42 protein-coding genes and 1 pseudogene are annotated in these 57671 nt (G+C 65.9%); 31 read left to right on the top strand and 12 right to left on the bottom strand.

Annotation, left to right across the window (positions count from 1 at the left end):
• Positions 1-441, top strand: a pseudogene (locus AB0L58_RS19055) (hypothetical protein); the annotation flags it as partial.
• A gap of 393 nt (positions 442-834) precedes the next feature.
• Here AB0L58_RS19055 and AB0L58_RS19060 read toward each other — a convergent pair.
• Positions 835-1335, bottom strand: a complete 501-nt coding sequence (locus tag AB0L58_RS19060; RefSeq protein ID WP_364388336.1) for a MarR family transcriptional regulator — start codon at positions 1333-1335, stop codon at positions 835-837.
• Between the two features lie 105 nt (positions 1336-1440).
• On the opposite strand from AB0L58_RS19060, the gene AB0L58_RS19065 reads away from it, so the two are divergent.
• The 4 genes from AB0L58_RS19065 to AB0L58_RS19080 all read left to right on the top strand — a co-directional run bounded on the left by AB0L58_RS19065 (position 1441) and on the right by AB0L58_RS19080 (position 4898).
• Complete coding sequence (locus tag AB0L58_RS19065) at positions 1441-2367, top strand: EamA family transporter (RefSeq protein WP_364388338.1); 927 nt, start codon at positions 1441-1443, stop codon at positions 2365-2367.
• A gap of 75 nt (positions 2368-2442) precedes the next feature.
• Complete coding sequence (locus tag AB0L58_RS19070; protein WP_364388341.1) at positions 2443-3204, top strand: MerR family transcriptional regulator; 762 nt, start codon at positions 2443-2445, stop codon at positions 3202-3204.
• Positions 3205-3493: 289 nt separating this feature from the next.
• Positions 3494-4033 (top strand): hypothetical protein, encoded by a 540-nt coding sequence (locus AB0L58_RS19075; RefSeq protein WP_364388343.1) that lies wholly within the window; start codon positions 3494-3496, stop codon positions 4031-4033.
• Between the two features lie 286 nt (positions 4034-4319).
• Positions 4320-4898 (top strand): hypothetical protein, encoded by a 579-nt coding sequence (locus tag AB0L58_RS19080; protein WP_364388345.1) that lies wholly within the window; start codon positions 4320-4322, stop codon positions 4896-4898.
• A 76-nt stretch (positions 4899-4974) separates the two neighbouring features.
• On the opposite strand, the gene AB0L58_RS19085 is transcribed toward AB0L58_RS19080, so the two are convergent.
• Positions 4975-5601, bottom strand: a complete 627-nt coding sequence (locus AB0L58_RS19085; protein ID WP_364388347.1) for a helix-turn-helix domain-containing protein — start codon at positions 5599-5601, stop codon at positions 4975-4977.
• Between the two features lie 104 nt (positions 5602-5705).
• Here AB0L58_RS19085 and AB0L58_RS19090 point away from each other — a divergent pair, with 104 nt between their 5' ends.
• Both AB0L58_RS19090 and AB0L58_RS19095 read left to right on the top strand, forming a co-directional pair.
• Positions 5706-6428 carry an SDR family oxidoreductase gene (locus AB0L58_RS19090; RefSeq protein ID WP_364388349.1) on the top strand — a complete coding sequence of 241 codons (723 nt, stop codon included), beginning with the start codon at positions 5706-5708 and terminating at the stop codon, positions 6426-6428.
• Positions 6429-6631: 203 nt separating this feature from the next.
• On the top strand, positions 6632-7303 hold the full coding sequence (locus tag AB0L58_RS19095) for an enoyl-CoA hydratase/isomerase family protein (RefSeq protein WP_364388351.1): 672 nt from the start codon (positions 6632-6634) through the stop codon (positions 7301-7303).
• Between the two features lie 28 nt (positions 7304-7331).
• Here the strand turns inward: AB0L58_RS19095 and AB0L58_RS19100 are convergent, their stop codons facing one another.
• The gene (locus AB0L58_RS19100) at positions 7332-7751 is read right to left on the bottom strand and encodes a hypothetical protein (RefSeq protein ID WP_364388353.1); all 420 of its coding nucleotides are present in this window, start codon (positions 7749-7751) and stop codon (positions 7332-7334) included.
• 225 nt (positions 7752-7976) lie between these two features.
• Between AB0L58_RS19100 and glf the strand changes: the two genes are divergently transcribed.
• The 15 genes from glf (at position 7977) to AB0L58_RS19175 (ending at position 33908) form a co-directional block, all read left to right on the top strand.
• Positions 7977-9206 (top strand): UDP-galactopyranose mutase, encoded by a 1230-nt coding sequence (glf, locus tag AB0L58_RS19105; protein WP_364388355.1) that lies wholly within the window; start codon positions 7977-7979, stop codon positions 9204-9206.
• Between the two features lie 77 nt (positions 9207-9283).
• Entirely contained in the window at positions 9284-11218 is a 1935-nt protein-coding gene (locus AB0L58_RS19110) for a glycosyltransferase (RefSeq protein WP_364388357.1), read from the top strand.
• A 77-nt stretch (positions 11219-11295) separates the two neighbouring features.
• Positions 11296-11841 (top strand): phosphatase PAP2 family protein, encoded by a 546-nt coding sequence (locus AB0L58_RS19115; RefSeq protein WP_364388820.1) that lies wholly within the window; start codon positions 11296-11298, stop codon positions 11839-11841.
• Position 11842: 1 nt separating this feature from the next.
• Entirely contained in the window at positions 11843-12775 is a 933-nt protein-coding gene (locus tag AB0L58_RS19120) for a decaprenyl-phosphate phosphoribosyltransferase (RefSeq protein ID WP_364388359.1), read from the top strand.
• 19 nt (positions 12776-12794) lie between these two features.
• Positions 12795-14732, top strand: coding sequence for a flagellar motor control protein ZomB (gene zomB, locus AB0L58_RS19125; RefSeq protein WP_364388361.1), 1938 nt, complete (start codon positions 12795-12797; stop codon positions 14730-14732).
• 379 nt (positions 14733-15111) lie between these two features.
• Positions 15112-16119 carry an alpha/beta hydrolase family protein gene (locus tag AB0L58_RS19130; RefSeq protein ID WP_364388364.1) on the top strand — a complete coding sequence of 336 codons (1008 nt, stop codon included), beginning with the start codon at positions 15112-15114 and terminating at the stop codon, positions 16117-16119.
• A gap of 300 nt (positions 16120-16419) precedes the next feature.
• Complete coding sequence (locus AB0L58_RS19135; RefSeq protein WP_364388367.1) at positions 16420-17523, top strand: alpha/beta hydrolase family protein; 1104 nt, start codon at positions 16420-16422, stop codon at positions 17521-17523.
• A 1239-nt stretch (positions 17524-18762) separates the two neighbouring features.
• Positions 18763-19800 carry an alpha/beta hydrolase family protein gene (locus AB0L58_RS19140; RefSeq protein ID WP_364388370.1) on the top strand — a complete coding sequence of 346 codons (1038 nt, stop codon included), beginning with the start codon at positions 18763-18765 and terminating at the stop codon, positions 19798-19800.
• 213 nt (positions 19801-20013) lie between these two features.
• The gene (locus AB0L58_RS19145; RefSeq protein WP_364388822.1) at positions 20014-21837 is read left to right on the top strand and encodes an alpha/beta hydrolase-fold protein; all 1824 of its coding nucleotides are present in this window, start codon (positions 20014-20016) and stop codon (positions 21835-21837) included.
• A 136-nt stretch (positions 21838-21973) separates the two neighbouring features.
• The gene (locus tag AB0L58_RS19150) at positions 21974-22492 is read left to right on the top strand and encodes a DUF732 domain-containing protein (protein ID WP_364388372.1); all 519 of its coding nucleotides are present in this window, start codon (positions 21974-21976) and stop codon (positions 22490-22492) included.
• The gene (locus tag AB0L58_RS19155) at positions 22489-23478 is read left to right on the top strand and encodes a cutinase family protein (protein ID WP_364388374.1); all 990 of its coding nucleotides are present in this window, start codon (positions 22489-22491) and stop codon (positions 23476-23478) included. Before AB0L58_RS19150 ends, AB0L58_RS19155 begins: the two co-directional genes overlap by 4 nt.
• 286 nt (positions 23479-23764) lie before the next feature.
• Entirely contained in the window at positions 23765-24754 is a 990-nt protein-coding gene (locus tag AB0L58_RS19160; RefSeq protein ID WP_364388824.1) for an LLM class F420-dependent oxidoreductase, read from the top strand.
• 192 nt (positions 24755-24946) lie between these two features.
• On the top strand, positions 24947-26863 hold the full coding sequence (gene fadD32 / locus AB0L58_RS19165; RefSeq protein WP_364388376.1) for a long-chain-fatty-acid--AMP ligase FadD32: 1917 nt from the start codon (positions 24947-24949) through the stop codon (positions 26861-26863).
• A 135-nt stretch (positions 26864-26998) separates the two neighbouring features.
• Positions 26999-32338: a polyketide synthase Pks13 gene (gene pks13, locus AB0L58_RS19170; protein ID WP_364388378.1), complete on the top strand. Its 5340-nt coding sequence runs from the start codon at positions 26999-27001 to the stop codon at positions 32336-32338.
• Between the two features lie 25 nt (positions 32339-32363).
• Positions 32364-33908 (top strand): acyl-CoA carboxylase subunit beta, encoded by a 1545-nt coding sequence (locus tag AB0L58_RS19175; protein WP_364388380.1) that lies wholly within the window; start codon positions 32364-32366, stop codon positions 33906-33908.
• A 58-nt stretch (positions 33909-33966) separates the two neighbouring features.
• Here AB0L58_RS19175 and AB0L58_RS19180 read toward each other — a convergent pair whose 3' ends face one another.
• Positions 33967-34464, bottom strand: coding sequence for a peptidylprolyl isomerase (locus AB0L58_RS19180; protein ID WP_364388382.1), 498 nt, complete (start codon positions 34462-34464; stop codon positions 33967-33969).
• Positions 34465-34763: 299 nt separating this feature from the next.
• Between AB0L58_RS19180 and AB0L58_RS19185 the strand changes: the two genes are divergently transcribed.
• Complete coding sequence (locus tag AB0L58_RS19185) at positions 34764-38108, top strand: arabinosyltransferase domain-containing protein (protein ID WP_364388826.1); 3345 nt, start codon at positions 34764-34766, stop codon at positions 38106-38108.
• A gap of 263 nt (positions 38109-38371) precedes the next feature.
• Here the strand turns inward: AB0L58_RS19185 and AB0L58_RS19190 are convergent, their stop codons facing one another.
• Both AB0L58_RS19190 and AB0L58_RS19195 read right to left on the bottom strand, forming a co-directional pair.
• Positions 38372-38533 carry a hypothetical protein gene (locus tag AB0L58_RS19190; RefSeq protein WP_364388385.1) on the bottom strand — a complete coding sequence of 54 codons (162 nt, stop codon included), beginning with the start codon at positions 38531-38533 and terminating at the stop codon, positions 38372-38374.
• A 299-nt stretch (positions 38534-38832) separates the two neighbouring features.
• A complete protein-coding gene (locus AB0L58_RS19195) occupies positions 38833-41757 on the bottom strand; it encodes a tetratricopeptide repeat protein (RefSeq protein WP_364388387.1) in 2925 nt (974 codons plus the stop codon).
• A gap of 99 nt (positions 41758-41856) precedes the next feature.
• Here AB0L58_RS19195 and AB0L58_RS19200 point away from each other — a divergent pair, with 99 nt between their 5' ends.
• From AB0L58_RS19200 to AB0L58_RS19230, 7 genes are all read left to right on the top strand, one after another.
• Complete coding sequence (locus tag AB0L58_RS19200) at positions 41857-42423, top strand: carboxymuconolactone decarboxylase family protein (RefSeq protein ID WP_364388389.1); 567 nt, start codon at positions 41857-41859, stop codon at positions 42421-42423.
• Complete coding sequence (locus AB0L58_RS19205) at positions 42420-43205, top strand: NAD(P)H-binding protein (RefSeq protein ID WP_364388391.1); 786 nt, start codon at positions 42420-42422, stop codon at positions 43203-43205. The genes AB0L58_RS19200 and AB0L58_RS19205 overlap by 4 nt, the downstream gene beginning before the upstream one ends.
• Before the next feature lie 36 nt (positions 43206-43241).
• On the top strand, positions 43242-43472 hold the full coding sequence (locus AB0L58_RS19210) for a carboxymuconolactone decarboxylase family protein (protein WP_364388393.1): 231 nt from the start codon (positions 43242-43244) through the stop codon (positions 43470-43472).
• Positions 43473-43571: 99 nt separating this feature from the next.
• Positions 43572-43703: a hypothetical protein gene (locus AB0L58_RS19215; protein WP_364388395.1), complete on the top strand. Its 132-nt coding sequence runs from the start codon at positions 43572-43574 to the stop codon at positions 43701-43703.
• A gap of 13 nt (positions 43704-43716) precedes the next feature.
• Positions 43717-44208, top strand: a complete 492-nt coding sequence (locus tag AB0L58_RS19220) for a DoxX family protein (protein WP_364388397.1) — start codon at positions 43717-43719, stop codon at positions 44206-44208.
• Between the two features lie 52 nt (positions 44209-44260).
• Positions 44261-44899: a hemerythrin domain-containing protein gene (locus AB0L58_RS19225; protein WP_364388399.1), complete on the top strand. Its 639-nt coding sequence runs from the start codon at positions 44261-44263 to the stop codon at positions 44897-44899.
• Between the two features lie 199 nt (positions 44900-45098).
• Entirely contained in the window at positions 45099-46085 is a 987-nt protein-coding gene (locus AB0L58_RS19230) for a pyridoxal-phosphate dependent enzyme (protein ID WP_364388401.1), read from the top strand.
• Positions 46086-46158: 73 nt separating this feature from the next.
• Here AB0L58_RS19230 and AB0L58_RS19235 read toward each other — a convergent pair whose 3' ends face one another.
• The 5 genes from AB0L58_RS19235 to AB0L58_RS19255 form a co-directional block, all read right to left on the bottom strand.
• Positions 46159-49455, bottom strand: a complete 3297-nt coding sequence (locus AB0L58_RS19235) for an arabinosyltransferase domain-containing protein (RefSeq protein ID WP_364388403.1) — start codon at positions 49453-49455, stop codon at positions 46159-46161.
• Positions 49456-49525: 70 nt separating this feature from the next.
• Positions 49526-51364: a glycosyl transferase gene (locus AB0L58_RS19240; RefSeq protein WP_364388405.1), complete on the bottom strand. Its 1839-nt coding sequence runs from the start codon at positions 51362-51364 to the stop codon at positions 49526-49528.
• A gap of 181 nt (positions 51365-51545) precedes the next feature.
• Positions 51546-53603 (bottom strand): galactan 5-O-arabinofuranosyltransferase, encoded by a 2058-nt coding sequence (locus AB0L58_RS19245; RefSeq protein WP_364388828.1) that lies wholly within the window; start codon positions 53601-53603, stop codon positions 51546-51548.
• 349 nt (positions 53604-53952) lie between these two features.
• A complete protein-coding gene (locus tag AB0L58_RS19250) occupies positions 53953-54714 on the bottom strand; it encodes a decaprenylphospho-beta-D-erythro-pentofuranosid-2-ulose 2-reductase (RefSeq protein WP_364388407.1) in 762 nt (253 codons plus the stop codon).
• Positions 54711-56165, bottom strand: a complete 1455-nt coding sequence (locus AB0L58_RS19255) for an FAD-binding oxidoreductase (protein ID WP_364388409.1) — start codon at positions 56163-56165, stop codon at positions 54711-54713. Before AB0L58_RS19255 ends, AB0L58_RS19250 begins: the two co-directional genes overlap by 4 nt.
• A 151-nt stretch (positions 56166-56316) precedes the next feature.
• Here AB0L58_RS19255 and AB0L58_RS19260 point away from each other — a divergent pair, with 151 nt between their 5' ends.
• A complete protein-coding gene (locus tag AB0L58_RS19260) occupies positions 56317-56847 on the top strand; it encodes a GtrA family protein (RefSeq protein WP_364388411.1) in 531 nt (176 codons plus the stop codon).
• 106 nt (positions 56848-56953) lie between these two features.
• Here the strand turns inward: AB0L58_RS19260 and AB0L58_RS19265 are convergent, their stop codons facing one another.
• Complete coding sequence (locus AB0L58_RS19265; protein WP_364388413.1) at positions 56954-57577, bottom strand: pyridoxamine 5'-phosphate oxidase family protein; 624 nt, start codon at positions 57575-57577, stop codon at positions 56954-56956.
• Positions 57578-57671: the final 94 nt, after the last annotated feature.

The raw sequence follows: 57671 nt of genomic DNA on the forward strand, positions 1-57671 counted from the left end.
CCTGGTGGGGATGTCGCGCCCGAGGGTGTGATGCCTGGTGGCAGTGCACCGTCCGAGAGTGTGGTGCCGGACGGCGGCGCCCGGCCCGAAAGCCTTGCGCCTGGTGGGGATGTCGTGCCCGAGGGTGTGATGCCTGGTGGCAGTGCACCGTCCGAGAGTGTGGTGCCGGACGGCGGCGCCCGGCCCGAAAGCCTCGCGCCCGGCGGCGATCCCGCGCCAGGGAACACATTGCCCGGCGGCGCGTCCGAGCCCGGAAATGCCTTGTCGCCGGGATATTCCGCAGCACCAGGCAGCGCCGCCGCGCCAGCGGACTCGGCCCCGCCCGGGACCACCGCAGCCCCGACCACCGCATCGACCCCGACCCCGCCGCCCTCACGCGCCCCCGCGATCTCCTGGGCTGCGCCAACGAGCCAGGAGTCGGAGCTGAACGAAGAGCTCTAGTCCCGTTCCGCGCCCATTCGGGCCGCTGACCTCGGCTCACGACACCGCGACTGCCGCCGGATTGCCGCTGCTGGGATGCGTGACGCGTCCTTTTGGGCTGTTGGCTCCTGCTCAGCGGCTGCGAGTGCCTTCCAACACTGCTGTCTATGCCATGTTGGCGAATCCGGTTGTGCGACAAGGGCGTATGGGTCGAAGCTGAAACCGGCTCCGGTCGCGCTTCGTGCCCGCTCTGGGCGCTGATGCACGATCGTTGCGAGTTCTGCCCCGTTGTTGTGGCTTGTCCCGCGTGGTCGACCTCGGCGGATAGGTAGCTGTGGCTTCGGCACGATCGTCCTCCGCCGCGTTGGCGAATTCGTCTGCGCGACAGGAGTTGTCGGTGGGGCGGGCGTGGAATCAGGACGATGCGGTGTCGCCCAGTGATTCGGTCAGGGTGCGCAGGAGAGCTGCCAGGTGACTGCGGTCCTGTTCATCGAGCGCGGCGAGCAGGCGTTGCTCGTTTGCCATGTGCAAAGGCAGCAGGTTGTCGATCAGGGTGCGGCCCGCCGCGGTCAATTGGACGCGGATCGCCCTGCGGTCCTCTGGGCAGGGGGCGCGTTCGACCAGGCCTTTTGCGGTGAGCCGGTCGATGCGGTTGGTGATGGCGCCCGAGGTGAGCATGGCGACCTGGTTCAGTGCGCCTGCGGTGAGTCCGTCGGCGCCGCCGGAGCGCCGCAGGGTCGCGAGCATGTCGAACTCCCAGAACTCCATGCCGTGTCCGGCGAAGAACTTCTTCAGGTCCTGCTCCAGCAGGCGCGACAGCCGCTGGATGCGCCCGATCACCGCCATCGGTGACACGTCGACGTCCGGCCGTTCCCGGTTCCAGTGCGCGGTGAACAGATCGATCGCGTCGGCCATGGCGTTCCTCTCGATAGTAATTATCTCAACATTCATCTACTTGACGGTGAGGTATCCAACGAGTAGATATTTCAACATTGAGATTATCAATGAGGAGCGACCAACATGACAACAACGACCGCCACGCGTGATTCCCACGCCGGCACCCTGGCGCTCGCCGCGCTCGCCCCGATCGCGTGGGGGTCCACCTACGCCGTGACCACCGAATTCCTGCCGCCGGACCGCCCACTGTTCACCGCGCTGATGCGCGCACTGCCCGCCGGGCTCGTGCTGCTCGCCATCACCCGCGTACTGCCGCGCGGAGTCTGGGTCGGGCGCGCGGCCGCACTCGGTGTCCTCAATATCGGCGCGTTCTTCCCCTTGTTGTTCCTCGCCGCGTATCGGCTGCCCGGCGGTGTCGCCGGTGTACTCGGCGCGGTCGCACCGATGTTCGCACTGGCCTTCGCGACCGTCGTACTTGCCGAGAAGCCGAACGGGCGCAAGGTGATCGCGGGCCTGATCGGGGTCTTCGGTGTCGCACTCGTGGTGCTGCGCGCCAATGCGCAACTCGATACGGTCGGCGTCATCGCCGGACTTGTCGGTGCCGCATCCATGGCATTGGGCACCGTGCTCACCCAGCGCTGGGGTCGACCCGAAGGCGTCGGCCCGCTCGCGATCACCGGCTGGCAGCTCACCGCGGGCGGGCTGTTCATCGCACCGCTCGCCGTCCTGATCGAGGGTGCGCCGCCCGCACTCGACGGCCGGGCTGTCGGCGGCTACCTGTACCTCGGCGTCATCGGCACGGCATTGGCCTACTTCCTCTGGTTCCGCGGCATTGCCAGGGTGTCCGCGACCTCGGTCGCCTTCCTCGGACTGCTCAGCCCGGTATCGGCGGCCGTGATCGGGTGGATCGCACTCGGTCAGGCGCTGAGCCCGCTGCAGGTGCTCGGACTCGGTATCGCGCTCGGCGGCACGCTGCTCGGTCAGATGATCGCAAAGCCGCGGATCGCACCCGCTGTGGAAGTGCCTCGGGTGCCGGTCGGGGCACGCTAGCCGAAAAGGCTTGACCCTGACGTAGCGTCAACTTGCAAGCTGGTTGCACCGACGAGAAAGAAGGGAGAACAGGTCATGCGAGCGGGCACCGAATGGTCCATCCAGGATCTGGCCAAGGCGGCCGGTACCACCAGCCGAACGCTGCGCCACTACGGGCAGCTCGGGCTGCTGCCGCCGAGCCGGATCGGCGCCAACGGCTACCGCTACTACGACCAGGACTCCCTGGTTCGGCTGCAACGCATCCTGCTGCTACGGGAACTCGGACTCGGCCTTCCGGTGATCGCCGAAGTTCTGGCGGGCGAACAGGACACCGCCGCCGCGCTGCGCGCGCACCTGGAATTGCTTCGGCAGGAACAGGATCGGATCCGGCGCCAGATCGAGTCGGTAACCACCACGCTGCACAAGACGGAACGAGGTGAACAACTCATGGCAGCAGAGGTTTTCGACGGTTTCGACCACACTCGGTACAAGGATGAGGTGATCGAACGCTGGGGCAAGGACGCCTACGAAAGCGGCGACCGCTGGTGGCGCTCGCTCAGCGAGGCGGAGAAGCAGGCCTATTTCCAGACCCACCTGGATATCGCCGCCGACTATGGCCGAGCACACGCCGCCGGACTCGCCCCCGACAACGCTGCGGTCCAGGCGATCGCCGCGCGTCACTACGACTGGGTCGGGGTCGGTTCCCAGCGCCGCCCGTCCTACGAGTATTTCGCCGGACTCGGCGAAATGTACGTCGCCGACCCGCGTTTCGCGGCCAACTACGACGTACACGGTGACGGCACAACCGAATTCGTGCGCGACGCGATGAGGGCGTACGCCGAGGCCAACCTGCGGTAGGTCGACAGGGTTCCCGTAACCCGCGGTTCCGGCGCCGGATTTCCCCGCGGTTCCGGCGCTGGATAACCCCGCGGTTTCCGCGCTGGATAGCCCCGCGGTTTCCGCGCTGGATAGCAGAGTGCCCGCACGCGATGTTCGTGCGGGCACTCTCGGCGATATTGCCCGTCTTCGTACAGGCACCGCCGCGCGGAAGACCGATCGACGGGTTGCGGCCGAATCGACAGCACCGCATCCGGCAGGGCGGCCGTAGGATCGAAACGTCCACAACTAGTGGGGAGGAGCGTCGGTCATGCTGTACCGGAGTGGGGATCGGCCGCCGAGCGGCTTGGTCGCGCAGACCGGCGCGGTGCTTGCTGTGCTGTATGGGCTGGGGAGTCTGGTCGGGGGCACCTCGCTTGTCGTCGACTTCCTCCACGATCGAAGCCGGTTCGACAATTCGCTCGTCATCTTCACCACGCCGGCGGCGGCGCTGATGGCTGCCGCCATGATCTTCGGCGGTATCCGGCTCTGGCGGCAGGACGAGACCGGGCGGTACACACTGATCATCGCGTCCGGTCTGTCGATCACGATCAGTGTTGTCGGACTTGCCGTTTCGCTCACCGATTACGAATTCGGCCTCGGCATCTTCTGGTGGTCCACCACCGATCACCCGATCTGGGTGTCACCCTGCTTCGGCCTGGTCGGCCAGATGACCGCCCTGATCCAGGAAAACCTGCTCCGCACCGCGATAGACCTCGCTCAACCTCTCCTCATTCTCCTCTTGACCGCCAACAGGTACACCGCTCGCTGGACTGCACCCCGCCCCACCCACCGCGCCCTCACCCACTGACCGCCCGGTCGGTCACCAGGAGGTTCGCACACACCTGATGGCGACCTCGCGCAGGTCGCGCAATGTATGCGTCGTGCCGACCGGTTATCTGACGTCGCGTGCGGGTATCCGACGAACGGCCGTCAAGCGAAACCGCCTAGCACGGTACAGTTTCGCGATCACTGTGGGAGGGATCTCGTTGAGCTATCCATACGGCCGACCTGGACATCAGGGTTACAGTCGGCAATCGCCGTTCGGCTATCCGCCGCAGGAGCCCGCAAGGGGGCACTCCGGAATCACCGGGGGTGTGCTCGCGCTGATCGGTGGCGGCTTGCACGCCTTGGGGGCCGCGTCGATCGCGTCGATCGATTCCAAGTTTCTCCCTGGCAAGGTGCAGTTCGCCGCGGTCACGGCCGGATTCATCGCATTCCTGCTGATCGTCGGCGGCATCCTGCTGCTCTGCCGCTCGACCATTGGGCGCGTGATGGTGATCCTGGGCTGCGCGTTGGCTCTGGTGGACTTGCTTATCGGCGTTGTCATGTTCCGTGTGTTGAGCCCGAATTCGGCGATGGGCGGCCTCCTTATGCTCATAACGTTGGCTATGGCCGCGGTCGGCTCGACCGGCAGTTGGATCGCCGACCGCCATCGCCCGCCGTTGCCGCTGCTCTACGGCCAGCCGGTGCAGCCGTATGCGCAACCCGTGCCGTACGGTCAGCCCGTGCCGCCGTCGGCCACGCCGTACTCGCACCCCGCGCCGTATGGCCAGACGTCAGCTGCACCGTATGGCCAGCAGGCACCGGATCCCTATCCGCAGCCCACATTTCAGCCTTTGCAATATCCGCAGCAGCAGCCTCCTGCCGGGCAACCGCCATATCCGTATCAGTAACCTTGGCCAACAGGTCGTTCGGTCGCGCTGACATACTCCCGCCGAAGCTCAACGGGTGCTTTCGGATGGCGGGAAGCTAACCTTTGAGCGCTTGCATCAGCTGATCTTCGGTGATCGGGGGCACCGGTAGGGGGTGGGCGGCGCTGGCTCGGAGGCCGTCCAGGACCAGGGCGAGGTGGCGGCGCCAGGCTTCGGGGGCGATTTTGGCGGTGGCCTCGATGATGCGGGTGTGCGACCAGGTGATGAAGGCGATGTCTTCCAGGACCCAGTCGGGGCGCAGGGCACCGGATTCCTGAGCGCGGGTGACGATTCGGCGCATCAGGCCGTGGCCGTATTCCTGCGCGCGCGCAATCGCGGGGCTGGGGGCGACGCGCAGGGCGAGGTCGCTGAGTAGGCGGTCGGCGGCCTGGAGTTCGCAGACCTTCTCGACCAGGTAGACGAAAGCGTCCCAGGGGTCCGCGATTTCGATCGCCTCCTGGGCGATGCGCCCGCCCGCCTCGATGCGGTCCTCGACGGCCGCGGCGATGAGGTCGTCGCGGGTGGGGAAGCGGTTGTAGAGCGTGCCGATGGCGACGCCGGCGCGGGCGGCGACTTCCTTGAGCGGCGCGTCCAGGCCGCGTTCCTCGAAGACCTCGCGGGCGGCGTTGACGAGCGCGTCCCGGTTGCGTCGGGCATCGCTGCGTAACGGCTTGTCCACGGGCATTTGCCGATCCTACAAATCCGGTACCGAATTTATCTTGAGCCTAGGTTCAACTTACTGCTACTGTCGACGCTAACTTGAACCACTGCTCAACTTAGCGAGGAAGTATGACCAAGACGATCGCGGTATTCGGCTTCGGGCCAGGGCTCGGCATGGGGACCGGACGGCGGTTCGGTCGGGAAGGGTTCCGGGTGGCGGTCATCGGCCGGGATCCGGACAAGGCCCGCGGCCATGTCGCGGAACTGGCCGCCGAAGGCATCGAGGCCGCCGCTTTTCCCGCCGATCTCACCGACGAAAAACAGCTGTACAGCGTGGTCGACGACATCACCGACAGGTTCGGCCGGATCGATGTCGCGATGCACGGCGCCGCGGGTGATGCGGTCGACCGCATCCCGACCACCCTCGATGTCGACGCCGTCAACCTGCGCGTGCCGCTGGAATTGAAGGTCTACTCACCGATCTGGATGGTCCGCGCGCTCGCGCCCGCGATGATCGAGCGCGGTGACGGCGCACTGCTGTTCTCGTCCGGATACTCCGACAGGTATCCGGTCCCGTATCTGTCCAATTTCGGCGTCGCACTCGGTGCGCAGCGCACCTACATTCGTCAGCTCGCGGTCGAACTGCAAGGCACCGGCGTCTACGTCGGCCTGCTCAATATCGGTGCGCTGATCGGCAACAGCAAGGCCGAGCGCCTGGTCGACGAGCAGCCGGAACTGTTCCCGGCCGGACTCGAGATCGTCCGGATGGCCAATGACGAACTGGGCGAGCACTATTGGCGCATGTATACCGACCGCGCCGCCGTCGAGTCGGATATCGGTTTTCCGGAGTGACGCACGCGCGGCCGGCCGGATCGCCCTGGCGGTACGACTCCCGATTCGAGGCCGAAATATGGGCGCTGATCAGCGGCGCGATCTCGTGTAGCGGCCGGGTGGTGCGGTCAGCGCACTCTTGAAGGTGCCCAGGATCACGGTCGTCGGAGCGATCTCCATACGCTGGACCCACAACTATGACGATCGCTCCAGTCAGGATTCGCATGCAACTCGTCGAAATCTCCCGATCCGAAGATGCCGTCGCCACGCTCACACTCAACTGGCAGGCCAAGAAGAACGCGCTGTCCATCGCGATGCGTGACGAGGTCAGCGATGCACTGGATGCCCTGGTCGGTGACGAGTCGGTCAAGGTCGTCGTAATCACCGGTGCGGGCGGCGTCTTCTCCGCGGGTTTCGATCTGCGGGAATTCGGTGCCACGGATCCCGCTGTCCAGCAGGCTCTTTGGCCCTCCAGCGACCGGTTCCACCACACCGTGCTGCGTTTCCCGCTGCCGACCATCGCCGCGGTCGACGGCCCGGCCCTCGCGGGCGGATTCGATCTGGCGACCCTCTGCGATATCCGTATCGCCTCGGAGACCGCGGTTTTCGCGCATCCGGAACAGGCCTTCGCCGATGTGCTCTACCGCCCGTTGGCGGAGCTGGTCGGCGGTGCGGCCGCGCGGTACCTCACCCTGTCGGGACGTCGCATCGATGCCGCCGAGGCGCTGCGTATCGGCCTGGTCGCGGAGGTCGTGCCCGCGGCGGAGCTGATGGATACCGTCGGCCGCCTCGCCCGAGATATCGCGCGCGGTCCGCGCGAGGCGCTGGTGCGCACGAAGGCGAAGGCGGTGCAGCGCATGGGTATCGACGTCGGGATGCCGACACTGGCGATGTGAGGTTTGTGGGAAGGCCCGGCTCAGCGCGTCATTCCGGCGGAATCGCCGTAGGAGTGGCCGCGCTCAGGACGGCTACCCGGCGCACATGGGCTGCATGACGCCCTTCAGGATCGGTGCACCGTAGCTGGTCGGTGCGCTCGTTCACCGCCGACGGTGCGACCGGCAGTCCGTCCCTATGCACCCGCGCCGCGGCGATGGTGCCGCGGAAATCGGCGACCTGATAGTCGAAGGCCGCGACCCGCTCGCCCGGAACCGCCGTCCGCAGCGCGGTTGTGGCGGCGGTGACGATGTCGTCGAAGGTGGGTGCACCGGTATCGCACACCGTATCGACAACAGGTGTTGCTGCCAGCGAATCGAAGTCCGCGGCGGTCGCGGGCGACGGGACGACTACCGCCGCACCCAGCACCGTGAACAGCGCGAGCAACGGGACATGGAAATTCCGCATCATCAGGTCTTCCGGGGTCGGTCGGTCGTTGGTGCAGTCGACGAACCAACGCGCGGTCACTAACTGGACATGTGATCAGTTCGCGTCCGTATGTAATAGCCGCTGTGTTGCCGTGACGTAGTCGTTTCGGCAAACTCCAGGAGAAATTCCGATGGCATCCGTCGACTGGTGCGCCCAGGTCGCGACTCCACCCGGCCCGCGCGCGGACTTCCGATACGCTGGGCACCCGTGACCGTCGCATCGTCCCCTGGTAACTCCGCAAACTCCGCCTCACAGTTCGATCTGATCGTCGTCGGCTCAGGATTCTTCGGGCTGACCGTCGCCGAGCGCGCCGCCGATCTGCTCGGCAAACGGGTGCTGGTGATTGATCGTCGCTACCACCTCGGCGGCAACGCCTATTCGGAGCCGGAGCCACAGACCGGGATCGAGGTGCACAAGTACGGGGCCCATCTGTTCCACACCTCGAACAAGCGCGTGTGGGACTACGTGACCCAGTTCACCGAGTTCACCGGCTACCAGCACCGGGTCTTCGCGATGCACAAGGGGCAGGCGTATCAGTTCCCGATGGGCCTCGGTCTGATCTCCCAGTTCTTCGGCCGCTACTTCACCCCCGACGATGCGCGCAAGCTGATCGCCGAACAGGCCTCGGAGGTCGAGACCAAGGACGCGCAGAACCTCGAAGAGAAGGCGATCTCGCTGATCGGCCGCCCGCTCTACGAGGCATTCGTGCGCGACTACACCGCCAAGCAGTGGCAGACCGATCCGAAGGAATTGCCCGCGGGCAATATCACCCGCCTGCCGGTGCGCTACACCTTCGACAACCGCTACTTCAACGACACCTACGAGGGCCTGCCCAAAGCGGGCTACACGAAGTGGCTGGAGAATATGGCCGCCTCCGAGCTCATCGAGGTCCGGCTGAATACCGACTGGTTCGACGTGCGTGCGCAGATCCGCGCCGAGAACCCGGACGCCCCGGTCGTCTACACCGGACCGGTGGACCGCTACTTCGACTACAGCGAGGGCGAACTCGGCTGGCGCACCATCGATTTCGAGACCGAAGTGCTCGAAACCGGTGACTTCCAGGGCACCTCGGTTATGAACTACAACGATGCGGATGTGCCGTACACCCGCATCATCGAACCGCGGCACTTCCACCCGGAGCGCGACAGCTACCCGAGCGACAAGACCGTGATCATGCGCGAATACTCCCGTTTCGCGCAGACCGGTGACGAGCCGTACTACCCGATCAATACGCCGGAGGACCGCGCCAAGCTCACCGCGTACCGGGTGCTGGCGAAAAAGGAAACCGCGACGGCGAAGGTGCTTTTCGGCGGTCGCCTCGGCACCTACCAGTACCTGGATATGCATATGGCCATCGGCAGCGCGCTCAGCATGTTCGACAATGTCCTGCGGCCGCACCTGGAGTCGGGCGAACCTCTTTCGGACCAGGAGGCGTAGATGAGCGACACTGGCGAAGCCTTGCTCATCGAAGCCGACCGGGTGCGGGTGTCCCGCATTGACGCTGAAAGCGACGAATGACCTCCCAATCGATCCTGGAAGATATGACCTCCGAAACCCGCGCGAAGTCGCTGCTGCAGCGCATCATCCTGCCGCGGCCGGGTGAACCGCTGGATGTGCGCACCCTCTACCTGGAGGAGTCGCCGACCAATGCCCGGCGCGCGCACGCCACCACCCGCACCTCGCTGTCGGTGGGCGCGGAGTCGGAGGTGTCGTTCTGCACCTACTTCAACGCGTTGCCCGCGAGCTACTGGCGCCGCTGGAGCATCCTGAAGTCGGTGGTGCTGCGGCTCGAACTCGCCGGGCACGGCCGCGTGGACGTCTACCGCTCGAAGGCGGACGGCTCGCGGATCCACGTGCAGGGCAAGGAATTCGCGGTCGCGCCCGGTGCCGAATCGGTGCACGTGGAATTCGAAACCGACCTCGCCCCGTTCGAGGACGGCGGCTGGATCTGGTTCGACATCACCACCGATACCGCCGTCACGCTGCTCGCGGGCGGTTGGTACGCACCGGTCGAGGCGCCCGGCGATGGCACCATCGCGGTCGGCATGCCGACCTTCAACCGGCCGACCGATCTGGTGAAAACCCTTGGCGCGCTCGGTTCGGACCCGCTGGTGCTGGAAAAGATCGCCGCGGTCATCGTCGCCGATCAGGGCAATCGCAAGGTGATCGACGAGCCCGGCTTCACCGAGGCCGCCGCGGTGCTCGGCGATCGGCTCGCCATTCGCAATCAGCCCAACCTCGGCGGTTCGGGCGGCTACAGCCGGGTCATGTACGAGGCGCTGAAAACCACCGCCGCCCAGTACATCGTCTACATGGACGACGACATCGAGATCGAACCCGATTCGATCCTGCGCGCGCTGGCCTTCGCCCGCTTCGCCAAATCGCCCATGCTGGTCGGCGGGCAGATGCTCAATCTGCAGGAGCGCTCACATCTGCACAGCATGGGTGAGGTCGTGGACCGCGGCATCTTCATGTGGACCTCCGCGCCGAATGTCGAATACGACCACGACTTCTCGAAGTACCCGCTCAAGGACCGCGACAACTCCAAGCTGCTGCATCGGCGCATCGACGTCGACTTCAACGGCTGGTGGACCTGCGTGATCCCGCGCCAGGTCGCCGAGGAGATCGGTCAGCCGCTGCCGCTGTTCCTGAAGTGGGACGACGTCGAATACGGGCTGCGCGCCCGCGATCACGGCTACCCCACCGTCACCCTGCCCGGCGCCGCCGTCTGGCATATGGCCTGGAGCGATAAGGACGACGCGATCGACTGGCAGGCGTACTTCCACCTGCGCAACCGTCTCGTGGTCGCCTCGCTGCAGCTGCCGGGCAACGGTCGCGGCATGGTCGTCAATACCGTCAAGGCGACCCTGAAACACCTGCTCTGCCTGGAGTATTCGACCGTCGCCATCCAGAACCTGGCGATCATGGACTTCCTCGCCGGACCGGAGCGACTGTTCCAACTGCTGCCGAGCGCCCTCGGCGTTGTGCATGAAATGCGCAAGCAGTATCCGGATGCGGTGATCCTGCCGTCCTCCACCGAACTGCCGCTGGCCAGCCACATCGGCGTCGGCGCGGTCGGTGAACCGGCGAATCCGATCGCCAAGGTGGTCCGCCTGGCCAAGGGCATCGTGCACAACTTCCGCCCGGCCGATACCGAACACCACGAGCGTCCGCAGCTGAATGTGCCGACACTGGATGCCCGTTGGTTCCTGCTCTCGCAGGTCGACGGCGTCACCGTCACCACCGCGGACGGCCGCGGCGTGGTCTACCGCAAGCGTGATCCGCGCCAGGCCCTCGGCCTGTTCAAGGAGGCCATGCGGCTGCGCAAGGAATTGGCCGCCCGGTTCCCGGAGATGCAGCAGCGCTACCGCGCCGCCCACCCGATGCTGACCAGCACGGCGGCCTGGGAGAACGTCTTCGGTATCGACACGAAGGATGAGCAGCAGTGAGTCTGGAAGCCACAGCCGCGGACGACAACACCGCGGTGCACTCGAGTGCGAACGGCCACGGTGGTCCGGTATCCGCGGTGCCGTCGGCGCCGCAGCCGCCCGAGGTCAAGATCATCAACGCCGTTCAGGCGAGCATCGGCACCAAACCCGAGGTGATCAAGGCCGCGCGCGGCATGTCGCATTTCGGTGAGCACGCGCTCGGCTGGATCGGCATCGCGGCGGCGGGCTGGCTCGTCGACAAACCGCGGCGTCGGCAGTGGGCCGGGGTCGCGGTCGGCGCGGTCGGTGCGCACGCGGCATCGATCGTCATCAAGCGGATCGTCCGGCGCCCGCGCCCGAACGATCCATCGGTGCAGGTCAACGTCTCGACGCCGAGCAAGCTGAGCTTTCCGTCCTCGCACGCGACCTCGACCACGGCAGCGGCGGTGTTGCTCGGCAGACTGACCGGGCTACCCTTGCCTGCGGTGCTCGTCCCACCGATGTTGCTCTCCCGGGTTGTGCTCGGGGTGCACTATCCCTCCGACGTGCTCGCCGGTTCCGCGCTCGGCGCCGCGTCCGCCGCTGTTGTGCTTGCCGCCGAAAAGAGACTCGATAGTGACCGCACAAGAAAAGACGTTCGTTGACATGAGTGAAGAGCCGACCAGCACGGACCTAGCCGAAGCAGTAGTCAAGGGTCCGCCCAAGACACTGGCCGGCGGGCTGTTCAAGGCCGTCCGCCCGCGTCAGTGGGTCAAGAACGTGCTCGTGCTCGCCGCGCCGCTGGCCGCAGGTCCGGATACCGCGACCGAACTCAGCGTGCTCGGCCATGTCGGCATCGCCTTCGTGGTCTTCTGCATGGCGGCCTCGGGCATCTACCTGGTCAACGACGCACTCGATGTGGAGGCAGACCGGGCGCACCCGACCAAGCGGTACCGCCCGATCGCCGCGGGCGTCGTCCCGGTGAATCTGGCCTACGCGCTGTCGCTGGTGCTGCTGGTCGGCTCGATCACCGGATCGTTCCTGGCCTCCTGGCATCTGGCCGTGGTGATGACCGTCTACATCGGTATCCAGCTGGCCTACTGCTTCGGTCTCAAGCACCAGGCGGTGCTGGACATCTGCATCGTGTCCTCGGGCTTCCTGCTGCGCGCGGTCGCCGGTGGCGCGGCCGCCAATATCGACCTGTCGCAATGGTTCCTGCTGATCATGGCGTTCGGCTCGCTGTTCATGGCCGCGGGTAAGCGCTATGCCGAACTGCAGATCGCGCTGAGTACCGGCGCCAAGATCCGCAAGTCGCTGGAGTACTACACCCCGACATATCTGCGCTTCATCTGGACTCTCGCCGCGACCGCGGTGGTGGTGTTCTACGGCCTGTGGGCGTTCCAACAGGACAGCCTGAAGCACACCAACTGGTTCGCGATCTCGATGATTCCGTTTACCATCGCAATCCTGCGTTACGCGGTCGACGTCGATGGCGGCGAGGCCGGTGAACCCGAAGAGATCGCGCTGGGGGATCGCATCCTCCAGTTCCTCGCAATCGCCTGGATCGGAGCGGTAGGTGTCGCTGTCTATCTCACCTGACGAAGTGTTGGTAGAGGAAGTGGAGCGAACAGCACAAGTAACGGAGGAGCCGGCCGAAGGGCCGGCTCGTTCGGCCTTGCGGTTCGCCAGGCTATCCCGAGCCACCTTCGTCGGTGGGATCGTGCTCACTGTCGCACTCTTCTCGGTCGGCGCCTGGCAGCGCCGCTGGATCGCCGATGACGGCCTCATCGTGCTGCGCACGGTGCGGAATCTATTGGCGGGCAACGGGCCGGTCTTCAACGAGGGCGAGCGCGTCGAGACCAATACCAGCACCGCGTGGACCTATCTGGTGTGGTTCTTCAGCTGGCTCACCGAGGCCAGGCTGGAGTATGTCGTCCTCGGTGTCGCGCTGACGGTGTCGATGCTGGCGATCGTCTTCGCCATGCTCGGCGCCGCGCGGCTGTGGGGCGGCACGAAATCGGCACTGCTGCTGCCCGCGGGCGTATTCGTTTACATCGCCTTGCCGCCAGCCCGTGACTATGCCACCTCCGGGCTGGAGAGCGGTCTGGTCATCTGCTGGCTCGGCCTGCTGTGGTGGCAGCTCCTGCGCTGGAGCCAGGCCGAGCGGGTGAAGCTGCCCGCGCTGTTCGGACTGGTGTTCCTCGCCGGACTCGCACCGCTGATCCGTCCGGAGATGACACTGGTCGGTGCGCTGTCGCTGTTGATGATCTTCCTGGCCCCGATGCCGCAGTCCCGGCTGCGGCCGTTCGTGTTGCGCGCCTTGATCGTTGCCGCCGCCGGGCTGGTGCCGATGTGCTATCAGGTTTGGCGCATGGGCTACTACGGCCTGCCCTATCCGAATACCGCGGTCGCCAAGGACGCGGGCGGCGCCAAGTGGGGGCAGGGCTTCAAGTACCTCTGGGATCTGGTCGGTCCGTACTACCTGTGGCTGCCGCTGCTGGTGCTGCTCGTTCTCGGTGTCGTCGCGGGCCGCTCGTCGAGTGCCGTCGAGGAGACCAGCGGTAAGGACGAGCGCCGCTGGACGGTGCGTCGGGTACGCGAATGGCTGCGCTCCCCGAGTGCGGTGGTCGCGCTCATGCTCGGGAGCGGATTCGTCCTCACGATCTACGCCTTGCGTGTCGGTGGTGACTTCATGCATGGCCGGATGCTGTTGCCGCAGCTGTTCTGCCTGTTGCTGCCGGTGGCCGTGGTGCCGATCCGGTTGCCGGTTGCCTCCTTCGACCGCCGAGGTCTGCGCACGGTGACGGCCGGGGATTGGTCCTTCGCGGTGATCGCGCTCGCATTGCTCGGCACGGCGGGCTGGGCGCTGTTCGCGGTCAATACCACCGCCATCAAGTCCGGCACCAAGATCAGTGCCTCCGGCATCGTCGACGAACGCGTCTACTACGTCCTCAATACCGGCCACGACCATCCGATCCTGGCCGAGGACTACCTGGACTACCCGCGCGTGCGGGCCATGGTGAACAACATCGCCGAAACCCCCAACGGCGGCCTGCTGCTGAACTCGCCGTCGTTCATGTTCTGGTACGTCGCGCCGCCGCCGCAGCCGATTCCCGAGGGTGGCGCCGGACATACCGTCTACTTCTTGAACCTCGGCATGACCAGCATGAATGTTCCGCTGGATGTGCGCGTCATCGACCAGATGGGCCTGGCCTATCCGCTGGCCGCGCACACCGACCGGCTCACCGACGGCCGGATCGGCCACGACAAGAGCCTGTATCCGGACTGGGTCGTGGTGGATACCGGCATGGTCGATCGGCACCCGTGGATGCCCTGGTACATGGACGAGAAGTGGGTCACCCAGGCGCGTACCGCGATGAACTGCCCGGACACCGTGGCACTCGATATCTCCTACCGGGATCCGCTGACCTGGGGCCGCTTCAAGCACAACCTGCTGCATGCGCTGCACTTCGCGAAGTACCGGATCGATCGCGTGCCGAAGTACGAGATCGAGCGGTGCGGGCTCGTGGATCCATACCCGCAGCCCCAACGCTAGCGACTGCTTACAGGTCGCTCGAATGGGCACCTTCAGTCACACTGGGCCCATGGACCTCCATGGGCCCAGTTTTTTCACCGACCGGCATCACTGGCGATTGCTTATAGGTCGCTCTATAGGATCGGCTAAACGTGGCGCATATCGCTTTATCTCTTTTTGATAACGTCAGCGCATCGATGAAGCGATATGGTACGTGGGTGCGCCCGTTGGGGCGTTCCGATTCGATATGGGCCCATCCAGTGGTCAACGTAGAGACGCGGTCGAACTACGACCGAATAACGAAAGGCCTGAAAAGATGCGAGGCGTAATCGGGCGAAGGACGCAAAATGGACGTCCGGGAACCCGGAGAGCCGGTTCGTGGCTCAAGCGGTCGGTGCTGATGTCGCTGGCTATCTTGCTGCCGCTCGGGGTGTCAGTAGCAGGTCCGGCGGGCTCCGCGTCGGCGGCGTTCAACCCGGACGGCTTCGATTTCTGGGTGGACTCCAGCATGGGGCCGATCAAGTCGCGGATCTTCCGCGCCGCGGACGGCAATACCGGGCGCGTGGTGTACGCGCTGGACGGTATGCGGGCCCGAGGTGACCTCAACGGCTGGGAGATCGAGACCGAGGTCGCGCGTGAGCTGACCAAGTGGAATATCAATGTCGTCATGCCGGTCGGCGGCCCGTCCAGCTTCTATGCGGACTGGAACGCACCGGGCAACTTCCTGGGTCTGAGCACCGGTTCGTCGGGTTCGGCCAACGGTTCGTCCTCCGGGTCGGCGATGACCGGTTCCTCGGGTTGGAACGAGACCCTCGGCAAGTCGAACACCTACAAGTGGGAGACCTTCCTCACCAGCGATCTGCGCAATGCCCTGCGTGACCGTCTCGGCTTCAGTCCGACCCGCAACGGCGTCTTCGGCCTGTCCATGGGTGGCAGCGCCGCGCTGACGCTCTCGGCCTACCACCCGGACCAGTTCGTCTATGCCGGTTCGTATTCCGGCTACCTGAACATCTCCGCACCGGGTATGCGCGAGGCGCTGCGCGTCGCGATGATCAGCGCGGGCGGCTACAACATCGACGCGATGGCGCCGCCGTGGGGCCCGCAGTGGCTGCGCATGGATCCGTTCGTCTTCGCGCCGCGACTGATCCAGAACGGCACCAGGCTCTGGGTGGCCGCCGGTAGCGCTCTGCCCGGTCCGGCCGATGCGAGCTCGGCGCTCGACGTCGTCCAGGGCGTGCCGCTGGAGGCGCTCGCGCTGGTCAACACCCGGGCCTTCCAGGTCCGGATGGCGACACTCGGTGCGCAGAATGTCACCTACGACTTCCCGTCCGTCGGCATTCACAACTGGCACAACTGGGAGGCCGAGGTCTATCGCATGATCCCGGATCTGTCCGCCAACATCGGGTAATACCCGGACCAACTCGAAACCGCCTGGTGTGTTCACACACCGGGCGGTTTTTTTGTTTGCTCGCGTCCGTCCGAAACCCGGGTTGACAACGAATCAGCTGCGGGATGCCTTCGGTAGTTGTGGGGTGGATCACTTTCCAGCAACATAGGGGCATTCTCTGGCAATTGATGTGCGAACAGCATGCATACAGATGGAACGTCTGTCTTTGGATCGGATGGGCCGTCTTTATGTCCCGATGAGGGGTCGGTTGAAGTTGCTTGAAATTTGCTGACTGGCTATCTGGACGAAAGGTCGAGTCGAATGCGAAGTGTGCGCTGGCAACGTAGGCCCGGAAGCTCGGCCAGTTCCCCGGCCGCCGCGACCAGTGGCTCCTGGGCGAAGAAATGGGTGTTCGGTGTGGCGACGGCAATGCTGTTACCGCTCGGGATTTCCATCACGGGCAGTGGCACCACCGCATCGGCGGGTCTCAACCCGGCGGCCTTCGACTTCTGGGTCGATTCCCCGGTGATGGGTCCGATCAAGAGCCGGGTGCTGCGCGCGGCGGACGGCAACACCAACCGCGTTGTCTATGTGCTCGACGGCCAGCGAGCACCGGAAACACTCAATGGCTGGGAGATCGAGACCAACGTCCCCGAGGTCCTCGCGAGCTGGAATATCAACGTGGTCATGCCGGTCGGCGGCATGTCGAGCTTCTACGCCGACTGGAACGCGCCGAGCAACTTCTTCGGCGTCACGCCGGGTTCGGGGGGTTCGTCCACCGGATCCGGTGTGACGGAGGCATTTATGGCAGGGCCGGGTAAGAGCTATCGCTACGACTGGGAAACCTTCCTGACTCAGCAACTGCGGTCGGCACTGCGGGATCGCTTGGGCTTCAATCCGAATCGCAATGGTGTGTTCGGGCTGTCGATGGGGGGCAGTGCCGCGCTGACGCTGGCGGCCTATCACCCGGATCAGTTCAGCTTCGCCGGTTCGTACTCGGGCTACCTCAATATTTCGGCGCCGGGCATGCGGGAGTTGATTCGGACGGCGATGCTCGATGCGGGCGGCTATAACGTGGACTCGATGGCGCCGCCGTGGGGCCCGCAGTGGCTGCGGATGGATCCATTCGTCTTCGCGCCGCGCTTGATCCAGAACGGCACCCGGGTGTGGGTCGCCGCCGGTAGCGGGCTGCCGATGTCCGAGGATCTGAATATCCCATTCCCGGTGGCCGCGGATCGTCTCCTCAGGGGCTCGCCGCTCGAGACACTCGCTTTGGCGAATACCAGGGCATTTCAGGTCCGCATGATGTCGTTGGGGGCGCAGAACGTGGTGTATTCGTTCCCGCCCGCCGGTCTGCATGCGTGGACCAATTGGCAGGACGAGGCCTATCGGATGATTCCGGACATGTCCGCCAATATCGGCTGAGCTATCGGCCGCCACGAACGCTCGCTCGCTCCGTGCGGGCAGGTGTTGTGGTGAACAAGTCGTCTGGTGCACGCACCAGGCGACTTTGTTTGTTCGGTCCGTATCGATACATTTGCCCGGGTTGGCTGGATGATCGCTGGCGCGCGGGTTTCGACGCCGTATGCCCGGCGCGGGCCTGTGGTGTGAGCCGGCGCCGGCAACTCTCCGAGTTTTATCACGATCGCGCACTGCAGCGCCTTTTCACTCGGATGAATTCGGAATTGCTCTCGAAGAGCGATAACGCCGGGAACTTCTGCGTGGGAGCGCCGATGTCGAGTGCCGATCCCCATGCACGACAGTGGCGAGCAACGGTGCGCGCACGGAGAAAGGGCGAATCGATGCGGTGTCGCGGAGTGCGCGGAATAGTTGCCGGTAGCTGGCTGCGGCAGTCGGTGGTCGGGAACGCACTCGTACCGGCAATGCCGATCGGCCGTCGATCCGGCCGGGTCCGACTTCCGGGTCGATTCCGGTATGGGGCCGATCGAATCCCGCAATCCTCACGCGCGCGACGGCAATACCCGGCGCATCGTCTACGCCCTCGACGGCCTGCGCGGCCTATCATCCGGACCGATTCCGTTATGCCGGTTCGTATTCGGGCTACCTGAATATCTCGGCGCCCGCCATGCGGGACGCGTTGCGGCTGGCTGGACACGATGTCATCCACGAAGCCGCTCGACGCGCACGACCTGGGCACAGCGATGGCGCTGGCGAGATCGCGCTGGCAGATACCCGCGCCTTTCAGATTCGGCTGGACTCGTTCGGCCGTCGAACACGGTGTTCCGCTTCCCGGCGAGAGGTGTGCACGCCTGGCGCTACTGGGCCGACCAAGCGCTCGAGACGGTGCCGGATCCGAGGGCGAACCTCTGGTGCGGATTCGGACTCCCTAGTGACCCCCTAATCTTTGCCCGAAATTCCCGTTCCGACACGACATCTCCGGGCGAACGCGCTAAGGTCTCCGCACGATCACAGCTTGTGAACGGGCGGAATTCGGCCACTCGAATACCCCCGGTCTTGCTAAGGCTTCGCACGTCGAATAACCTCCAGCGAGCGCAAGTGTGACCAGATCGTTGTAGCGCCGTCTCTATGTGCCGGAATGTCGGGTACCGGTTCGCATGTGACGCGCGTCTCGTTGGCAACACGGGTGTTGCCCGGCCCCTGGGCTACGGGCGACACCACAACAGCAGAAAGAGAGCAGGATTCATGCGTTTCGGCAGGGCGGCCGCGCCGAAGAGAACCAAGTCGGGACGGCGAGGCACGCCTCGTGGTTGGCGGAATCGAATTCTGGCTGTCGGTGCCGCGGCGTTGGCGCTACCGATCGCCGCAGGCGTGACGGGCCCGACCGTTGCCTTGGCCGCGCCGATGCACGGCCCTGTGCTGCGGACGCCGTCGGGCGGCTTCGAGGATCTGATGGTCCCGTCGCAGATGGGTCCGATCAAGGTGCAGGTGCAGTGGGCGGCGCGCGGCGGCGGCGCGGCGCTGTACCTGCTCGACGGTCTGCGCGCGCGCGACGACCGCAATGCCTGGACGTTCGAGACCAATGCCCTCGATCAGTTCAAGAACGACAACATCTCGCTGATCATGCCGGTCGGCGGTCAGTCGAGCTTCTACGCCGACTGGTACGCGCCGAGCAACACCAACGGCCAGAAGACCACCTACAAGTGGGAGACCTTCCTGACCAAGGAACTCCCCGCCTTCCTCGAGGGCTACGGTGTGTCGCGCACCAACAACGCGGTTGTCGGACTCTCGATGGGTGGTTCGGCCGCGCTGGCGCTGGCCGCCTACCACCGCGACCAGTTCAAGTACGCCGCTTCCTACTCCGGCTACCTGAACATCTCCGCACCGGGTATGCGTGAGGCGATCCGCATCGCGATGCTGGACGCGGGCCGCTACAACGTCGACTCGATGGCCGCGCCGTGGAGCTCGCAGTGGCTGCGGATGGACCCGTTCGTCTTCGCGCCGCAGCTGCGTGGTCTGCCGATGTACATTTCGGCGGCGAGCGGTCTGCCGGGCCAGTACGACAACCCGAACTCGGCCGTCGGCTACTTCAACACCGCCAACGGTATGGCGTTGGAGGCGCTCTCGCTGGTGAACACCCGCGCGTTCCAGTCTCGCCTGGCCTCGCTCGGCATTCCGGCCACGTTCGACTTCCCGGCCGCGGGTACCCACTCGTGGAAGTACTGGGAGGGTGAGCTGTGGAACTCCCACAACGGCATCCTCGACGCCACCGGCGGTTGGTGAGCTAACGGGCCGGACGCCACACGGCGCCGTCTGCTTCCGAACGGAAGCGACGGCGCCGTTTCGCATTTCCGCCGCTCCCCGTTGCGTTTTCGGGGCAACTGAATCAGACAGTGGGCGTGTCTTACCAGGAACCGGGAGGTGACGGGGTAGGAAACACATGTGGCAGCACTTGGATTCGGGAGACGGGGGCGGCGCGGGCGACCTGACGGACGTGTGACCCGCGGCCGGGTCGCGTTGCTCGCCACCGTCATCGCGATTCCACTCGCCTCAGGTCTTTCCCCATTGACCGCACCCGCAAACGCCCAGCCCGCCGCCGCACCGGCCGTCGGCGCGGCGGTGCAGCGTGTGGTGTGGCTCACCGACCGGCGGGTCGCGCTATGGATCAATTCGCCGTCGATGGCCGCGCCCATCCAGGTGCAGTTGCTGCTGGCCCGGGATTGGAATACGCGTCCGGAGGCCCGGTTCCCGGCTCTGTTCATGCTCGACGGTCTGCGCGCCACCGATGAGGAGAGCGGCTGGACCCACGAAGCCGGTGCGGTGGATTTCTACGCCGATAAGAACGTCACGGTGGTGCTGCCGGTCGGCGGTCAGTCCAGCTTCTACTCCGACTGGTTGCAGCCGGACAACGGTCACAACTACAAGTGGGAAACCTTCCTGACCAAGGAACTCCCGCCGCTGCTGGAGAGTCAGTGGCGGACCACGGATGTGCGTGGCATGGAAGGCATTTCGATGGGCGGTACGGCCGCGATGTTCCTGGCCGGGCGCAATCCGAACTTCGCGAAATACGCCGCGTCGTACTCGGGCGTGCTGACCACGACCACCCTCGGCATGCCGCAGGCGATCCAGTTCGCCATGCAGAATGCGGGCGGATTCGATTCGGCCGCCATGTGGGGTCCGCCGGGCGCTCCGGAGTGGGAGAGCCACGACCCGTATGCGTTGGCGGACAAGCTCAAGGGCGTCAGCCTATATATTTCCAGCGGTAACGGCTCGACCGGGCAGTTCGACCAGGCCAGCGGCATTCCCGGGGTCAGCACCAATTACTCGGGCATGGGGTTGGAGATCCTGTCCCGGCTGACCTCGCAGAACTTCGTGACCAAACTGGCCAAGCTATCGATCCCGGCTCAGGTGAACTACCGTCCCTCCGGCACGCATTCATGGCCGTACTGGGATTTCGAAATGCGCCAGTCCTGGCCGCAGGCCGCCGCCGCGCTCGGAGTCGATCCCAATAAACCGGCCTGCCAGACCGGGGGCTCGATTGCCGCGCTGGCGAGCGGCAACGGCTGGCTCGGCGACTGCCTCACCGGTGAATACCAGGTGGCGGGTGGTATCGCACAGGACTTCAAGGGGGGCCGGGTCTTCTATTCGCAGGCCGATGGTGCGCACGCGGTCGGGGGCATGATCGGCGGTGGCTATCAGGCGGCGCTCGGGCCCAACGGTCTGCTCGGTCTGCCCACCGACGACGAACGCGGGCTGCCGGATGGCCGCGGTCGCATGCAGCCCTTCCAGAATGGCCTGCTGTACTGGACTCCGCGGACCGGCGCTCAGGTGGTGCGCGGCGCGATTCTCGAGGAATGGGGCAGGCAGGGCTTCGAGCGCGGCCCGGCCGGATATCCCACCGCGCCGGAGGCCAAGGTGCCGAATAAGGACGGTGCGGTCCAGTCCTTCGAAAACGGCCCGCTCTACTACAGTGCGAAGACCGGCGTGCATCTCGTACAGGGCATGATCCTGGGCAAGTACGCCGAATTGGGTTATGAGAACAGCCAACTCGGTTTCCCCACCGCCGACGAAGCCCCGCTCAAGGATTTCGGGCGCTTCAGCAAGTTCGAGGGTGGAAATATCTATTGGAGCCCGCTGTCGGGTGCGTGGCCGGTGCGTTCGGGTCCGATCATGGATATGTGGTCGGTGCTCGGCTACGAGAACGGTAGGCTCGGATATCCGACCAGTGACGAGTTCGCCGTTCCCGGCGGCATCCAGCAGAATTTCCAGACCGGTTTCATCACCGTGCGCGATGGCAAACCAGAGGTGCACGGCATTTAGTTCCAACCGGTCTGTTTTATGACCCTCTGCCCCCGCCGCTAGTGACTGCTTGCAGGTCACTCGAAAGGATCGGTGGCTTTCCTCTAGCCTGGGTGGCGACCCGACCCCTTAGCGAACAGATCGAGGACACGAATTCATGCATCGGACCCGCGGAAAGGTTATCGGCGTAGTCGTGGGGATCGCCGCTACCGGCGTGCTTGCCGCCTGTGGCAATAACGATTCGACGGCATCGAACACGCCGACACTGTCCCACACCACGGCGGCGGCGCCGACCTCCGCCTCGACCAGCGCCGGTGCGACCGGTCAGCCGTCGCCGGCCCCCGAGACGCCCGCCGATACGGCGACCCCGGAGCGTCCGCAGCCCGTCCCGACCAATGTCGTCCCGCCCGAGGACACATCGAAGCTCACCGATAAGGACAAGAAGTTCCTCGACGCGCTCAAAGCCGCGGGCATCACCCCATCCACCCCGGATATCGCGCTGAGCATCGGCTCCTACGTCTGCCAGGGGGTCGCGGCGAATGCCTCCGACCAGGATCTGATGACCTTCGTCTCCGCGATGGCCGGATCGGATCCGTCCTTCGATCCGGCGAAGATGCCGGTGGAGCAGGCCGGAAGGATCTACATCGATACGGCTAAGGCGACGTACTGCCAGTGAGTGCGCGTGTTTCGGCGTCCCGCCGGTCCCGAAAACCGGCGGGGTGTCTGCTCTTCATCGGTCTGGTGGTGCTCGTCGTCGTCATCGCCCTGCTGCTGTGGTTCGTCCTCGCCGGTCCGCTGCGCAAGCCGAAGCCCGGCCCGAAGCCGCCGCCGGCCCCGCCGACCTCCCAACCGGCCTGGTGTCCCGATGTGCAGATGATTTCGATCCCGGGTACCTGGGAGTCGAATAGCAACGACGATCCGCACAATCCCACGGCCAATCCGATCTCGTTGATGCTCAACGTCTCCGGGCCGGTATCGCAGCAGTTCCCGCAGGGACGGCTGGATGTCTACACCGTTCCGTACGTCGCGCAGTTCTCCAACCCGATCGCGATTCCGCCGGACGGCCAGCAGTCCTATAACAACAGCCGCTCCGAGGGCTGGCAGCGCGCGCTCGACGCGATGGCGAATCGGTACCGCGACTGTCCGCTGACCACCTATGTCGTCGCCGGGTTCTCCCAGGGCGCGGTGATCGCGGGCGATATCGCCAATCAGATCGGCGCGGGCAAGGGGCCGGTACCCGCGGACAAGGTGCTCGGCGTCATGCTGATCGCCGACGGCCGCCGCACCGGCGACAACGGACCCGGCCAGGCCATCCAGATCGGCACCGCGCCCACGGGAGTCGGCGCCGAGGTCGCGCTCAACGGGTTGAAAGTGCCCGGGATCACGATGACCGGCACCAGGTCGGGTGGGTTCGGCTCGCTCGCGGACCGCACCTACACCATTTGCGCACCGGGCGATCTGATCTGTGATTCGCCGCGCGATGCGTTGAGTCCCCTGAACATTGTCGGGAGTGTGCTGACCCTGGTTCGCGCGATGGGCAACCCGGTGCACAGCCTCTACAACAGTTACGTGGTGGACGGCGACGGCACGACCGCGACACAGTGGACAGTGAACTGGGCCAACGGGTTGATCGAAGGAGCGCCACATCCGGCGCATACTTGAGCTGCCTCTGTTGGTGACGGTTCACAGGAAACCGGCCTGATCGCGGTGCTAGACACGCAAGCCTGGGCAACCACACACCACAACGCTGTAAAGTGCGCCTGATGATCGCGCCGCCGGCGCTCGCGCCCCCAGAAGCGTGGGCACGATGTGACCCGGCGTCGCGCCCACATTTCCTCACAGCCAGGAGCATGAGTTCATGACAGAAGCCGCCGCTAGCGATCGCTTGCGGGTCGCTCGAAACGGCACTGCATCGGCCACCACGGCGAGCCGTGACGCAGATGCTGAGTTGACCGCGCTGGGTACTCCGCTGCGGCCCTTCCGGTTCGCGGCCGCGGGCGAGGGAAATAAGCAAGAGGGCGGGGCCAGGAAGTTCATCCAGACCGCGCAGAACGCCGAAGAGTACGGCTTCGACACCTTCGTCGTGCCGGATCACCTGGGTGACCAGATCGGCCCGATCGCGGCACTCGGTGCGCTGACCCAGGCCACCGAGCGGATTCGGCTGGGGACCTCGGTGCTGGCCAATGGCTTTCGGCATCCGGTGGTGCTGGCCAAGGACCTCGCAACCATCGACGTGCTGTCCAAGGGTCGCCTCGAGGTCGGCATCGGCGCGGGCTGGAAGCAGGACGAATTCGTCGCCGCGGGTCTGCCGTACGAATCGCCGGGTGTGCGGCTGGCGAAGCTGGACGAGACCCTGAGCATCCTCGATGTGCTGCTGCGCGGCCAGGAATGCACCTTCGAGGGCAAGTACTACCAGGTGCACGGTGTCAAGGGCACGCCACGCCCGCGGCAGGGGCCGCGTCCGCCGATCTGTACCGGCGGCGGCGGTCCGAAGATGCTGCGCCTGGCCGCCAAACACGCCGACATCATTTCGGTCGTTCCGGTCACCACCAAGAACGGCAAGGGTCTGCTCTCCGGCATCACCTTGGAGAAGACCATCGAGAAGGTGAACCTGATCAAGGAAGCCGCGGGTGAGCGTTTCGCCGATATCGAGCTGAACTGGGCCATCACCGCGATCGTCATCACCGACGACCGGGAGAAGACCGCCGAGATGGCGCTGTCCGCGATCGAACGCGGACTGCATCCGGACCTCGAGGTCGATGTCGAACTGTCGGTCGAGGACATCCTCGCCTCGCCATACGTGGCGATCGGCACGTTCGAGGAGATCGCCGAACAGATCCGTCAGGTGCGACAACTCACATCGATGTCCTATGTGGGCGTGTTCCCCACCCAGATGGACGCGTTCGCTCCGATTATTCCGCTGCTGCGGGGGGAGTGACCCGGTCTTCTCTGTAACATGACTCTGGTTTGAGAACATCTAGCCGATAGCGGTCTACCGCGCAGACCGCAATAACATCTGCAGGCTGGCTCTCGCATGTAGAGCACCCGCGGGCGATAGCGAGTCGGGGCCTCACAGGTAACAGCGGCGATGTCGCCGTCTTGCTGCGTGTGCCTCGGAGGAGATGAAGGAATGGAAGAGACTTTCGACGATTACCTGGATGACACCGGGAACATCCGTATTCCCGATGATCACACCCTGGTAGACCACGTCGAGAAGCACACGCGCAACGACGCGAACACTCTCGCGTACCGTTACATCGATTACTCGCGTGAACGTGACGGTGAGGCGCAGGAGCTGACGTGGCGTGAGTTCGGTGTTCGGCTGCGCGCGGTGGCCGCTCGACTGCAGCAGGTGACCAACGCGGGTGACCGGGTCGCGATCCTGGCTCCCCAGGGCCTGGACTACGTGATCTCCTTCTTCGCCGCGATCTACGCGGGCACCATCTCGGTACCGCTGTTCGACCCGGACGAGCCGGGCCACACCGACCGCCTGCACGCGGTGCTCGGCGACTGCGAACCCTCGGCCATTCTGACCGCGAGCTCCTCCGCGGCCGGTGTGCGCCAGTTCTTCCGCTCGCTGCCCGCCGCCCAGCGTCCGCGCATCATCGCGGTCGACGCGATCCCGGACAGTGTCGGCGAGAGCTGGGTGCGCCCCGATGTCGCCGTCGACGACATCGCCTACCTGCAGTACACCTCGGGCTCCACCCGTGTCCCGGCCGGTGTCGAGATCACCCACCGAGCGGTTGGCACCAACCTGCTGCAGATGGTCGACGCGATCAACCTGGACTGGAACTCGCGCGGCGTCACCTGGCTGCCGCTGTTCCACGATATGGGCCTGCTGACGGTGATCCTGCCCGCGGTCGGCGGCAAGTACATCACCATCATGTCGCCGAGCGCGTTCGTGCGTCGCCCGTACCGCTGGATCAAGGAACTGGCCGCACACAACGACGGTGCCGGAACCTTCGCCGCCGCACCGAACTTCGCATTCGAGCACGCCGCCGCGCGCGGTCTACCGAAGAACGGCGAGTCGCTGGATCTGTCGAATGTCATCGGCCTGATCAACGGCAGCGAGCCGGTCACCACCTCGTCGATGAAGAAGTTCAACGACGCGTTCGCCCCGTACGGCCTGCCGAAGACCGCGATCAAGCCCTGCTACGGCATGGCAGAGGCGACGCTGTTCGTCTCCGCGACCAAGGCCGAGGACGAGGCCAAGGTCGTCTACGTCGACCGCAACGAGCTCAACGCGGGACGCATGATCAAGGTCGAGCAGGGCGCCGAGAACGCCATCGCGCAGGTCTCCTGTGGTTATGTGGCGCTGTCGCAGTGGGCGGCCATCGTCGACCCGGAGACCGTCGATTCCGACGGCGGCGGCCACGAGCTGGCCGACGGTCAGGTCGGCGAGATCTGGCTGCACGGCAACAATATGGGCATCGGCTACTGGGGCCGTCCGGACGAGACCGCCGCGACCTTCCACAACAAGGTCACGCATCGTCTCAGCGAGGGCAGCCACAGCGAGGGCACCGCGCTCGACGCGAACTGGATGCGCACCGGCGACTACGGCGTGTACTTCGAGGGCGAGCTGTACATCACGGGCCGGGTGAAGGACCTGGTAATTGTCGACGGCCGCAATCACTATCCGCAGGACCTCGAGTTCTCCGCGCAGGAGGCATCGAAGGCGTTGCGCCCCGGATTCGTCGCCGCGTTCTCGGTGCCCGCGAACCAGCTGCCTGTCGAGGTGTTCGAACAGGGCAGCCATTCCGGTCTGAGCTTCGATGCCGACGATGCCTCCGAACAGCTGGTCATCGTGGCCGAGCGCGGTCCGGGCGCCGGTAAGGCCGATCCGCTGCCGATCGCCGACGCGGTCCGCGCGGCGATCTCCCAGCGCCACGGTGTGACCGTGCGCGACGTGCTCTTGGTCCCCGCCGGTTCGATCCCACGGACCTCCAGCGGCAAGATCGCTCGACGCGCCTGCAAGACTGCTTATCTGGAGGGAACGCTGCGGGGTGGTTACACCCAGCAGGCCTTCCCCGATGCACCGGAAGAGTAATTACCCGAGGGTGCTATCCGTAGCGGTTGCTTGCAGATCGCTCGAAAAGATCGGCCCCGAATATCGACGCTCGGCGTGGCTTTGCACGCCGGGCGTCGATCCGCCCGGTACGCAGACAGGTAGCTTGAGGAACTGATGGCTGACAACGAGGGCACGCCCGACCAGACGACCGAGAACGTGCCCGCCGATGCGGACGCGATCGATACCGCCGAGGCCGGGCAGGCTTCGCAACCCGCCGCAACGACCGATATGTCCGTCGCGGAGCTGCGGGAGTGGCTGCGGCGCTGGGTCGCCGACGCGACCGGTCAACCGATCGAGCAGATCACGGTGGATCGGCCGATGGAGGAGTTCGGGCTGGCCTCGCGCGATGCGATCGCACTCGGCGGCGATATCGAAGAGCTGACCGGTGTGGTGCTGACGGCGACGATCGTCTATCAGCATCCGACGATCGCGTCGCTGGCCGAGGTCGTCATCAACGGTGAGCCGGAGTTGCCGCCGGAATCCGCCGACGATTCGTTCTACACGGCCGGTTACCAGCCGGGCGAGGCGCACGATATCGCGATCGTCGGCCTGTCCACCCGGCTGCCGGGCGCGGGGGATACTCCCGAGTCGACCTGGGAATTCCTGATCAACCGCGGTGACGCGATCCGGGAGCGGCCCGAGGGCCGGTGGGACGAGTTCACCAGCGAGCCCGCGGTCGCGGCGGCGGTCGCCGAGGGCAATACGCTGGGCGGCTATCTGGATCAGGAGGTCGTCAAGGGCTTCGACGCGGAGTTCTTCGCGATGTCGCCGGTCGAGGTCGAGCGGGTCGATCCGCAGCAGCGCCTGGCGATGGAGTTGACCTGGGAAGCGTTGGAGCACGCCCGAATTCCGGCGAGTGAGCTCAAGGGCGAGCCGGTCGGTGTCTTCATCGGCTCGTCCAGCAATGAATTCCAGCTGATCGCCGCGCTCGGACTCGGCACGCCGGATCCGACTGTGCCCGCCTCGGCCGAGGCGTACGCCATCATGGGCAGCGTTTCCAGCATCATCCCCAACCGGGTCTCCTATTTCTTCGATTTCCGCGGCCCCTCCGTCGCGATCGATACCGCCTGCTCGTCCACGATGGTCGCGGTGCACCAGGCGGTGCGTTCGCTGCGCGACGGCGATTCGAATCTGGCGCTGGCCGGTGGCGTGAACATGCTGCTGTCGCCGATGGCGACGCTCGGCTTCGACCGCAATGGCGGTGTCGCCAAGAATGGTCGGATCAAGGCGTTCTCCTCCGATGCCGACGGTATGGTCCGCTCCGAGGGCGGCGGTCTGGTCGTGCTCAAGCGGCTCGCCGACGCCGAACGCGACGGCGACAAGATCTACGCGGTGATCAAGGGTTCCGCGGTCAACAATGACGGCCGGTCCAATGGTCTGCTCGCGCCCAATCCGGATGCGCAGGCCGAGGTGCTGCGCCGGGCCTACCGGGACGCGGGCATCGCGCCGTCGACGGTCGACTACATCGAGGCGCACGGCACCGGCACCCTGCTGGGTGATCCGATCGAGGCCGATGCGCTCGGCCGGGTGGTCGGCCGTGGTCGTGACGACGACAAGCCCGCGCTGCTCGGTTCGGCCAAGTCCAATTTCGGCCACCTGGAGTCCGGCGCCGGTGCGGCCAGCCTGGCCAAGGTGATCATGGCGTTCCAGCACAATGTGCTGCCGCCGAGCATCAACTTCGCGGGCCCGAATCCCTACATTCCGTTCGACCAGGCACATTTGCAGGTTGTCGCCGAGCCGACGGAGTTCCCGCGCTACAGCGGCACCGCGACGGTCGGCATCTCCGGCTTCGGTTTCGGTGGTACCAATGCCCACCTCGTGCTGCAGGAGTATGTGCCCGCGGCGGCGCCGGTGGCCGTGGAACCGGTGGCCCCGGCGGTCGACGAAGAGTCGACCGATGTGATCGAGGAAGCCACCGAGATCGTCGAGGCCGCGGAAGCCGTTGTGCCCGAAGCGGAATGGTCGATCGAGCGGGCCGAGCCGCTGCCGGTGATCATCGCCGTATCGGCCTACCTGCCCTCGCGGCGTCGGCGTGCTGCCGCGGATCTGGCCGACTGGCTGGAATCCGATGCGGGGCGCGCTGTTCCGCTCGCGGACGTGGCCCGGTCCACGGCCAAGCGCAGCCACGCGCGCTCGCGCGGTGTGGTGCTGGCCAAGACCCACGAGGAGGCCGTCGCCGGTCTGCGCGCCATCGCGGCGGGTAAGCCGGGTGCCGGTGTATTCACCGCCGATGCCCCCGCCGCCAACGGCCCGGTCTGGGTGCTGTCCGGATTCGGCGCGCAGCACCGCAAGATGGGTAAGCAGCTCTACCTGGAGAATTCGATCTTCCGCAAGACCGTCGACGAGGTCGACGAGCTGGTGCAGGACGAGGCCGGGTATTCGGTGCGCGAGATGATCCTGGACGACGCCCAGGATTACAACGTCGGCACCTCGCAGGTCGGCATCTTCACCATTCAGATCGGTCTGGCCGCGCTGTTGCGCGCGCACGGCGCCGAACCGGATGCGGTGGTGGGACATTCGATGGGTGAGGTGGCCGGGGCCTACATCTCCGGTGGTCTCGTGCTCGAGGACGCGGTGCGCGTGATCTGCGCCCGCTCGCGCCTGATGGGCGAGGGCGAGGCGATGATCAGCGATGACGATGTACGCAATATGGCGCTGGTCGAGCTGAGTGCCGCCGATATCGAGGCGATGCTGGTCGACTATCCGGATGTCGAATGTGCGGTGTACGCGGCACCGACGAATACGGTGATCGGTGGTCCGCAGGAGCAGGTCGCGGCGATCGTCGCCAAGGTCGAGGCGGCCGGCAAATTCGCCAGGGTGCTGCAGACCCGCGGCGCCGGGCACACCTCGCAGATGGATCCGCTGCTCGGCGAGTTGGCGGCGGAGCTGGCCGGTATCGAGCCGACCAAGTTGACGGCGGGCCTGTACTCGACCGTCAACAAGGAAGAGTTTTACCGGCCCGGCAGCGATCCGGTGCATGACGAGGACTATTGGGTCAAGAACATGCGCCACTCGGTGTACTTCACCAATGCGGTGAAGCTCGCGGTGGACACCGGCCACACCACGTTCCTGGAGTTGGCGCCGAATTCCGTTGCGCTGATGCAGGTGCTGGGTACGACCTTCGCGGCGGGGGTGCACGATGCGCAGCTCATCCCGACCCTCAAGCGCAAGGAAGACGAGTCGGCGGGCGTGATCTCCGCATTCGCCCAGCTCTACGTGCACGGACATCGCGTCGATCTGTCGTCGCTGCTGCCCGCGGGCGATTACGCGGATATTCCGCGGACCGCATTCCTGCGCAAGCAGTACTGGCCGAAGGCGCAGATGGCCAGTGGCAGCGGCAATGCCCGCGTGCCGGGTGCGCATGTCGCGCTGCCGGACGGTCGGCACGTGTGGGAGGTGCTGGCCTCGGCCGTCACCGATCTCGCGGTGCTGGTGAAAACCGCTGCGGCACAGGTGCTCAGCGAGGTGTCGTTGGGCGCGGCGGTCCCGCATGCGGTGCTGCCGACCAGCGGAACGCTGACCACGACATTGATTCCGCATCTGGGTGGCGCGTCGGTGCAGGTGCATGCGCGCACGGGTGCGAGCTTCCAGTTGCTGTTCGAGGCGGTCGTCGCCTCGGGTGCGCCGCTGCCCGAACCCGTTGTCGCGGAGGCGGTTCCGGGGACGCAGGTCGCGACCACCGGGGAGGCCGATCTGGAGGTTGTCGAAACCTTCGGTGACCGTTGGGATCCGGATGGCACCCAGACCCTGGAGCAGCGGTTGGCGCTGATCGTCGCCGAGTCGATGGGGTACGCGGTCGAGGATCTGCCGATGGAGATCCCGCTGATGGAGCTCGGCCTCGATTCGCTGATGGCCATGCGCATCAAGAACCGGGTCGAATACGAATTCGATATTCCGCAGCTGCAGGTCCAGGCCGTGCGCGATGCCAACCTGACCGAGGTCGGCAAGGTGCTGCGCTATGCCATCGAGCACCGCGACGAGGTGCAGGCCATCGCCGACAAGCAGGCGTCCGGCGAGGAGATCGCGGTCGACGGCGGATTCATCGCGGCGGCGCGCGCCGCGGTCGCGGCCGGTCAGGATCCGGCGCTGGTGGTGGCCGAAGCCGCTGCCGCCGAAGGCGTTTCGCTGGATGCCGAGAACACCTCGGTGGAGGCGGAGGCCGAGAAGATTGTCGTCGAGGCCGAGACGGCCGCCGGTATCACCGGTGCTGCCGCTGGTACCGCCGCTCCGACCGCGGCCACTCCGGCGCAGGCCGCAGCGGCCGAGGCCGACGAAACCGCGATCGAACGCGCGCTGGATGCCGAGGACACCACGGCCGTTGGCGGGGCCGATGCGGTGGCCGCCGCGGCGATCTTCGGCGGTCGGCCTGCCGTCGATGACGACGATGTGCCGCCGCGCGATGCCGCCGAGCGGTTGACCTTCGCGACCTGGGCGATCGTCACCGGTAAGTCGGCGGGAGGCATCTTCAATACCCTGCCGATTCTGCAGGAGGAGGTCGCCGAGAAGTTGGCGGCCCGACTCACCGAGCGGGTCAACGCCGAGGTCACCGTCGATGACGTGCTCGACTGCGAGACCATCGAGCAGCTCGCCGATATCGTGCGCGAACTGCAGAACAGCGGTGCCGATGTGGATGGGTTCGTGCGCCCGCTGCGGGCGCGCGTCGAGGGCTCGAATGCGGTGCCGGTCTTCGTATTCCACCCATCAGGCGGTAACACACTGGTCTACGAACCGCTGCTGAAGCGGCTTCCGGCCGATACCCCGATGTACGGTTTCGAGCGCGTCGAGGGCGATATCGTCGAGCGGGCGCGCCAGTACCTGCCCGAACTCCGCAAGATCCAAGGCAACGGTCCTTACGTGTTGTACGGCTGGTCGCTCGGTGCGGTGTTCGCTCTGCAGGTCGCGCAACTGCTGCGCGCCGAGGGAGCCGATGTGCGCATCGTCGGTCTGATCGATCTGGCCATCCCGACCGAGGGCGAGGACAACAGCCCGGCGGAGCGCGTTCGGCGGATCCAGCGCTATCAGGCCTTCGCCAAAAAGACCTACGGCGTGGAAGGTGAACTCCCGCAGGAGCAGTTGGAAGAGCTGGCCGCGGCCTCGGACGAGGAGCAGTTCAAGATGGTGTCGGATCTGATCAAGATCAGCGGCACCAAGATTCCCGGTGGTGTGCTCGAGCATCAGCGCACGTCGTGGATCGAGGGACGCCACTTGGCCAAGACCACGCCGAGTCGCTACGACGGCAATGTGGTGCTCTATCTCGCGGATCGCTACCACGACGGCATGATCGACTTGGAGCCGCGGTACGCGCACCGCTTGCCCAATGGTGGTTGGGATGAATACATTCCGAACCTCGAGGTTATACATATCCCGGGTGACCACCTCCAGATCGTTGACGAGCCGCGGATCGGAAAGATCGGAGCCGACCTCACCGCGAGACTTGCTGTAATTGCCCCGTAGGGGTGCACCTGATGAGAGGGGCCAAGTGAGCACTACTGCCGAGAAACTCGCCGACCTGCGCAAAAGACTCGAATTAGCGCAGGAACCGGCGGGTGAAGCGGGGGTGGCGAAGCGGGCCAAGAAGGGTATTCCGAGTGCCCGCGACCGGATCAATATGCTGCTCGATCCGGGTACCTTCGTGGAAATCGGTGCGCTGGTGCGCAAGCCGGGTGATCCGACGGCGCTGTACGGCGACGGTGTGGTCACCGGGCACGGCCTCGTCGAGGGTCGGCCGGTGGCGGTTTTCTCGCATGACCAGACCGTCTATGGCGGTTCGGTCGGGGAAATGTTCGGCCGCAAGGTTGCCGCCGTCCTGGAGTTCGCGGCCAAGGTCGGCTGCCCGGTGGTCGGCATCAACGATTCCGGCGGCGCCCGGGTACAGGAGGCCGTGACCTCATTGGCCTGGTATGCCGAGCTCGGGTTGCGCGTGGAGCCGCTGTCCGGGATGGTGCCGCAGGTTTCGATGATTCTCGGCAAATGCGCGGGCGGGGCGGTGTACGCCCCGATCAATACCGATGTGGTGGTGGCCACCGACGAGGCCTACATGTTCGTCACCGGGCCGGGCGTGATCCGTGAGGTCACCGGTGAGGACGTCAGCCTCGAGGAACTCGGTGGCGCCAATAGCCAAGCGCAGTACGGCAATATCCATCACGTCGCCAAGGATGAGCAGGCCGCGTTCGAATGGGTGCGGGCGTATTTGGGCTTCTTGCCGACGAGCTGCCAGGAGCAGCCGCCGATCGTGAATCCGGGGCTGGAGCCGGAGATCACCGCATCGGATCTGGAACTGAATTCGATTGTCCCGGACTCGGATAATGCCGGCTACGACATGCACGACATCCTATTGCGCATATTCGACGACGGCGACTTCCACGAGATCGGCGCCGCGGCGGGACGCAACATCATCACCGGATTCGCCAGGGTGGATGGTCGCAGCGTCGGTGTGGTCGCGAATCAGCCGATGGTGTACGCCGGTGCGCTCGACGCCAGGGCCTCGGATAAGGCGGCGCACTTCGTCCGGATGTGCGACGCGTTCGAGATTCCACTCGTATTCGTTGTGGACACACCGGGATTCCTACCCGGTGTGGAACAGGAGAAGATCGGCGTCATCAAGCGCGGCGGGCGCTTCCTGTTCTCCTATGTCGAGGCGACCGTGCCGAAGGTGACCGTGGTTATCCGCAAGTCCTATGGCGGCGGATATGCGGTGATGGGTTCGAAACAGCTTGGCGCGGATGTGAATCTGGCCTGGCCGACCGCGCGGATCGCGGTCATGGGCGCGGAGAGCGCGGTCAGCCTGATCGGCCGCAGGCAGATCGAGGCGGCGCCGGAGGATCAGCGTGCCGCGGTGCGCCAGCAGATGATCGACTTCTACAACGCCACCGTGGCGACCCCGTGGGTCGCTGCGGAGCGCGGCTATATCGACGCCGTCATCGAGCCGTCGACCACCCGCCTGGAACTCCGTCGTGCCCTCCACCTCCTGCGCGATAAGGCACTCACCCGCAACCCCCGCAAACACCACCTGCTGCCGCTCTGACGGAATCGGGCCGCATCCCCGACGGGTGCGGCCCGATTCTGTTCCGTGGCAGCGGAAGTCAGGCGAGAGTCGCCGACTCGATGATGACGTCGTCCTCCGGCACATCTTGATGCATGCCCGCCGAACCGGTGGATACCGCGGCGATCTTGTCGACCGCCTCGGAGCCCTCGACGACCTTGCCGAAGACCGCGTAGCCCCAGCCCTGCGGGGTCGGCGCGGAATGGTTCAGGAAGCCGTTGTCGGAGACATTGATGAAGAACTGCGCGGTGGCCGAATGCGGATCATTGGTGCGGGCCATCGCAACGGTGTACTTGTCGTTCTTCAGGCCGTTGTTCGCTTCGTTCTGAATCGGGGCCTGCGTGCCCTTCTGCTGCATCTCGGGGGTGAAGCCACCGCCCTGGATCATGAAACCCGGAATGACGCGGTGGAAGATGGTGCCGTTGTAATGACCGGAGTTCACGTAATTCACGAAGTTCGCGACGGTGTTCGGGGCCTTCGCGTCGTCGAGCTCCAGCACGATCTGTCCGTAGTTGGTTTCGAGATTCACCTTTGTCATACCCCACACCTTTCCATCCCCCCGGCTACCGGTCAGCACTTCGGGTCGGGTCAGTGCCTCGGCGTTCCCTGGAATCGCCACGGTCCGCTGGTGGGTGACCAAATGAGTGGACTCCAGGATTCGAGCGAAGCGAGATCGAGCACGCGCCGCGAACCCGTCGCGGCGGGGCCGCGACCATAAACACTGCGCGTCTTCTCAGAAGTTGCTGAGAGCGCGGCGCGGCTGATGCCAACTCGCCGCTCGTGGAGATACGCGTGCAGATAGCATTGCCAACCGTGCCCGACGCCGCTACCGCTGTCTTGACAAAACCGCCCGCCGCGCCGGAAGTCGCACCCAGCGATTTCCGAACCGCGCGCCTCGTCGCGCTGGTCACCGGCGTGCTGGGCGCATTGTTCGCGCTGGCAGCTCCGTTCTTACCGGTCAGCCAGACCACCGCGACGCTGAATTGGCCGCAGGACGGCGCCCTCAACAGCGTGCAGGCGCCGCTGATGTCGCAGGTGCCGATCGATCTCACCGCGAGCATTCCGTGTTCGGCGCTCGATCAGCTGCCCAGCTATGGCGGGATGCTGCTGGCCACCGCGCCGCCACAGGGCGACCGGGCATCGCTCGAGGCGATGTTCGTGCGGGTCTCGGACACCACGGTGGATGTGGTCGATCGCAATGCCGTGGTCGCCTCGGCCGAGCGTGCACAGCTGGGCGGGTGTACGTCGATCACCATCAGCTCCGATATCAATCGGACCAAGGCGTCGTTCGACGGTGTGACCACGACGATCGAGCGGCCGGTCGAGGGCGCGGCGCCCGGCACGACGCAGAAGGTCGTGGTGCCGGTCGAGGGGCAGCTGAACGGTGATCTGCGGCCGCAGGTGGTCGGCGTCTTCACCGATCTGAAGGGCGCGGTGCCCACCGGCCTGTCGTTCCACATGACGGTGGACACCCGCTTCTCCTCCAGCCCGACCCCGGTCAAGCTGATCGCGATGATCGCGGCGGTGCTGTGCACGCTGATCGCTCTCGGTGCACTGGCTCGGCTCGACGGCGGCGACGGGCGCGGGCACCGTCGGTTCCTGCCCGCCAATTGGCTGAAGCCGACCTGGGCGGACGGTGCGATCATCGGCACGCTACTGGTGTGGCATTTCGTCGGTGCCAACACCTCCGATGACGGCTATATCTTGAGCATGGTCCGGGTGGCGCCGCACGCGGGCTATATGGCCAACTACTTCCGCTGGTACGGCGTCCCCGAGGCGCCGTTCGGCTGGTACTACTACGTCATCCAGGCCTTCTCGGAGATCTCCACCGCGAGCCCGTGGGTTCGCTTGCCCGCGCTGTTCTGCGCGATCCTGTGCTGGATGGTGATCAGCCGCGAGGTGGTGCCCCGGCTCGGACGCGGAGTGCGCCAGAGCAAGGTGGCGCTGTGGACCGGTGGACTGGTCTTCCTGGCGTTCTGGCTGCCGTTCGACAACGGCCTGCGCTCGGAGCCGATCGTCGCGCTCGGCGCGCTGCTGACCTGGGTTTCGATCGAGCGGGCCATTGCGACGGGTCGGCTGTTGCCCGCCGCGGTCGCGATCCTGGTCGCCGCGTTCACCTTGGCGGCAGCACCGACGGGTCTGATGTGTGTGGCCGCGCTGCTCGCCGGTATCCGGCCGCTGGTGCGGATCGTGGTGCGCCGGCATCGGCAGTTCGCGGCGCAGGGTGTGGGCAAGTGGGGTTCGACGCTGCCGCTGCTCGCGCCGATCGCGGCGGCCGGTCTGCTGGTGCTGATCGTGGTCTACAGCGACCAGACCTTCGCCGGCATCCAGGAGGCCAACCGGGTGCGGCAGGTGACCGGCCCGAATCTGGCCTGGTACGAGGACTACCTGCGTTACTACTACCTGTTCGTGGAGACCGTCGACGGCTCGCTGTCGCGCCGCTTCGCCTTCTTGATCATGCTGCTGTGCCTGTTCACCACCATGTTGGTGCTGTTGCGGCGCAGGCAGGTGCCCGGCATCGCCAGCGGTCCGACCTGGCGGTTGATGGGCGTGGTCTTCGGCACCATCTTCTTCATGATGTTCAACCCGACGAAGTGGACTCACCACTTCGGCGCGTACGCGGGCATCGCAGGATCCCTTGCCGCGGTGACCGCGGTGGCGGTTTCGGCGAGTGCGCTGCGGGCCAGGAAGAACCGGGCGATCTTCCTCGCCGGATTGCTGTTCGTGCTGGCCATCGCGTTCTCGGGCATCAATGGCTACTGGTATGTGTCCAGCTTCGGCGTGCCGTGGTTCGACAAGCGGATCTCGCTGCACGGCTACCAATCGAATACGGCGATGCTCATCCTGTTCGGGCTGGCGTTGGCGCTGGTCGCCTGGTCCGCGCTGCGTGAGGACTACACCAAACCGCAGCCCTCGGCGAAGTCGGTGCGCGGCAAGCGGATTCGCAAGTTCGCCGCCATCCCGCTGACCGTCGTCGCCGCGATGATGGTGCTGCTCGAGGTGTTCTCGCTGGTCAAGGGGGCGGTGGCGCAGTATCCGGCCTATTCGCTCGCGCGCTCGAATTTCGATGCGGTGGAGGGCAATTCGTGTGGTCTCGCCAATGACGTACTGGTGGAACCGGATGTGAACAAGGGCAACGGCACGCTCACGCCGATCATCGATGCGGCCAATCCGCCGAAGAACGGTGATCCGCTGGCCGGTGCCGATCCGGTCGGCTTCGATCCGAACGGTGTGCCCGAGAAACTCAGCGCCGACACCATCGAGGTGAAGCCGGGTACCGGCAATACCTCGACCCAGTCGGTCGGTCCGGTCGGTGCGGACGGTCAGAACGCGGGCACCGACGGCGGTTACGGCGCGACCGGTGTCAATGGCAGCCGGGCCACCCTGCCCTTCGGCCTGGATCCGGCCACCACGCCGGTTATGGGCAGCTACCAGCAGGGTGTACAACAGCCCGCGCATCTGGTCTCCAGCTGGTACCAGCTGGCGCCGCGCTCGGATGATCATCCGCTGGTCGTCATTTCGGCCGCGGGCCGCATCCTGTCCGTCGACGACACCGGCGACACCAGGTACGGCCAGTCGCTGACCGTCGACTACGGCAAGCACTTGCCCGACGGCAGTGTGCAGATGCTCGGCACCTACCTGCCGCGCGATATCGGTCCGTTCCCGTCGTGGCGCAATCTGCGCATCCCGCTCGACGAGATCGCGCCCGATGCCGATGCGGTGCGCATCGTCGCCAACGACCCGATTCTGATCGGCGATCAGTGGCTGGCGTTCACCCCGCCGCGGATGCCGAAGTTGGCTACGCTCAACAGCTTTATCGGCTCCGAGCAGCCAGTGCTGCTGGACTGGGCGGTCGGGTTGCAGTTCCCGTGCCAGCGGCCGCTGGACCACAAGAACGGAGTGGCCGAGGTGCCCGGTTACCGGATCCTGCCGGACCGGCCGCTGGCCATCAGCTCGACGAATACCTGGCAGGCCGAGGAATTCGGTGGGCTCTTGGGCTTCTCCCAGATGCTGGCGAGGTCGAGCACCATTCCGACGTATATGAAGAACGACTGGGCGCGGGACTGGGGTTCGCTGGAGCGGTATGACCAGTACTACCCGAATGCGGTTCCGGCCAAGCTGGATACCGGTAAGGCCAACCGTTCCGGATTCTGGTCGCCCGGACAGTTGCGGGTGTTCTAAGTCCTGGCTATGCCGGCCCGTCGAATCGGAACTCCACCGATTCGACGGGCCTGTCCTATATCTGAATGCGACCGCACGGAATGTTTGTCATGGTGCGGCGCTCGAACTCGACTTTTTATTCGTGAGCGCACACACGAAAGCGCGGCTGTGGTGCCGAACACGCGTGGCCTGCGCTTACGTGTTCTCGACAGCAAAAGGCCGCCGCATCGGCGATTCGCGCCATTGCGACGGCCGGGTGGTCGGTTGTTCGATGAACGACGCGCTCAGACTTTTGCCATACGCAGGCCCAATTCACGACGGAGCAACTCTTGCGGGGTTTGGCGGGATAGCACACGCAGCACCGCCGGTCGGAGCTCCCGTTGTTCATCTTCGGTAAGCAGTCCGACGAGGTCGCGCAGATCCATATCATCGAAGGCCGCGGTCATGAATAAAAGGTTACGGCCAGCTTCACTGGTGGGAAGGCATTCGCAACCAACATTAACGACATGGTCACGCTGGTTCACCGTCGTAACGTGCTCGTGCCGCGAATACTTCGTCCACGCGCTCCTCGGCCCACATTTTATGGCGCGTATCACAGGCTGTGGCCGAGCGTGGAAGGCGCGATCGAGTTGTCGGCCAGGGCTGGGTCCTGCCCCGCACCGACTTCCGTACCGGCGACCGCCACGGCCACCATCCCGCTCAACGGCCTCACCGACTCCAGGCACCAGCCGCCCGGATCGTGACGTCACATTTCGCCGATACGACGCCCGGCCGACGCTGACCGCCGTGGCGATTGGGGCTGATCCGAGTCTGCGAGCATATCCAGGAAAGCGCGCATATCGTCGGCCTCCGGGACGCCGAGATCCGCATACATGCTCATCGCGATACCGGCGTATTCGCGCGCTCGACCGACGTCGCCGAGATCTCGGTGCGCGCGAGCGAGCCCGTCGTTGGCGCGCGCTCGCTCGGGTAGGTTCAATGCCTCGTCGGCCAATATCAGTGCGGTGCTGTGCTTTTCGACGGCGGCGCCAGGATCGCCTGCGGTGTAGGCTGTCTCGCCGAGGCCGTTGAACGCGGACGCTTCGTCGCCACGACTGCCCAGCATCCGATACAGGTCACGGGCCCGGGAGTGGTTGTTTCTGGCCTCGTCCAGCAGCTCGTTGCGGCGGCACAGCGATCCCAGATAGTTCAGCACCAACGCCTCGCCGCGCTGATTGCCCACCTCGCGGTGCAGTGCCAGCGCGCGGTCGAGATGTTCGCGGGCGTCGCGGTACTGGTTGTTGTCGGCGCCGAGCAGCATGCCGAGGTTGCCGAGCACGTGCGCCTCGCCGACTTTGTTGCCCAGCCGGTTGGCGAGATCGAGCGCGTCGCGCAGGCATCGCCTGGCCTCGTCGTAGTCCCGTTTACGCCACGCTACATTGCCGAGCGTGTTCAGCGCTCTGGCCTCTTGATAGCGATCCCCGGACGCGCGGGCAATCCGCAGTGCCGCATGGGAATGCGTGGTCGCCCACTCGTAATCGCCTTGTCGCCAGCAGGCCCAGCCCAGGTCGGTCAACGCTCTGGCCTCGCCGATCGAGTCGGCCAGCTGTCTGCTCGCCAGCAGTGCCACCTGGTGCAAGCGTGCGGCGTCGGAGTGGCGGGAGTTGCCGTCGAGATAGGGACGCAGGGTTTCAGCCGTGTCTCTGGCGTGCGCGGGCGTACCGTGGTTGGACGCGTAAGCGGCAGTGGCGATGAGGTTTTCACGTTCGGCATCGAGCCACTCGGCCGCGTCCTCGGCGTCGTCCAGCGTCGTCACCCAGGCCGCGGAGGGCGGCAGCGGTTGGCGGTGATCGGCGCTGTAGGGGAACAGCAGATCCACCGCTGCCCGCGCGGTGTGCACGTAGTGGTCGAAAAGTCGTGACAGCGCGGCGCTTCGGGCATCGTCGGATTCGTCCGCCGACACCATGGCGCGGGCATGCTGGCGCAGCAGGTCGTGAAAGGTGTAGCGGCCGGGCTCGTATTGAGCTATCACATGAACGTCGAGGAGGTCTTCCAACAGCATTTCGGCGTCGTCCAGCGAGATATCGGCCAGCGCCGCCGCGGCGCCGGGATCGATGTCCCGCCCGGGATGCAAGCCCAGCAGCCGGAACATCCGCTGCCCGTCCGCGCGAAGCTGCCGATAGGAGAGGTTGAACGCGGCGACGACACCCCTTTCGGCCGTAGACAATTCGGCCAGTCTGCGCCGCTCCCCACGCAGCCGCCCCGCCAGATAGCCGACGGTCCACTGCGGGCGGTGCAGTAGTCGAGCGGCCGCGATCCGCACCGCCAATGGCAGGAACCCGCACAGGTGCAGCACATCCAGCACCGCGAGCGGTTCGGCGGTGGCGCGTTCGCCGACGATCCGGTCGAAGAGGTCGACAGCATCGCGGGCAGCCAGTGGATCGACCGACAATGCCCGAGCACCATCCAGGTCGACCAGCCGCCGCCTGCTGGTTATCAGGATGAGGCTGTCCGTCCCGCCGGGCAGCAGCGGCCGGACTTGATCGGCATCCACAGCGTTGTCCAGCACCGCGACCACTCGCCGCCCGGCCAGTTCCGACCGCCACAGCGCGCCGCGATCGGCGGTGGTCTGCGGAATGCGTTCGGCGGGAATTCCGATCTGGCGCAACAGGATTTCCAGCGCCGCATCCGTCGCGACCGGTTGCCGGTCGATGGTGTGCGCTTGCAGGTCGATGAACAGCTGACCGTCGGGGAATCGGTCGGCTACTCGGTGCGCGGTGTGTACGGCAAGCGCGGTCTTGCCGATGCCCGCCATGCCGTCGATCGTGGAGATGGTCACCGCGGTGCCGGTGAGTGGTGCGAGAAGATGTTCGAGTTCGGCGCTTCGGCCCGCGAAATCCGGTATGTCGTAAGGCAAGAAGTTCGCACAGCGCGGCACCGGTTCGGTGCGTGCGGCCAATGCCGTTACGCGGGTGGCCGGTTCGCCGTCGTCCCGCAATACTGCCTGCTCCAGCGCGACGAATGCGCGTCCAGGATCCAGACCCTGCGCCTGCGCGAGTCCGGTCCGGAAAGATCGTGCGGCGGCGAGCGCATCGACCTGTCGTCCCGCTCGATGCAGTGCGAGTATCAGTTGCCCGACCAGCTTCTCCCGCAGTGGGTTTGCGGTCACCATCGCGGCCAACTCGTCGAGCACCGCCTCGTGCCTGCCCAGCCCGAGTTCCACCGCGGTCAACTGCTCGAACGCCGCCAACTGCTGCTCCTGCAGGCGGCGCCGCGCGGGCGCGACGTAGTCGGCGTTCAGATCGGCGAGCGCCTCGCCGTGCCACAGCGCCAGCGCCGCACGCAGTTCCGCCACCGCGGCCTCGGGGTCGGCAACGGCCAGCGATCGGCCGGCACCGACCCGGCTGGTGAATTCCTCGAGATCGAACTGCCCCGGCTCCGGCAGCGCGACGTATCCGGCGGATCTGGTCTGCAATACCTGCGCCGCGTCTGCTTCGCGCAACACCTTGCGGATCGCGGTCACCGCGGCGTGGATCTGCGAGCGCGCAGTGTCCGGGGGATCCGTGCCCCACATGGCCTCGATGATTCGGTCTGCGCTGCAGACTCTTCCGACATTGACCAGGAGATAGGCGAACACTGCCCGATGTCTCGGCGCCGCGGCCGACTCGCGGCCGTCGACCACGATTTTCATTGGTCCGAGGACCGTAAAACGCACACCCATCTCGGCTCCATACAACACCCATCGTGAAGGCATCGCAAAAGTATCAACGGGCCGCAACACGCTGTTCCCATGCCGCAAATGCCCCCGATAGACCCGGAGAACGCGGGTGACGCTGCCGGACAGCTCTTCAGTGTCAGCCAGCAGCTGTTCGGCGTCACACCGAACAACGTCAAGGTGATGGCGCAAAGCCCGGCCGCCCTGCGGGGGTATGTCGCCCTCACCGAAGCGCTGGGCGGCAGCGAGATGCCGGCGTTCGCACGTTCCGCTGTCGGGCTGCTCGTCGCCCAGGAGCACGGGTGTGACTACTGCCTTTCGGCGCACAGCTTCCTCGGCAGCCGCCTCGCGGGGATGACCGAGGACGAGCTCAGCGACGCCCGATTCGGCTCGGCCGACGATCCGAAATACGCGGCGATCCTGGCCTTTGCGGCGGCACTGATCCGCCGCCGCGGCGCAATCACCGACGACGAACTCTGCACAGCCCAGGCGGAACTGGCGCCTACCGAACTTGTCGACGTCATCGCGCACGTGGCGCTGGCGATCTTCGACAACTACCTCGTCCTGGCCGGACGAGTGGACATCGACTGGCCGCTGGTCCGGCATACGGATCACGCCCACGACACAAAGGAAGCGAAATGACAATGCACGACAGCACGATCGCGGTAGCGGGCGCCACCGGACGGCTCGGCCGCCACATCGTAGATGTGCTCACCGAGGCGGGGCACAAGGTCGTGGCGATGGCGCGGTCGACCGGAGTGGATGTGACCACCGGTGCCGGACTCGTCGAAGCATTCCACGGCGTGACCGCAGTGATCGACGCGTCCAGCACGCCGTCCTTCGAGCAGCAGGCAGCCACCGACTTCTTCACCGCCTCGGCCCGCAACCTGCACGCGGCCGCGCAGGCGGCCGGAGTGCGGCGGATCGTGGCCGTGTCCATCATCGGCATCGACGGCTCCACCGCTGGATACAACGCCGCGAAGCTGGTGCACGAGCAGGCACTGCTGGCGGGCCTGGTGCCGACGCGAATTCTGCGGGCCGCGCAGTTCCACGAGCTCGTCGAACAGATGATGCAGTGGGGCGCACAAGGTTCGGTGATCTACATCCCGAAAATGCGTACCCAACTGGTCTCCGCACGCGTGGTCGCCGAACAGCTGGCCGAATTGGCGACCGGCGCGTGGTCCGCGCACCAAGGAGGCCTGTTCCCGGAGATCGCCGGACCGCGCGCCGAATACCTGGCCGAGATGGCCCGGCTGGTGATCGCGCGACGCGGGGACGACAGGTCGGTCGAGGAGGTCAGCGATCCGGCCAACCCCGACCGCGACCTGTATGAGAGCGGCGCTCTGCTTCCCGGGCCGGATGCCGTCCTGTCCGGTCCGAGCTTCGCCGACTGGCTCGACCAGCAGGCCCGCATCCACCACTGATGTCGAAATATCGACTCCCCGAGAGGAACACCTGACATGAACGCTCGCATGAAGAACCCCGCCATGGTCCTGCCTGACGCGATGAAGGGAATCAACACCCTCTACAAGGCCACTTATCAGGGCGGAGTTTCCGCCGAACTGCTGGAATTGGTTGCACTGCGGGTCAGCCAGATCAACGGGTGCAGCGCCTGTGTGCACGCACACCTGGCGGGCGGTCGCAAGGCTGGGGTCGGCGACGAGAAACTGTTCGCCGTCGCCGCGTGGTGAGAATCCGCTGAGTTCAGCGCGGGCGAGCGCGCGGCGCTGCGGCTGGCAGAGGTCGCCACCCGGATCGCCGACAAGTCCGAGGATGCCGTTCCGGACGCCGTGTGGGACGAGATCGCCGACCACTACGACGAAAAGCAGCTCTCCGCAGTCATTCTCATAATTGCGCTGACCAACTTCTTCAATCGCCTCAACACCAGCATCAAGGAGCCCGCGGGCGCCAGTTGGGCCTGAGCGGAATATTGCGATGACTTCACAGAACTCGAGATCAGACGCACTTTCCCGGATCCGGACCGCCGCGTACTGGGTGACGACCCTGCCGGTCGCCGCCGAGATGGTCAAAGGCGGCATGTGGGACCTGACCCGGGAGCCGTTCGCGGTCGAAACCTTCGATCAGTTGGGCTACCCCAGGTATTTCCTGACGATTCAAGGCATCTGCAAACTCCCCATGGCCGCAGTGCTGCTGGCCCCGGGTATGCCGCGGCTCAAGGAGTGGGCCTACGCCGGATCCCTCGCCGTCTATCTCGGCGGCGCGGCCTCGCACCTGGCGAACGGCAATCCACGCAAATTCGCCATGCCCGCAACGGTTCTCGCCGGGTTCGCGGCCGCTTCATGGGCGCTGCGGCCGACGGCACGCCGCGATCCGAATCCCGACCCGATCGGGGCGACCTGGCGGATCGGGCGGGGCATCCTGCACGCCCTGGTCTCCGCACCGCCGCCGGAAGCGGCGCGTCCGTGAGCGCCGACCCCGTTGGCGCAACCGATCCATACCGTTCCATCAGGAGAAACCCGTGACCCTCGACATGACGACGATGTACGCCATGCACAACGCGCTGCGGCGCGAACTCGAATACATCGCCGAAATCGCCGATCGGATCGACGACGATCCGCGCAAGATCCTCGCCACCGCTGCCGGTTGGCAGATGTTCACCAAATCCCTTCTGGTGCACCACACCGCCGAGGACGATGCGCTGTGGCCGGTGATGCGGCAGACGCTCGCCGAGCGACCCGACGAGTTGGCACTACTGGACGCCATGGAGGCCGAGCACGCCGTCATCGATCCGCTGCTCGAGCAGATCGACGCGACCTTCGCCGATCCCGACAGTGGCCCGGAACGCCTCGGCGGTCTGCTCGATGCCCTGGCGACCGGGCTGACCGGGCACCTGAAGCACGAGGAGGATGAGGCATTGCCGCTGATTCAGGCGGTCGTGACACCGGAGCAGTGGCAAGCGTTCGGTCAGTTGCACGGCAGTCGCATCGGTCCCGCTGCTCCGCAATTGATTCCGTGGCTGCTGGACGGTGCCGACGAGCAGACGGTCCAAGTGCTGCTCGCCCCACTGCCGGAGCCGGTGCGTGCCGTGTGCCGCGATCAGTGGCAGCCCGCATATGCCGCGCTCGATCGGTGGAGTGCGGGCACGGCGACTTCGTGAAGGCCGCAAGCCGCCCTCGGAGCCGGGTAATCGGGCCGAGGGCGGCGTGCGTCGGCGGTTCGAGACTCACGGTGCCGACTCGGCAGGCTGCGATTAAAGTACCGGACGGTATTGAGATGAGGGCATGTGCGATCATGCCGGGTCCTGCCGGACCTGGCGGCGTCGACGGAAACCTGTGATCGATGAGGAGAACCGTCGGATGCGCACTCCTACGTTCGGCGAGGTCGAGGCGGCCGCCGACCGCATTGCCGGTGTAGTCCGGCCCTTGACCATCGCGCCGATGGGCAGGCAATCGGATGACGAGCAGGCGGCCGGCTTCCTCCGGCCGTCGACCGAGACCGGCGCCGAGATTTTCTTGGGGCTCGAATTCCTGCAGTACACGGGATCTTTCAAGGCTCGCGGCGCGGCCAATCTGATGGCGGGACTGATCGAAACCGGGAGCATGCCGGATGCCGGTATCGTGTCCGCCACCGGCGCCAATGCCGATATCGGATTCGCGTGGGCGGCAAGCGTATTCGACGTGCGCGCGACGGTCTTCCTGGCCGGTTCGACCGGTCGGGCCAAGGTGGCACGGCTACGTGCGTTGGGCGCCGAGGTTCAATTGTCCGGCGAGACACAGGACCACGCAAGGGAATCCGCCCACGAGTTCATGGCCAGCACCGGTGCGATCGATGCCTACACCTACGACGACATCCTGACTTCGGCCGGCGCGGGCACCATCCTGCTCGAATTCGTTGACGCGGTTGCTGGGTTGGACACCATCGTCCTCGCGGTTGGCGCGGGCGGCATGCTCTCCGGAATCGCCGCGGTCGCCGACCATTTCGGCATTCGGGTGGTCGGCACGGAACCCGATGGCAGCCGGGCGCTCAATGCCGCATTGGCTGCCGGCACGGTGCTCGACGTGGACGTGGATTCCATCGCGGCCGATTCTCTCGGCGCGCCAAGGGTTTCCGCTGCCGCGCTGGCCTGGGCCAGGACCACAGACGTGCGTTCGGTGGTCGTCGACGACGAAGCGATCGTGCGGGCGCGGCGGCAGCTGTGGGAGCGGCATCGACTCGTCGTCGAGCACGGCTCGGCAACCGGCTTGGCGGCGCTGGCTACCCGGGCATACCAGCCATGCGACGGTGAACGAATCGGTGTCGTGCTGTGTGGAGCCAATACCGATCCCAGCGACCTCGTCGACTGATCGATCCGTCGCGGGCCCCGGCGAGCCAGCAGGTCGGATTCCCCTCAGCCCTGGCATGCCCACCGCGAGTGGGCTATCGGGCTCGGATCGGGTCGGTTTTCTTCCAGCCGTTGACCGATTGCACAGTTGTCGCGATGGTCGCGGGCTGGGCGGTGGGATCGTAGGGGGTGAACTGTTCCAGGGAGCCCCAGTCCCGGGACCAGTCGTGGACGAGGTAGGTGGGGATGGTCTGGGATTTCAGGAGTAGACCGGTCCAGCCGAGCGGGCCGCCACCGATATCGTCCTGCCAGGCATTGGAGGCGTCGGACCCGACGCGGTCGGGCAGGATGCGCCAATGGGGGACCTCGGCGACGCCGTCGCGGTGGTCGAACGGGCGCTGGCAGGGGAAGGCCAGGCCGACGTGCCAGTCCAGCAGCACCGGATCGGTTTCGCCGACTACGGAATTCAGCGTGGCCAGATGCGGCAGCCGGGGCGGAGTGACGGCCAACCACTGCTTCTGGGTGATGTCGTTGTCGACCGCGACCAACCGGACCGCATTCACCCCGGCGGGCAACTTGTCCAGCGGCACCCGGAGGTTGCGCCAGGACGGTGCGGGCCCGATATCGAGCGGATCCACCGAACCCAGCGTCTGCACCTCGCCGTCCGCCCCGCGCACGCCGTATTCCAGATGCAACTCCTGCCCATAGGTGACCACGCCGTCGGCGTCCACCGACCGGATCCGGCCTGCCGCGGTAATGGTGAGCACCTGGTAGGCCGGGTCGTTGCGCATACCGTCGGTCAGGTCGAGCCGGTACCACTGCGAGGTGAGCTCGGCCTGCTGCTGGTCGGCCCCGTCCTGGTAGCTGCCCATGATCGGAGTTCGGGCCGAATCCAGGCCGAACGGCAATGCCACTGTGCTGCCGTTGATTCCGGCCTGCTGACTGGTGCCGCCGCCGGTGCCCGCGCCGGTGGTGTTGGTGGTCTTGTTCTTGGAATCCTTGTTCACCGAATTCGCACCGCCGGTGACCGTCTCCTCGGCATCGGCGGTGAGGTCGGCGGCCACCCCGTTGGGCGTGAATCCCTTCGATTCCGCGGACAATCCGTCGGCGGGTGAGCCGGTGTAGGGCAGCAGCAGCGAACCGGGTGTATCGGTCTCCACCAGCACCTCGTTGGCGAGCGCACAGGTATTGCCGCTCAGCGATTCGAGATTCGACTTGGCGATCGAATACGCCGGGTACTGCGTGACCGCGGCCTTGGCCAGCGATGCCACTTCGAACAGCACGAGCAGCGCGGCCGCGATCGTCAACGGTGCGGAGGCGTAACGCTCGAACCGGCCGGGCGCATCGGTCTTCTCGCGATATGGTTCGCGATAGTGCAGCCACACCGCGACGATCAGCGCCACGCCGCTGAGTGCGAGGAACAGCGTGGACAGGCCCTTACCCGCGATCAGCGGCGCCTTGTCCCACCACGGCACACCGTAACTGGACACGTACCACCAGCCATTGGATCCGGTGAAGGTGATCGCCAGCAGGAACAGCACCGCGGCCGCGAACAGCGCCCGGTTACGTGGCGAGCGAATCCCATTGGTGCCCACCGCGACCGCCGCCAGCGCCGCCAATGACCCGGCAAGTCCGGCGTATACGCCGAAGTGGTGGGTCCACTTGGTCGGCGTGAACATCATCAGCAGCAGCGAGGCGAAGACGATGCCGAGAATGCGCACCGACGGCCCGCGCGAGGTCCCCGGGATCCGGCCCTTGCGCAGCACCTGCAGCACACAGACCAGCAGGCACAGCAGCATGATCAGCACACCGAACCGCCGCGCCAGCGATCCGTCCGGCGAGAGCATCAGCAGCGAATCCCATCGCGTCCGCTCGTCGAACCAGGCCACATTCGGCCCGACGAGGGTGCGCACCCGGGTCGCTTCCATGACCGTCGCCAGCGTCTGATCGGCGAAAACGACCACCAGCACGAGCGTTCCGGCGGCGAGTCCCGGTGCCAGCAATGCGGCATACCGGAAGAACGTGGCGAGGCGCGAGGTGCTGCGGTCGGTCGTCGGGGACGCGGACTCGCTCAGTGTGCCCGCGGCATCACGCGCGCGCCGAATGATGATCTGCAGCACCGGCCGCGAACCAGCGATCAGCGCGGCCACACAGATCAGCCCCGTCGGACCGGCCGCCAGCGAGAACGCGGCGATCAGCACGCCGACCGCGGCGGGCAGCAGCCGTCCCGTCGCAATGGCCCGCTCGATCGAGCACCAGGTCAGCAGCGCACCCGCGGCGATCAGCGGTTCGGGCCGCAAGCCATTGTCGTAGGGCAGCCAGAAGGCGAGGAAGACCAGCCCCGCCGTCCACAGCGCCACCTTGTTTCTGCGTACCCGAGCGCCCAAGCGGGGCAGTACCTCTCGGCTGATCACCATCCAGCACACGATTCCGGCGGCCAGCGTGGGCAGTCGCATCCACGGGCTGGCATCGGAGACCTTGGTCATCCAGGCCAGCACCTCGTAGGACCAGCCGAACGGCGCCTCGGGCACCGCGAACCACCGGTAGTAGTTGGCCATGTATCCGGAGTGCTCCGAGACGCGGGCCATATTCAGGATGTAGCCGTCGTCGGAGGTATTGGCGCCGATGAAATGCCACAGCACCAGAAGCCCGAGGATCACCGCATCGGTCAGGGTGAACCGCCACCAGTGCGCGGGCAGGAACCGGCGTGCCCGCCGACCGTCGGCATTGTCGAGCAGGTGCAGTGCGACCAGCGCGATGATCGTGCAGATCGCCGCGGCGATCATCGCACCGAACTTCAGCGCGGACGGGGTCGAGGAGAAGCGGGAATCGATATCGGCATGCAGCTTCGCGCCATCGAGCTTCGCGGCGTCCAGATCGGTGAAGACGCCGACCACCTGCGGACGGATATCGCGCGTGATGGTGTTGCGGAAGGGCGTACCGTCCTGACGTTTCGCTCCGACGAATTCGACCGAGGTAGCGGCCGCCGTCGTGGTGATGGTGACGGCCTCGCATCCGGCGATCTCCGCGACCGGCGCGGACAGCAGCGGCACATCACGCTGCAGCACCGCGAGCGTGCCATCGGTGACCGAGACGATCAGTCCCTTGGCGCTGGCCTGACCGGAGGCGTGCGGAATGGTCGACAGCACCGTGCCCGATCCGGCGGCGGTCACCACCGAACACGGCAGTGTCGCGTTCAACCGCAGCGGCACATACGAAACCAGCGGTGCCTCGACACGGGTACTGCCCGCCTGGGGCCAGTCGAGCGCGGCCTGATCCTGTTTCACCGGAAGCAACGGCGTCAACAGGGCCAACACGAATCCGAGCAACCCGGAGACGAGGGCGATCAGGCGGTTGCGGGTGAACGCTGCAGAAGTTCGGTCCGGTCGCACGAGGGACCATGCTAGCCACCCGCATTGGTGACACCCGCCACCGAGATGATCCCACGGTGCACGCTACTGCTCAGCGCAGCGGCCGGACGTCCCAGAGCCACACGTCGTCGACCTGTCGCGGCGCGGTGCCGAGCAGTTGCGTCATGGTGATCCGCAGCACCTCGGCGTTCTTGGTCGCGGGCAGGACCACCACGTCGGCCTCCCAGAAGCGCAGATCGTCGAGTGCCTGTGCGCGGGTGTTGTCGTCGATGGGCGGCACGACGCCGGAGTCCTGGGCGCCGACCAGCAGGGCGGTGGTCGGGCGGAAGTCCGGTCCGTAGATGCCCTTCTTGTTCGCGCCGGTCGGGCCGACGAAATAGCCCCCGGCGAGTGCGAAGTCGAAATTCGCGTCCGCCTGCCAGCGCAGGGCCTGCGCCTCGGCCGGACGCGGCGGCGGAACCAGAACCACCGAACCGCCGCCCACGTACTGCTTTACCGTCCCGTCGGCGAAGAACTCCGGAGTCGGTGCGCGCTCGATCACCGGAAGGACGGTCGGGACCAGTGGCAACAAGGCCAGGGCGAGCGCCGGGAACCAGGCGAGCGGGCGCCAATCGACCGGCGACTGCCGCCACCAGGTGACCGCCCGCTGGGTCGCCAAGGCCAGTACCGCCGCGATGACCGGAATCGCGGCCATGGTCAGCCGAGTCTCCAGCACCGTATTGAGCAGTGGGGCCAGTTCGGCCCAGCGCCACGGCAATTCGATCCCGGTCGGCACCTTGCCGAACATGGCCTCCGCACCGAGCGAGAGCACCCCGAAGATGACCATCACCGCGGTCGCGGCGCGGACCACCCGGTCGCGCCACAGCAGCGCCACCGTCACGAGTAGCAAAAGCAGCAGCGGCCAGCCGAAATAGGCATTCTGCTCGGTGTCGTTCATGGACACGTACTGGCCGGGTGCGAACATCCCGCCGAGCGATTCGGCCGGGAATTGCACGATGGCCTTCAGATCGTTGCCCATCGGCCCGTGGTCGATCGAGCGATAACTCTGCGGCCCGAAGAACTGCCACCACAGCGGAATCTCGGTGAGCATCAAGGTGATCATCGCCGCCAATGCGACGGTCGGGGCGAGCGCGCGAATCACCCGCCAGCCGGTGCGTGGTGTGTGCAGGTAGTAGACGAGCCCGAATAGTCCGAAGGCGAGCGCGAAGATCAGCAGCGGTTCCTCGCCGAGTGCGATCTGCATCGCCACCAGCAGACCGAGTGCGACGGCATCGCGGACTCGCCTGCGCGGCTTCGTATCCGCACCTGTCATGCGGCGCGCCATGCGGATCAACTGCAGTGCGATGACCGGAAGCAGTACCAGCAGGACAAAATTCGGATGCGCGTTGGCATGCGAGATCATCGCGGGCGCGAAACCGCAGAACAGTCCGCCGATCGCGGCGGCCAGCCGGGACTCCACCAATTCCCGGGAGAACAGCCAGTACCAGGCGAGGGCGGTGGCCGCGAGGCCGAGTGTGAGGACGAGCACGAAGGTGACGGTCGGCCCGAACAGCAGCGTGACCGGCGTCAACGGCACCCCGACCCCGAACATGGCCGTATTGGCCATCATGTTCACCCCGGCCGGGAAGTTCTGCAGATTGGTGCCGAGCGGATTCTCCAGATGCGCCACCGAATGTGCGGTGACCGCGAAGAACCACTCCCACATGGTCTGGTCCTGACCGCTCTTGATCAGGTACCCGCTGTGGGTATTGCGCCACTGTCCGGACAGCACCGTGACGGCCAATGCCAGATAGCCCACCGAGACGACCAGATCACTCCGATCGACCCGGATCCGTCTCCGCTCGGCGGTGCGCAGCCCGGGTCTGGCCCCGCCAGCCGGTGTCGATCCCCTGGTGACGACGCCTACTGCTGGTGGTGCCTCGACCTGCAAAACAAACTTCCCTCCCCCGCCTCCCCGAACCTTCAAGCCAGACTCAGGTGCCGCGACGGTTGTGTCGGCGGCCGGCGGTGTGGTGCTGGGCTGAGTTAGCCGGTACCCGGTGAGTTGCCCATGTCCTCGCTAAATCAGTTGTCGCCGGGTCATGATAGGCGGCACGTCGGGCAGGTGTCGATCAGCGATTGCCGACGACCAGCGTGAACGGGCCGATAGTGGTGGTGGTGAAGTGCGGGTCCGCGAAGAGCTTCTTGGGGAAACTCACGGTGTAGCGCTTCACATTGGGGTCGTTGGGGTAGACGTCCTTGGCCAGGCGCAGGGTGTAGTCGTCACCGCTGCTGCGGAAGAGGAAGGCGTCCGGTGCGCGCCACGGGCTCTTGCCGAGCGCTTCGATCAGCGCGGTGGGGGAATCCAGTTTGCTCCAGGCCTCGATGGTCGCGGCGCGGCCGGTGAAATCGGCGAGCGGGTTCGCGTAGTGCGAGGTGAGTGCCTGGAAACCGTAGTACGGATAGAAGGAGAGGAAGCTGGTATCGGCGGTGAGCACGACCGAATCCGAGCGCGGCCGGCCGGTCTGCGCGAGCAGCGCCGCATCGATGTCGCGGTAGTACGTCGCCGCGCCGGGAGCCCGCTTATCGGCGCGCTCGCCATGGCCGTCGGTATCGGTGTAGGCGGTGGTGATCTCCGGCTTCAGCACCTGCGGGATGTCCTGTGTGAAGGCGAGTGCGCCGACGACGGCGACCACGACAACGGCGATACGGAACCGTCTCGGCTCATGCAATGCCCGGTAGGCCGCCCGCGCGCCCTCGACGAAACCGAACGCACCGGCCGCCGCGAGCAGCACCTCGAGCACCGGCGTCAGCCGGAACGAGAGCAATGTCGTACCTGCCGCGGTCGCGGTCATCGACAGCAGGCACCACAGGTAGATCGCCACCACACCGATACCGAGCGCCTGCGCCCGCCGCGACGATCCGGCTCGCAGCACCAGCCATGCTGTCCCGAGCAGGAAGAAGGCGCCCGACAGCGAGAACTCCGCCATCGGCAACGGCAACTGCGCCCCGCCCTCCGGCAGATAATGGAACGCCGTTCCCGAACTCGGCATCGTCCCGCCGAGCATCTTCAATACGAAGGGCAGCCACACGATCAGCGCTACCACACCCGCGATCGCGCCGATCACCACCAACCGGACCAGCGGCGGCACCGCCGCTCGCCACACCGAACCCGATTCGTCGCGCCGAGACCGCTTTGCCGCCCGCACCGCGAGTCCCGCCGAGACCAGAGCCATCAGCCCGACCGCGAAGGCCGCCACCGCGAAATACAACGTGTAGAACGAGGCTGCCATCCCGAGGAACAGACCGGTGCCGAGCACGGCACCCCAGCCTCCAGCCGTCGCGGGGCGATCCGCACCACCGTCACTCGCGCTTTCGCCGCCTGACGCGGCCACGCCATCCGATGCTGCGGCGCTGCCCGCAGTGTCCTCGGTGCTCGAGTCGGCGGCGCCGCCGGTCGCTCCCGCGACACCAGAAGCCGCGGTGCTCGACGCCTCGAGTGGTCGGTACAGCGCACCCCACGCGAGGACGAGCGCGGGCGGCAGCAGCAGCACGATGACCGCGCTGTAGGCCTCCGGCGACGCGTATGCCACCGTCACGGCGGTCGTCGCCGCGCTGACCCCGATCGCCCAGTCGGCGCGAATCAACTTGGACCACAGGACGTATGCGATTACCGCGGCGACCGCCAGTGACCCGATCGCATACGGCTTGAATGCCTCCCAGCCGTCCATCCCGAGCACATTCGCCACCCGACCGCCGAGCCAGAACCATCCGGCCGGATAGAACGGGGGCAGATCGGCGTAGGTCATATCGTGCAGCGTCGCGCCATCGGTCAGCCGCGTCAGATATTCGGTGCGGAATTCCTGATCCACCGAGACGCCGAACAGATACAGCTTGGTCGCCGCCAGCGGCATTCCGAGCGTCACCGTGACGAACGTCGAAATCCCCACCCACGAGAGCGCTTTCGCCAACCAAGGCCACCGCCGTGCCCGCACCAGCCAGATCGCCACCCCGAGCAGCACCGCGGCCCCGACCTGCCCGACCGTGGTCAACGCACGGGTCACATTGGACGAGTTGAACGCTGGCCACTGCACCATCGAAAACGCCACCAGCCCAGCGGCCGTGACCACCGTCGCGACCACGGCGGCCAGCACCGCTTCGCCCACCCCGGAGCCGATATGCCGGATCAGCAGCTTCCCACGGCCGCGCTCCGGTGCGGAGTGCTCGACGCGTTCTGCCGTGACTGTGCTCAACGGAGTGCTCCTTCGACAATGCGACGGCTCGAGGTCGGCTCCGAACTTGCCACGCCGCCCGGCCACTCGCACGGGCAGGGTGCCGAATGCCGCATCGGCCGGTCCCGACGAACCGCGACGATGGTATCCACCGAAATGGCGCCGTGGTGTGCGCGGATGCCGTACTTTCTGTCGCGTCGGCGCCAGACACGCCGGGCAGCCACGGAACCGCGTATCGCGGATATAGACGAGCCGCACCTGTCCCGCGCAAACGTGTGCGCGGTGGACGAGGTGCGGCTCGGGGAGATCAGATGGGCAGCTTGCGGAAGATCGGGCGCGGGATATGGCGCAGGATCATCATCACCAGGCGGAAGGTCCCCGGTGCCCAGACCAGCTCCTTGCCGCGCTGCGATGCCGAAACCGCCAGTGCCGCGATGTCTTCCTTGTTGACGGTCAGCGGAGCCTCTTTGACGTGCGCCGAGAACCTGGTCCGGACCATGCCCGGCCGGATGACCAGCACCCGCGGGCCGTGCGGGCGCAGCGCCTCACCGAGGCCGAGGTAGAACCCGTCCAACCCGGCCTTGGTCGAGCCATAGACGAAGTTCGAGCGGCGCACCCGCTCACCGGCCACCGAGGACATGGCGATGATCCGCCCGAAGCCCTGCTTCTTCATCTTCTCGCCGACCAGCACGCCGACCGAAACCGCCGCGGTGTAATTGACTCCGGCGACCTGCACGGCCTTGCGCTGGTTCTGCCACAACTCTTCCGGATCGCCGTCCAGCGCGAACGCGACGATGGCGACGTCCACATCGCCGCCGTCCCAGGCAGCGTCGATCACCTTCGGGTGGCTCTCGGTATCGAGCGCGTCGAAGTCGATGACATCGACCTGGGTCGCACCCGCCGCCTTCATCTCGGCGACGGCGTCCTCGCGCAGCGGATCTCCGGGCAGTGCGGCCAGGATGATGCGCGCCGGACTCTTGCGCAGGTACTCGGCGCAGATCGCCAAGCCGATCTCCGAGGTACCGCCCAGCAGCAGGATGGTCTGCGGGTTGCCTACGGCATTAATCACTGGAGCTCCAGCCTTCTCGCCATATCGGACATGAAAACGCCTGTGGGATCGACACTTCGGCGGATCTTGATCCACTCGTCGATCCGGGGGTACATCTGGTGGAAGGTCTCCGCGGTGGTGCGCGAATCCTTCGCGGTGTACAGCCTCCCGCCGAACTCCGTGACGCGGCGGTCCAACTCGCTCACCAACTCGTTCAGACCCGGCTTGATCGGGAAGTCGACGCAGATGTTCCAGCCCGGCATCGGGAAGCTCAGCGGGGCCGGATTACCCGGTCCGAACAGCTTGAAGACGTTGAGTGCCGAGTAGTGCCCGGAGGCCTGGATATCGACGATGATCCGCTTGAACTCCTCGACCGCCTCGGTCGGCACCACGAACTGGTACTGCAGGAAGCCGTTGGAGCCGTAACCGCGGTTCCACTCCGCGATCATGTCGAGCGGGTGATAGAACTGCGTCAGATTCTGCACCTTGCCGGTGTAGTTGCCGCCCATGGCGTAGTACGCCTCACCGATGGCCTGGAGCGTGAACTTGTTCATGGTCCAGTTCGGGAAGATATCGGGCACCGTCATCAGTTGCGGCGCATCGAATTTCAGCGGCTTCTTGCGCAGCCGCTTGGGCAGTTCGTCGACCTTGGCGAGGCGGCCGCGGGTGATGGTGGCCCGGCCGAGCTTCGGCAGCGGACTGATCACATCGAACCACGCGCTCGAGTAGGTGTAGTTCGCCTCGCTGCCGTCGCTGTGCGCGGCGATGGTCTCGTCGAGCGTCGTGGTCTTCACGCCGTCGTTGAGGAAGTACGCCGTCTCGGTGGGCGCCATCTCGATGGTCGCGCGCAGGATGATGCCGGTGAGTCCGTTGCCGCCGACGGTCGCCCAGAACAGCTTGGCATTGCGCTTGGGCGTGATGTGCTGAACCTGCCCGTCGGCGGTGAGCAGATCGATCGAGCGCACGTGGTTGCCGAAGCTGCCCTCGCTGTGATGGTTCTTACCGTGGATATCGGAGGCGATAGCACCACCGATCGTCACCTGACGGGTGCCGGGCAGCACCGGAACCCACAGCCCGAACGGCAGCGCGGCCTTCATGAGCTGGTCCAGGCTGACACCGCCGTCCACATCGACGATCCGGGTGTCCCGGTCGATCCGGTGGATATTGTTCAGCGCCGTCATATCGACGACGAGGCCGCCCGCGTTCTGCGCGTGATCGCCATAGGAGCGGCCGAGCCCGCGCGCGATGATGCCGCGACGCAGGTGGGCCGGCTTGGAGTCGTTGTCCTCTGCGACCATGGCGACGGCCTTGGCGATCAGTTCGGGATCGCTCGTCGAGAGCACTTCGGAAGATGTTGGTGCGGTGCGACCCCACCCGGTCAATGCCTTGGTCCGCGTCGGCAGCGCGAAGGTGCCGTCGGCGACATTGCCGGAGTTACCGGTTGTGGTGGCGGTCGGAGCTTTCGTGGACATCGGCATAGAGGCTACATGCATGAGCCGATATCCGGTCGGGGTCGCCGTACTCCCCAGTATGTGAGGTCCGACATCGGTTCCGTGTCGTCGGACAAATGTCCAATCGGTGCTCGGTCCGCGTGTCGCGCGTCACGCCGTTACGCTCGTCGGCGTGCAAGCCGAACCCCACCTGCCGCTCCCGGCCGAACTGCCGCTGGTCGACGAGCCGGCCGGCGTGACCGACGGGCCCGAAGGCGGTAGCCTGCGTGACCACGAAGGGACCCGGGAGCGCCGAATCGAATCCAGTACAGATGTCGATCTGAAAACCCAGATCGTTCGCTTCACCCTCACCGGCGGCCTGTCGGCCGTCGTCGACTACGGGATCTACAGCTTTCTGCTGAATCTCATCGGCCTGCCGGTCAGCGTCGCCAAATCGATCAGCTTCATCGCGGGCACCACCACCGCCTACCTGATCAATCGCCGCTGGACCTTCCAGGCGCCCCCGAGCCGCGCCCGCTTCATCGCCGTCGTGGTCCTCTACGCCGTCACCTTCGCCGTTCAGGTCGGCATCAACGCCGTGCTCTACGCCACGCTGCCCGGCGACTGGTGGCGCCAGCCCCTGGCCTTCGTCATCGCTCAGGGCACCGCCACGGTCATCAATTTCGTCGTCCAACGCGTGGTCATCTTCAAACTGGGTGTCTGATTTGCTGTGTTGAATGCAGCGCCGTCGGCTCGGACGCGAGACGGACCGCGAACGTCGCTCGCAAGACTCGCTCCGTCGGGGGCGAGTGTGCAGTTCGGCGCACGAATCAGCGCGGGACCAGGGCGTCGGCTTGGCCTTGGGCTTTCGCTCCGAAGTAGTCGCCGCCCTTGGCGCGGATATTGTCGGTGCCCCACTCGCGCTGCTCGCGCGCCGCGGGAACCAGATGCGGTATGTGCTTGCGGCAGTGGATGTAGGCCTCCTCCACATCGACCACCACCCAGCGCTCGGCGGCGCGACCTTTGACGTTCTCCGGTAGCTCGGGGACGTTGTTGCGCAATGTGGTGTCGTCCACGATCCGGGCCGAGCCGTTGATGTGCAATCCGATCAGATCCTGGACGAAATCGATGAGCAGGATGCCTACGTGCGGGTTCTCCAGGATGTTGCCGAGACTGGCGTGGACGCCGTTGCCGCGGTATTCCGGATAGGCAAGCGTGCGTTCGTCGATCACATGCAGAAAACCGGGCAGACCGGCGCGGAAGGTTGCGTCGCATTCGCCGTGTCTATCCGCGGTGGCGACGAACGCCATATCCATCCTGGCGATGAATTCGATCATCGTCGGGTTCAGCCGGTCGAGTACTTGATCTTGGTAGAAGCGTTCGGCGCGGTCCTGCGTACCGTATCTGTCCTGCAGTTCGTGCTCACCTGCACTGCCGCAACGTGTACCGGGCATCGCGCCCCCTCTGGTAGCTGGAATCCGGCACACCGCAACGGGTTCGACGCTGAGCCCGCGACTAAACCGAAATCCCGTCCATTTTAGTCTGGCA

The organism is Nocardia sp. NPDC052112, assembly GCF_040680135.1.
In the GTDB taxonomy this organism is placed as follows: domain Bacteria; phylum Actinomycetota; class Actinomycetes; order Mycobacteriales; family Mycobacteriaceae; genus Nocardia.

Excerpts from the sequence above, each read along its gene's own strand:
- AB0L58_RS19060 (WP_364388336.1), bottom strand. The coding sequence starts at position 1,335 with ATGGCCGACGCGATCGATCTGTTCACCGCGCACTGGAACCGGGAACGG.
- AB0L58_RS19230 (WP_364388401.1), top strand. The coding sequence starts at position 45,099 with ATGCGCACTCCTACGTTCGGCGAGGTCGAGGCGGCCGCCGACCGCATT.
- pks13 (WP_364388378.1), top strand. The coding sequence starts at position 26,999 with ATGGCTGACAACGAGGGCACGCCCGACCAGACGACCGAGAACGTGCCC.
- AB0L58_RS19090 (WP_364388349.1), top strand. The coding sequence starts at position 5,706 with ATGACCAAGACGATCGCGGTATTCGGCTTCGGGCCAGGGCTCGGCATG.
- AB0L58_RS19065 (WP_364388338.1), top strand. The coding sequence starts at position 1,441 with ATGACAACAACGACCGCCACGCGTGATTCCCACGCCGGCACCCTGGCG.
- AB0L58_RS19130 (WP_364388364.1), top strand. The coding sequence starts at position 15,112 with ATGTCGCTGGCTATCTTGCTGCCGCTCGGGGTGTCAGTAGCAGGTCCG.
- AB0L58_RS19140 (WP_364388370.1), top strand. The coding sequence starts at position 18,763 with ATGCGTTTCGGCAGGGCGGCCGCGCCGAAGAGAACCAAGTCGGGACGG.
- AB0L58_RS19195 (WP_364388387.1), bottom strand. The coding sequence starts at position 41,757 with ATGAAAATCGTGGTCGACGGCCGCGAGTCGGCCGCGGCGCCGAGACAT.
- AB0L58_RS19120 (WP_364388359.1), top strand. The coding sequence starts at position 11,843 with ATGAGTGAAGAGCCGACCAGCACGGACCTAGCCGAAGCAGTAGTCAAG.
- AB0L58_RS19085 (WP_364388347.1), bottom strand. The coding sequence starts at position 5,601 with ATGCCCGTGGACAAGCCGTTACGCAGCGATGCCCGACGCAACCGGGAC.
- AB0L58_RS19180 (WP_364388382.1), bottom strand. The coding sequence starts at position 34,464 with ATGACAAAGGTGAATCTCGAAACCAACTACGGACAGATCGTGCTGGAG.
- AB0L58_RS19075 (WP_364388343.1), top strand. The coding sequence starts at position 3,494 with ATGCTGTACCGGAGTGGGGATCGGCCGCCGAGCGGCTTGGTCGCGCAG.
- AB0L58_RS19070 (WP_364388341.1), top strand. The coding sequence starts at position 2,443 with ATGCGAGCGGGCACCGAATGGTCCATCCAGGATCTGGCCAAGGCGGCC.
- AB0L58_RS19210 (WP_364388393.1), top strand. The coding sequence starts at position 43,242 with ATGAACGCTCGCATGAAGAACCCCGCCATGGTCCTGCCTGACGCGATG.
- fadD32 (WP_364388376.1), top strand. The coding sequence starts at position 24,947 with ATGGAAGAGACTTTCGACGATTACCTGGATGACACCGGGAACATCCGT.
- AB0L58_RS19100 (WP_364388353.1), bottom strand. The coding sequence starts at position 7,751 with ATGATGCGGAATTTCCATGTCCCGTTGCTCGCGCTGTTCACGGTGCTG.
- AB0L58_RS19110 (WP_364388357.1), top strand. The coding sequence starts at position 9,284 with ATGACCTCCCAATCGATCCTGGAAGATATGACCTCCGAAACCCGCGCG.
- AB0L58_RS19265 (WP_364388413.1), bottom strand. The coding sequence starts at position 57,577 with ATGCCCGGTACACGTTGCGGCAGTGCAGGTGAGCACGAACTGCAGGAC.
- AB0L58_RS19135 (WP_364388367.1), top strand. The coding sequence starts at position 16,420 with ATGCGAAGTGTGCGCTGGCAACGTAGGCCCGGAAGCTCGGCCAGTTCC.
- AB0L58_RS19255 (WP_364388409.1), bottom strand. The coding sequence starts at position 56,165 with ATGTCCACGAAAGCTCCGACCGCCACCACAACCGGTAACTCCGGCAAT.
- AB0L58_RS19190 (WP_364388385.1), bottom strand. The coding sequence starts at position 38,533 with ATGACCGCGGCCTTCGATGATATGGATCTGCGCGACCTCGTCGGACTG.
- AB0L58_RS19200 (WP_364388389.1), top strand. The coding sequence starts at position 41,857 with ATGCCGCAAATGCCCCCGATAGACCCGGAGAACGCGGGTGACGCTGCC.
- AB0L58_RS19205 (WP_364388391.1), top strand. The coding sequence starts at position 42,420 with ATGACAATGCACGACAGCACGATCGCGGTAGCGGGCGCCACCGGACGG.
- AB0L58_RS19095 (WP_364388351.1), top strand. The coding sequence starts at position 6,632 with ATGCAACTCGTCGAAATCTCCCGATCCGAAGATGCCGTCGCCACGCTC.
- AB0L58_RS19220 (WP_364388397.1), top strand. The coding sequence starts at position 43,717 with ATGACTTCACAGAACTCGAGATCAGACGCACTTTCCCGGATCCGGACC.
- AB0L58_RS19150 (WP_364388372.1), top strand. The coding sequence starts at position 21,974 with ATGCATCGGACCCGCGGAAAGGTTATCGGCGTAGTCGTGGGGATCGCC.